The sequence below is a fragment of the Micromonospora humidisoli genome (assembly GCF_016900955.1).
Taxonomy (GTDB): domain Bacteria; phylum Actinomycetota; class Actinomycetes; order Mycobacteriales; family Micromonosporaceae; genus Micromonospora; species Micromonospora wenchangensis.
In genome coordinates this window covers 1-57,671 of record NZ_JAFEUO010000014.1, presented here as the reverse complement: position 1 = coordinate 57,671, position 57,671 = coordinate 1, and the positions used below count along the sequence as shown (strand labels likewise).

The 57,671-nt window shown below is 70.7% G+C and carries 53 protein-coding genes, 1 tRNA gene and 1 pseudogene; 30 read left to right on the top strand and 25 right to left on the bottom strand.

The window, feature by feature from the left end; all coding sequences use genetic code 11:
- Positions 1-28 precede the first annotated feature (28 nt).
- From JQN84_RS32470 to JQN84_RS30400, 21 genes are all read left to right on the top strand, one after another.
- Positions 29-220 carry a hypothetical protein gene (locus JQN84_RS32470; RefSeq protein ID WP_204962048.1) on the top strand — a complete coding sequence of 64 codons (192 nt, stop codon included), beginning with the start codon at positions 29-31 and terminating at the stop codon, positions 218-220.
- An 18-nt stretch (positions 221-238) separates the two neighbouring features.
- Entirely contained in the window at positions 239-1,084 is an 846-nt protein-coding gene (locus JQN84_RS30495) for a TlyA family RNA methyltransferase (protein ID WP_204962041.1), read from the top strand.
- Between the two features lie 109 nt (positions 1,085-1,193).
- Positions 1,194-2,078 carry an NAD kinase gene (locus JQN84_RS30490; protein ID WP_204962040.1) on the top strand — a complete coding sequence of 295 codons (885 nt, stop codon included), beginning with the start codon at positions 1,194-1,196 and terminating at the stop codon, positions 2,076-2,078.
- A gap of 137 nt (positions 2,079-2,215) precedes the next feature.
- Positions 2,216-3,973, top strand: a complete 1,758-nt coding sequence (gene recN, locus JQN84_RS30485; protein ID WP_204962039.1) for a DNA repair protein RecN — start codon at positions 2,216-2,218, stop codon at positions 3,971-3,973.
- Positions 3,974-4,092: 119 nt separating this feature from the next.
- A complete protein-coding gene (steA, locus tag JQN84_RS30480) occupies positions 4,093-5,271 on the top strand; it encodes a putative cytokinetic ring protein SteA (protein WP_204962038.1) in 1,179 nt (392 codons plus the stop codon).
- A 27-nt stretch (positions 5,272-5,298) separates the two neighbouring features.
- On the top strand, positions 5,299-6,234 hold the full coding sequence (locus tag JQN84_RS30475; RefSeq protein WP_204962037.1) for a copper transporter: 936 nt from the start codon (positions 5,299-5,301) through the stop codon (positions 6,232-6,234).
- Positions 6,235-6,292: 58 nt separating this feature from the next.
- The gene (locus tag JQN84_RS30470; protein WP_204962036.1) at positions 6,293-7,159 is read left to right on the top strand and encodes a hypothetical protein; all 867 of its coding nucleotides are present in this window, start codon (positions 6,293-6,295) and stop codon (positions 7,157-7,159) included.
- A gap of 1 nt (position 7,160) precedes the next feature.
- The gene (murJ, locus tag JQN84_RS30465; protein ID WP_204962035.1) at positions 7,161-8,831 is read left to right on the top strand and encodes a murein biosynthesis integral membrane protein MurJ; all 1,671 of its coding nucleotides are present in this window, start codon (positions 7,161-7,163) and stop codon (positions 8,829-8,831) included.
- Positions 8,828-10,003: a glycosyltransferase family 4 protein gene (locus JQN84_RS30460; RefSeq protein ID WP_204962034.1), complete on the top strand. Its 1,176-nt coding sequence runs from the start codon at positions 8,828-8,830 to the stop codon at positions 10,001-10,003. The genes murJ and JQN84_RS30460 overlap by 4 nt, the downstream gene beginning before the upstream one ends.
- A complete protein-coding gene (locus JQN84_RS30455; protein WP_204962033.1) occupies positions 10,003-12,402 on the top strand; it encodes a hypothetical protein in 2,400 nt (799 codons plus the stop codon). Before JQN84_RS30460 ends, JQN84_RS30455 begins: the two co-directional genes overlap by 1 nt.
- Positions 12,403-12,527: 125 nt before the next feature.
- Positions 12,528-14,309 (top strand): CTP synthase, encoded by a 1,782-nt coding sequence (pyrG, locus tag JQN84_RS30450; protein ID WP_204962032.1) that lies wholly within the window; start codon positions 12,528-12,530, stop codon positions 14,307-14,309.
- On the top strand, positions 14,306-14,911 hold the full coding sequence (locus JQN84_RS30445) for an NUDIX domain-containing protein (protein ID WP_204962031.1): 606 nt from the start codon (positions 14,306-14,308) through the stop codon (positions 14,909-14,911). Before pyrG ends, JQN84_RS30445 begins: the two co-directional genes overlap by 4 nt.
- Positions 14,912-15,253: 342 nt before the next feature.
- On the top strand, positions 15,254-16,369 hold the full coding sequence (gene ald, locus JQN84_RS30440) for an alanine dehydrogenase (RefSeq protein ID WP_204962030.1): 1,116 nt from the start codon (positions 15,254-15,256) through the stop codon (positions 16,367-16,369).
- Positions 16,370-16,455: 86 nt separating this feature from the next.
- Positions 16,456-17,442, top strand: a complete 987-nt coding sequence (locus JQN84_RS30435; protein ID WP_204962029.1) for a site-specific tyrosine recombinase XerD — start codon at positions 16,456-16,458, stop codon at positions 17,440-17,442.
- A 171-nt stretch (positions 17,443-17,613) separates the two neighbouring features.
- Positions 17,614-18,537 (top strand): ParA family protein, encoded by a 924-nt coding sequence (locus tag JQN84_RS30430; protein WP_088644512.1) that lies wholly within the window; start codon positions 17,614-17,616, stop codon positions 18,535-18,537.
- A gap of 140 nt (positions 18,538-18,677) precedes the next feature.
- Complete coding sequence (locus JQN84_RS30425; RefSeq protein WP_372446028.1) at positions 18,678-19,640, top strand: segregation and condensation protein A; 963 nt, start codon at positions 18,678-18,680, stop codon at positions 19,638-19,640.
- Between the two features lie 4 nt (positions 19,641-19,644).
- The gene (gene scpB, locus JQN84_RS30420) at positions 19,645-20,628 is read left to right on the top strand and encodes an SMC-Scp complex subunit ScpB (protein ID WP_204962027.1); all 984 of its coding nucleotides are present in this window, start codon (positions 19,645-19,647) and stop codon (positions 20,626-20,628) included.
- Complete coding sequence (locus JQN84_RS30415; RefSeq protein WP_204962026.1) at positions 20,615-21,385, top strand: pseudouridine synthase; 771 nt, start codon at positions 20,615-20,617, stop codon at positions 21,383-21,385. Before scpB ends, JQN84_RS30415 begins: the two co-directional genes overlap by 14 nt.
- 183 nt (positions 21,386-21,568) lie before the next feature.
- On the top strand, positions 21,569-22,249 hold the full coding sequence (cmk, locus tag JQN84_RS30410; RefSeq protein WP_204962025.1) for a (d)CMP kinase: 681 nt from the start codon (positions 21,569-21,571) through the stop codon (positions 22,247-22,249).
- Positions 22,246-23,643, top strand: a complete 1,398-nt coding sequence (gene der / locus JQN84_RS30405; protein WP_204962024.1) for a ribosome biogenesis GTPase Der — start codon at positions 22,246-22,248, stop codon at positions 23,641-23,643. Before cmk ends, der begins: the two co-directional genes overlap by 4 nt.
- Positions 23,644-23,816: 173 nt before the next feature.
- Positions 23,817-23,890, top strand: a tRNA-Pro gene (locus JQN84_RS30400).
- Between the two features lie 84 nt (positions 23,891-23,974).
- On the opposite strand, the gene JQN84_RS30395 is transcribed toward JQN84_RS30400, so the two are convergent.
- The 13 genes and pseudogenes from JQN84_RS30395 to JQN84_RS30335 form a co-directional block, all read right to left on the bottom strand.
- Positions 23,975-25,171, bottom strand: a complete 1,197-nt coding sequence (locus JQN84_RS30395; protein WP_204962023.1) for a tyrosine-type recombinase/integrase — start codon at positions 25,169-25,171, stop codon at positions 23,975-23,977.
- A complete protein-coding gene (locus tag JQN84_RS30390) occupies positions 25,171-25,443 on the bottom strand; it encodes a helix-turn-helix transcriptional regulator (protein ID WP_307821498.1) in 273 nt (90 codons plus the stop codon). The genes JQN84_RS30395 and JQN84_RS30390 overlap by 1 nt, the downstream gene beginning before the upstream one ends.
- Before the next feature lie 264 nt (positions 25,444-25,707).
- Positions 25,708-26,934, bottom strand: a complete 1,227-nt coding sequence (locus tag JQN84_RS30385; RefSeq protein ID WP_204962022.1) for a DUF3631 domain-containing protein — start codon at positions 26,932-26,934, stop codon at positions 25,708-25,710.
- A gap of 220 nt (positions 26,935-27,154) precedes the next feature.
- Positions 27,155-27,646: pseudogene (locus JQN84_RS30380) on the bottom strand (DNA cytosine methyltransferase); the annotation flags it as partial.
- Entirely contained in the window at positions 27,643-28,545 is a 903-nt protein-coding gene (locus JQN84_RS30375) for a bifunctional DNA primase/polymerase (RefSeq protein ID WP_204962020.1), read from the bottom strand. The pseudogene JQN84_RS30380 and the gene JQN84_RS30375, both read right to left, overlap by 4 nt.
- A 275-nt stretch (positions 28,546-28,820) precedes the next feature.
- Positions 28,821-29,060 (bottom strand): hypothetical protein, encoded by a 240-nt coding sequence (locus JQN84_RS30370; RefSeq protein WP_204962019.1) that lies wholly within the window; start codon positions 29,058-29,060, stop codon positions 28,821-28,823.
- Positions 29,061-29,194: 134 nt separating this feature from the next.
- A complete protein-coding gene (locus JQN84_RS30365) occupies positions 29,195-31,102 on the bottom strand; it encodes an FtsK/SpoIIIE domain-containing protein (protein WP_239486496.1) in 1,908 nt (635 codons plus the stop codon).
- 44 nt (positions 31,103-31,146) lie between these two features.
- Complete coding sequence (locus tag JQN84_RS30360; RefSeq protein ID WP_372446027.1) at positions 31,147-31,524, bottom strand: TraA-like protein; 378 nt, start codon at positions 31,522-31,524, stop codon at positions 31,147-31,149.
- Positions 31,525-31,679: 155 nt separating this feature from the next.
- Positions 31,680-32,150 (bottom strand): Pycsar system effector family protein, encoded by a 471-nt coding sequence (locus tag JQN84_RS30355; protein WP_204962016.1) that lies wholly within the window; start codon positions 32,148-32,150, stop codon positions 31,680-31,682.
- Between the two features lie 92 nt (positions 32,151-32,242).
- Entirely contained in the window at positions 32,243-33,076 is an 834-nt protein-coding gene (locus JQN84_RS30350) for a DUF2637 domain-containing protein (protein WP_204962015.1), read from the bottom strand.
- Entirely contained in the window at positions 33,076-33,387 is a 312-nt protein-coding gene (locus JQN84_RS30345) for a hypothetical protein (protein WP_204962046.1), read from the bottom strand. Before JQN84_RS30345 ends, JQN84_RS30350 begins: the two co-directional genes overlap by 1 nt.
- Before the next feature lie 136 nt (positions 33,388-33,523).
- Positions 33,524-33,892: an RRQRL motif-containing zinc-binding protein gene (locus JQN84_RS30340; protein ID WP_204962014.1), complete on the bottom strand. Its 369-nt coding sequence runs from the start codon at positions 33,890-33,892 to the stop codon at positions 33,524-33,526.
- Entirely contained in the window at positions 33,892-34,263 is a 372-nt protein-coding gene (locus JQN84_RS30335) for a DUF6284 family protein (protein ID WP_307821497.1), read from the bottom strand. The genes JQN84_RS30340 and JQN84_RS30335 overlap by 1 nt, the downstream gene beginning before the upstream one ends.
- Before the next feature lie 892 nt (positions 34,264-35,155).
- On the opposite strand from JQN84_RS30335, the gene JQN84_RS30330 reads away from it, so the two are divergent.
- Positions 35,156-36,322 (top strand): hypothetical protein, encoded by a 1,167-nt coding sequence (locus tag JQN84_RS30330; protein ID WP_204962013.1) that lies wholly within the window; start codon positions 35,156-35,158, stop codon positions 36,320-36,322.
- 4 nt (positions 36,323-36,326) lie between these two features.
- A complete protein-coding gene (locus JQN84_RS30325; RefSeq protein WP_204962012.1) occupies positions 36,327-36,896 on the top strand; it encodes a cysteine hydrolase family protein in 570 nt (189 codons plus the stop codon).
- A gap of 825 nt (positions 36,897-37,721) precedes the next feature.
- Here JQN84_RS30325 and JQN84_RS30320 read toward each other — a convergent pair.
- From JQN84_RS30320 to JQN84_RS30265, 12 genes are all read right to left on the bottom strand, one after another.
- A complete protein-coding gene (locus JQN84_RS30320) occupies positions 37,722-38,930 on the bottom strand; it encodes a DUF262 domain-containing protein (RefSeq protein WP_204962011.1) in 1,209 nt (402 codons plus the stop codon).
- A gap of 395 nt (positions 38,931-39,325) precedes the next feature.
- Positions 39,326-40,537: a tyrosine-type recombinase/integrase gene (locus tag JQN84_RS30315; RefSeq protein WP_204928587.1), complete on the bottom strand. Its 1,212-nt coding sequence runs from the start codon at positions 40,535-40,537 to the stop codon at positions 39,326-39,328.
- A gap of 3 nt (positions 40,538-40,540) precedes the next feature.
- A complete protein-coding gene (locus JQN84_RS30310; protein ID WP_067304616.1) occupies positions 40,541-40,750 on the bottom strand; it encodes a helix-turn-helix transcriptional regulator in 210 nt (69 codons plus the stop codon).
- Complete coding sequence (locus tag JQN84_RS30305; RefSeq protein WP_204962010.1) at positions 40,747-42,060, bottom strand: TRM11 family SAM-dependent methyltransferase; 1,314 nt, start codon at positions 42,058-42,060, stop codon at positions 40,747-40,749. Before JQN84_RS30305 ends, JQN84_RS30310 begins: the two co-directional genes overlap by 4 nt.
- Positions 42,053-42,460, bottom strand: coding sequence for a hypothetical protein (locus JQN84_RS32685; protein WP_443673895.1), 408 nt, complete (start codon positions 42,458-42,460; stop codon positions 42,053-42,055). Before JQN84_RS32685 ends, JQN84_RS30305 begins: the two co-directional genes overlap by 8 nt.
- 457 nt (positions 42,461-42,917) lie before the next feature.
- Complete coding sequence (locus JQN84_RS32630; RefSeq protein ID WP_204962044.1) at positions 42,918-43,124, bottom strand: integrase core domain-containing protein; 207 nt, start codon at positions 43,122-43,124, stop codon at positions 42,918-42,920.
- A 146-nt stretch (positions 43,125-43,270) separates the two neighbouring features.
- On the bottom strand, positions 43,271-43,600 hold the full coding sequence (locus JQN84_RS30290) for a hypothetical protein (RefSeq protein WP_204962008.1): 330 nt from the start codon (positions 43,598-43,600) through the stop codon (positions 43,271-43,273).
- Positions 43,601-43,896: 296 nt separating this feature from the next.
- Entirely contained in the window at positions 43,897-44,082 is a 186-nt protein-coding gene (locus JQN84_RS30285; protein WP_204962007.1) for a hypothetical protein, read from the bottom strand.
- 165 nt (positions 44,083-44,247) lie between these two features.
- A complete protein-coding gene (locus JQN84_RS30280) occupies positions 44,248-44,388 on the bottom strand; it encodes a hypothetical protein (protein WP_204962006.1) in 141 nt (46 codons plus the stop codon).
- A 72-nt stretch (positions 44,389-44,460) separates the two neighbouring features.
- Positions 44,461-44,598, bottom strand: a complete 138-nt coding sequence (locus JQN84_RS32625; protein WP_204962005.1) for a transposase — start codon at positions 44,596-44,598, stop codon at positions 44,461-44,463.
- 135 nt (positions 44,599-44,733) lie between these two features.
- Entirely contained in the window at positions 44,734-45,801 is a 1,068-nt protein-coding gene (locus JQN84_RS30270; protein ID WP_204962004.1) for a 5'-methylthioadenosine/S-adenosylhomocysteine nucleosidase family protein, read from the bottom strand.
- 11 nt (positions 45,802-45,812) lie between these two features.
- Positions 45,813-49,016, bottom strand: a complete 3,204-nt coding sequence (locus tag JQN84_RS30265) for an amino acid adenylation domain-containing protein (RefSeq protein ID WP_204962003.1) — start codon at positions 49,014-49,016, stop codon at positions 45,813-45,815.
- 402 nt (positions 49,017-49,418) lie between these two features.
- Here JQN84_RS30265 and JQN84_RS30260 point away from each other — a divergent pair, with 402 nt between their 5' ends.
- The 7 genes from JQN84_RS30260 (at position 49,419) to JQN84_RS30230 (ending at position 57,494) form a co-directional block, all read left to right on the top strand.
- On the top strand, positions 49,419-50,075 hold the full coding sequence (locus JQN84_RS30260; RefSeq protein ID WP_204962002.1) for a DUF6308 family protein: 657 nt from the start codon (positions 49,419-49,421) through the stop codon (positions 50,073-50,075).
- 158 nt (positions 50,076-50,233) lie between these two features.
- Positions 50,234-50,776 (top strand): hypothetical protein, encoded by a 543-nt coding sequence (locus JQN84_RS30255; protein ID WP_204962001.1) that lies wholly within the window; start codon positions 50,234-50,236, stop codon positions 50,774-50,776.
- A gap of 469 nt (positions 50,777-51,245) precedes the next feature.
- Entirely contained in the window at positions 51,246-52,067 is an 822-nt protein-coding gene (locus JQN84_RS30250) for a hypothetical protein (RefSeq protein WP_204962000.1), read from the top strand.
- 285 nt (positions 52,068-52,352) lie between these two features.
- Positions 52,353-52,787: a pilin gene (locus JQN84_RS30245; RefSeq protein WP_204961999.1), complete on the top strand. Its 435-nt coding sequence runs from the start codon at positions 52,353-52,355 to the stop codon at positions 52,785-52,787.
- A 29-nt stretch (positions 52,788-52,816) separates the two neighbouring features.
- Positions 52,817-54,712 (top strand): TrbL/VirB6 family protein, encoded by a 1,896-nt coding sequence (locus tag JQN84_RS30240; RefSeq protein ID WP_239486495.1) that lies wholly within the window; start codon positions 52,817-52,819, stop codon positions 54,710-54,712.
- A gap of 71 nt (positions 54,713-54,783) precedes the next feature.
- On the top strand, positions 54,784-55,710 hold the full coding sequence (locus JQN84_RS30235; protein ID WP_204927180.1) for a PrgI family protein: 927 nt from the start codon (positions 54,784-54,786) through the stop codon (positions 55,708-55,710).
- Positions 55,707-57,494 (top strand): VirB4 family type IV secretion system protein, encoded by a 1,788-nt coding sequence (locus JQN84_RS30230; protein ID WP_204927179.1) that lies wholly within the window; start codon positions 55,707-55,709, stop codon positions 57,492-57,494. The genes JQN84_RS30235 and JQN84_RS30230 overlap by 4 nt, the downstream gene beginning before the upstream one ends.
- The last annotated feature ends 177 nt before the right edge of the window (positions 57,495-57,671 follow it).

The window sequence follows — 57,671 nt, the reverse complement described above, 5'->3', positions numbered from 1 at the left end:
GGTCGGTCGGCCCGGTCCGCCGCCGCACCTGGGCCGGCCCGGTCCGCCGCCGGTCGGCGGGCGCGACGACGAGGTCGACGACGCCCGGCATCCTGCCGTCGACGCCGCCGTGCGGGCGATGGCCAACGCCGAGGGCCTGTCCCCGGCCGACCAGATCGCCCAGTACGAGGCGGCGTACCAGACGTTGCGGGAAACCCTCGCCACCATCGACCAGACCTGACCGGAGAGAACCACCCCCATGGCACGTCGTACCCGGCTCGACGCCGAACTCGTCCGTCGCGGCCTGGCCCGGTCCCGGGAGCAGGCCGGCGCGTTGATCGAGGCGGGTCGGGTCCAGTTGCGCGGGGTGCCCGCGCGTAAGGCCGCCGCGATGGTCGACCCGGCCGATCCGCTGCTGGTGACCGGGGCGGACCCGACCGACGAGTACGTCTCCCGGGGTGGGCACAAGCTGGCCGGCGCACTGGCCGCGTTCGGTCCCGGTGGGCTGCGGGTGGCGGGCCGGCGGTGCCTGGACGCCGGGGCGTCGACCGGGGGGTTCACCGACGTGCTGTTGCGCGCCGACGCGGCCGAGGTGGTCGCGGTGGACGTCGGCTACGGGCAGCTCGCCTGGTCGTTGCGGACCGACGGTCGGGTGCGGGCGATGGACCGCACGAACGTGCGGACGCTCACCCCGGAGGTGATCGGTGGGGAGGTCGACCTGACGGTGGCGGACCTGTCGTTCATCTCGCTGCGGTTGGTGCTGCCCGCCCTGGCGGGTTGCACCAGGGGCGACGGTGACCTGGCGCTGATGGTGAAGCCGCAGTTCGAGGTGGGCAGGGAGCGGGTCGGCGCGGGTGGGGTGGTGCGTGATCCGGCGCTGCGGGCCGAGGCGGTGCTGGCGGTGGCGGCGAGCGCGGCCGGGCTCGGGCTCGGGTTGGCGGACGTCGCGGCCAGTCCGCTGCCCGGTCCGAGTGGCAACGTGGAGTTCTTCGTATGGTTGCGCCGGGACGCGCCGCCGGCCGATCCCGGTCGGGTGCGTGCCGTGGTGGACGCCGGGCCGAACGGCCCCGGGCCGGACCCGGTGTCGGGGAAGGTGGCAGGGTGAGCGTGGTGGGTGGTGTCGGTACGACGCCCCGCGAGGGTGGACGGGAGGCGGGTCCGGTGGACCTCGACGAGGGTGGGGCTGGCCGGGTGCGGGGCGGACGGTGGCACCGGTGAGCCGCACGGCCCTGCTGGTGACGCACACCGGGCGGCGGCGGAGCACCGAGCACGCGCGGGCGGTCGCCGCCGACCTGATCGCGGCCGGTTTCGAGGTGCGGGTGGTGGCCGAGGAGGCCGATGATCTCGACCTGCCCGGGGTGGTGCCGGTGGACGGTCTCCAGGCGGCCGAGGGTGCCGAGATCGTCTTCGCGCTCGGCGGGGACGGCACGTTCCTGCGCGCGGCGGAGCTGGCCCGGCCGGCGAAGGTGCCGCTGCTCGGGATCAACCTGGGCAAGGTGGGTTTCCTGGCCGAGGCCGAGATCGACGATCTCGACACGGCGGTGCGGGACGTGGTGGGGCGCAACTACACGGTGGACGAACGGCTCACCCTCGACGTCACCGCCGAGTTCGACGGTGGCCCGACGATCGAGTCGTGGGCGCTCAACGAGATCAGCGTCGAGAAGGGCGAACGTGCCCAGATGCTGGAGTTGCTCGTCGACGTGGACGGTCGTCCGCTGTCCCGGTACGGCTGCGACGGTGTGGTGTGCGCCACGCCGACCGGTTCGACGGCGTACGCGTTCTCCGGTGGGGGGCCGGTGGTCTGGCCGGAGGTGGAGGCGTTGCTGCTGGTGCCGATCAGCGCGCACGCGCTGTTCAGCCGGCCGCTGGTGACCGCGCCGACGTCCACGTTCGTCATCACGGTCGATCCGTTCACCACGCTGGCGGTGCTGTGTTGTGACGGTCGTCGGGTCTACGACCTGCCGCCGGGGGCGACGGTGACGGTGCGTCGGGGTGCGTTGCCGGTCCGGGTGGTGCGGTTGCGGGACCGGCCGTTCACCGACCGGCTGGTGGCGAAGTTCGATCTGCCGGTGCAGGGTTGGCGCGGTAGCCGCCGCTGATCGGGGCCGGCGCGGGTGTCCGTGGTCACCTGCGGGGCCGTCGACCAGCGGCGCTGTGCCGGTGGAGGATTTCCTGCCGGTGCGGTGCCCCGTGCCGGCTGGTCAACTGTCGCAGCACGCGTCTACTGTCGGGTGCTGTGCTGGAAGAGCTGCGGATCACCGGACTGGGCGTCATCGAGGACACCACCCTGCCGCTGGCCGGCGGGATGAACGTCATCACCGGTGAGACCGGTGCCGGCAAGACGATGGTGGTGACCGGTCTCGGCCTGCTGTTCGGCGGGCGGGCCGACGCGGGTCGGGTGCGGGCCGCGCCGGGGCGGGCGACGGTCGAGGGGCGGTTGCGGCTCGACGGCCGGGTAGCCGACGTGGTGCACGCCCGGATCGTGGACGCCGGTGGCGGGCCCGACGACGACGGCTCGCTGCTGATGAGCCGGACGGTGACGGTGGAGGGCCGGTCCCGGGCGCACCTGGGTGGCCGCAGCATGCCGGTGTCGATGCTCGGCGAGGTCGGCGAGCAGGTGGTGGCGGTGCACGGCCAGTCCGACCAGCTGCGGCTGCTGCGGCCGGCCGAGCAGCGGGCCGCCCTGGACCGGTTCGCCGGGCCGGGGCACGAGAAGCTGGTCGACGCGTTGCGGGAGGCGTACGGGCGGTGGCGGCAGGTGGTCGACGATCTGGCCGACCGGCGCAGCAACGCCCGGGCCCGGCACCAGGAGGCCGATCTGCTGCGGCTGGGGCTGGACGAGATCACCCGGGTCGATCCGCAGCCGGGTGAGGACGACGAGTTGAAGGCCGAGGTGCAGCGGCTGGAGCATGCCGAGGGGTTGCGGACGGCGGCGCAGCTGGCGCACGTGTGTGTGGCCGGCGGGGTGGAGGCGGCCGACGACACGCCGGATGCGACGGCGTTGCTCGGTACGGCCCGGCGCACCCTGGAGGCGCAGGCCGGCACCGATCCGGCGCTGGGTGAGTTGGCCGGCCGGCTGGAGGAGGCGGCGACCCTGGTGGCGGACGTGTCGGCGGAGTTGTCGGCGTACCTGGCGGCGTTGGACGCCGACCCGGCCCGGTTGCAGACGATCTACGAGCGGCGGGCCGCGTTGCGGGCGTTGACCCGTAAGTACGCCGACGACGTCGACGGGGTGATCGCGTGGGCGCAGCGGGCCCGGACCCGGTTGTCCGACCTGGACACCTCCGACGAGCTGCTCGACGAGCTGGACCGGGAGGCGCAGCGCCTGGCCGGTGAGGTGGCCGAGCTGGCCGGGAGGTTGTCGGCGTCCCGGCAGGAGGCGGCGGTGCGGTTCGCCGAGCAGGTCACGGTGGAGCTGGCGGGGCTGGCCATGCCGCACGCCCGGATCGAGGTGGCGGTGCTGCCCCGGCCGGCCGGCCGGTCCGAGCCCACCCTCGCGGTCAACGGGGTGGAGTGCGGGGTCGGTCCGGACGGTGCCGACGAGGTGGAGTTGCGGTTGCTGGCGCATCCGGGTGCGCCGTCGTTGCCGTTGCAGCGGGGTGCCTCCGGGGGTGAGTTGTCCCGGGTGATGCTCGCCATCGAGGTGGTGTTCGCCGGTTCGGGGGGGCCGCCGACGCTGGTGTTCGACGAGGTCGATGCGGGTGTGGGTGGGCAGGCGGCGGTGGAGATCGGTAGGCGGTTGGCCCGGTTGGCGCGCAGTCACCAGGTGCTGGTGGTGACGCACCTGCCGCAGGTTGCGGCGTTCGCCGACCGGCACCTGGTGGTGGCGAAGGACACCGGGGGCGCGGTGACGACCAGTGGGGTGCGGGTGGTGGAGGACACCGAGCGGGCCCGGGAGCTGGCCCGGATGCTCGCGGGTTTGCCGGATTCGGATCTGGGTATCGCGCATGCCGAGGAGCTGCTGGCCGTTGCGGCGAAGGAAAGGCGGCCCTGAGGGCAACGATTGTGAGCGGAGGCACACCAGCCTGCGCTCTGGTGTGCTTCCCTGGGTAGGCGGCCCTGCTCAGGCATGTCGCGACGGAAATGCCTGCCTCCCATGCCAGGATGGTCACGATGCGTCTACCCACGTTGCGCCGGGCCCGGAACGCGGAACCGGACTCAGTTCTCGGCACCGCACGTCTGGATCGCCGTACCAAGCGGCTGGTCGGCCGGCTCCGCCCCGGCGACATCGCGGTGATCGACCATGTCGACCTGGACCGGGTGGCGGCCGATTCGCTGGTCGCGGTCGGTGTCGCGGCGGTGCTCAACGCCAAGCCGTCGGTGTCGGGAAGGTATCCCAACCTGGGGCCGGAGGTGTTGATCGGTGCCGGCATCCTGCTGCTGGACGACCTCGGTGAGGGGGTGTTCGAGCGGATCCGGGAGGGTGACACCGTCCGGATCGAGGGCAACACAGTCTTCCTGGGCGACGAGCCGGTCGCGCATGGTGACCTCCAGGATGCCGAGACGGTCGCCAAGGCGATGTCCGATGCCCGGGAGGGCCTGTCGGTGCAGTTGGAGGCGTTCGCCGCCAACACGATGGACTACCTGCGCCAGGAGCGGGACCTGCTGCTCGACGGGGTGGGTGTGCCGGACATCGAGACGCCGGTGCAGGGGCGGCACTGCCTGATCGTGGTCCGGGGTTACGACTACAAGGCCGACCTGGACGTGCTGCGCCCGTACATCAGGGAGTTCAAGCCGGTGCTGATCGGCGTGGACGGCGGGGCGGACGCCCTGGTCGAGGCGGGGTACACCCCCGACATGATCATCGGGGACATGGATTCGGTCACCGACGACGTGCTGCGCTGCGGCGCCGAGGTGATCGTGCACGCCTACCCGGACGGCCGGGCGCCGGGTCTGGCCCGGGTCAACGGCCTCGGCGTGCCGGCGATCACCTTCCCGGCCGCCGCCACCAGCGAGGACCTGGCGATGCTGCTGGCCGACGAGAAGGGCGCCTCGCTGCTGGTCGCGGTCGGCACCCACGCCACGCTCGTGGAGTTCCTGGACAAGGGGCGCGGGGGGATGGCCTCGACGTTCCTCACCCGGTTGAAGGTCGGCGGGAAGCTGGTCGACGCCAAGGGGGTGAGCCGGCTCTACCGGCAGAGCATCTCCGGGTCGTCGCTGCTGCTGCTGGTCCTGTCGGCGATCGCCGCGATGGCGTCGGCCGTGGCGGTCTCCACCGTCGGCAAGGCGTATTTGGGTGTGGTCTCCGAGTGGTGGGACAATTTCGTGTTCCAGCTCGGCCAGCTCTTCTAGCTCCCGACCGATCAAGAGGCTGCAAGCGTGATCAACTTCCGGTACCACGTGGTGTCCCTGACCGCGGTCTTCCTGGCGTTGGCGATCGGCCTGGTGGTCGGCACGGCCGCCCTCAACGGGCCGGTCGCCGACTCGCTCAAGGAGACCGTCAACTCGCTGCGCAAGGACAACCAGCAGATGCGGCAGTCGGTCAACAGCCTCCAGAAGGAACTGGACATGGAGGAGGATTTCGCCGCCGAGATGGCGCAGATCATCCTCCCGGGGAAGTTGACCGGCAAGCGGGTCATGGTGCTCAGCCTGCCCACCGGGCGGGAGCACACCGAGGGCGTGCTGAAGATGCTCCAGACCGCCGGGGCCACCGTGACCGGCCGGGTCGACATCCAGGACAAGTTCGTCAACCCGGACAACAACACCAGCCTGATGGAGTTGGCCGTCACCGCCGCCCGGCCCACCGCCCCCGCCTCGGCGCTGCCCGGCAACGGCAACGGCGTGGAGACCTCCAGCGCCCTGCTGGCCAGCGTCCTGCTCGACCGGCCGCAGGGCACCCCCGCGGTGACCGACGCCGACCGGCGGGCGGTGCTGGCCGCGTACGTCAACGCCGGCTACCTGACCAGCGAGGAGAAGGTCACCGGCCCGGCCGAGGCGGTGGTGGTGGTCAGCGGGCAGCCGTACGTCGACAAGGACTCGGCGAAGAAGGACGAGTCGGTGGTGAAGATCGCCGAGCAGTTCGACCGGACCGGCGCGATCGTCGTCGGCGGCAACGGGTCCGCCGGCGGCAACCTGGTGGCCGTGGTCCGGGGCGACCCGGTGCTCGCCCAGACCATCTCCACCGTCGACAACGCCAACACGGTGCAGGGGCAGCTGGTCACCAGCCTGGCCCTGGTGCAACAGCTCACCGAGAAGCGCACCGGTCAGTACGGCGTCGGCGACAACGCCACGCTGGTGCCTAGACTGCCCCAGTGAACGAACCACGTACCCCGGTGACCGGTTACCACCCGCCCGTACCGTCCGGCGGTGCCGTATGAGCGGGATCGGGCGGCTGCTCGCCGCCGCCGCCGGTGCCGCCGCCGCCCGGTACGCGCTGCGGGAGGCCCGTACCTCCCCGGCGGGGCCGGCGCTGGAGCGGACCAACTTCCGGGGCCGTACGGTCAGCCTCGCCGCCGGGCCGGCGCTGGCCGTCGGGGCGTCCGGGGCGGGGGCGCTCGGCGCGGCCAGCGTCCCGGCCGGCGCGGCGGTGCTCGTCGCCGGCCTCGGCGCGGGCGCCGTCGGCCTCTACGACGACGTGGTCGGCGCCCGCCCGGAGCAGAAGGCCGCCAAGGGCTTCGCCGGTCACCTCGCCGCCCTGCGGGCCGGTCGGGTCACCGCCGGCATGGTCAAGGTGGCCGGGGTGGGTGCGGCCGGGCTCGCCGCGGCCGTACTGCTCGCCGCCGACCCGAAGGTCGCCGCGCACCCCCGCCGGCAGCGCCACGGCGCACTCGGCCGTACCGCCGACGTGCTGCTCGGCGCGGGGGTGGTCGCCGGTACCGCCAACCTGCTCAACCTGCTCGACCTGCGCCCCGGCCGGGCGTTGAAGTCGGGGGTGCTGCTCGGTGTGCCGCTGGCCGGCGGCCCGCACGCCGGTATCGCCGCCGGTGCGGTCGGTGCCGCCGCCGGGCTGCTCGACGAGGACCTCGGTGAGCGGGTGATGATCGGCGACAGCGGGGCCAACGCACTCGGCGCGCTGCTCGGGGTGGCCCTGGCCGCCCGCACCGGCCCGCTCGGCCGGGCCGGTCTGCTCGCGGTCCTCGCGGGTCTCACCGCGGCCAGCGAGAAGGTCAGCTTCACGGCGGTCATCCAGCGCACCCCGGTGCTGCGGGAACTCGACGCGCTGGGCCGGCGATCCGACTGACGTGACCAGACCGGCCCCCCTCGCCGGCACCGGTCGGGTGGCCGGCGCCGCCGCCCTGATCGCCGTGCTCACCGTCCTGGCCCGGCTCGCCGGGTTCGGCCGGACCGCCGTGTTCACCTGGGTCGTCGAACGCAGCGACCTCGGCGGCATGTACGTCCTCGCGAACACCGTTCCGAACATCATCTTCGAGATCGTGGCCGGTGGGGCGTTGGCCAGTCTGGTCGTACCGCTGCTGGCCGGGTCGGTCGCGGCCGGTGACCGGCGGGCGGTGGCCGCGACCACCGGGGCGTTGCTGACCTGGACGGTGACCCTGCTGGTGCCGCTGGCGGCGCTGGTGGCGCTCTTCGCCGACCCGGTCATGGCGGCGATCTCCGACGGGCGGTCCCCGGCGGAGGTGGCCGCCGGGGCGCGGATGCTGCGGGTGTTCGCCCCGCAACTGCCGCTCTACGGCATCGGCGTCGTGCTCACCGGGGTGCTCCAGGCGCACCGCCGGTTCGCCTGGCCGGTCGTCGCGCCGCTGCTGTCCAGCCTCACCGTCGTGGTGGTCTACCTCGTCTTCGGCGTCACCCAGGGGCGGGACGCGAGCATCGCGCAGGTGAGCCGGGGTGGTGAGCTGATCCTCTCCGGCGGCACCACCCTCGGGGTGGTGGTGCTGTCGCTGTCGCTGCTGGTCCCGCTGCGCCGCCTCGGGCTGACCTGGCGGCCCGGCTACACGTTCCCCGCCGACGCGCGGGCCCGCGTCGGTGGGCTCGCCGTCGCCGGGGCGGTCACCGTCACCGCCCAGCAACTCGCCCTGGTGGTCATCCTCAACCGGGTCTCCGGCGGCCCGACCGGCTCCCCGCAGGTGTACAACCTCGCCCAGACCGTCTACCTGCTGCCCTGGGCGGTGCTCGCGGTGCCGCTGGCGGTCGCCGCGTACCCGGGTCTGTCGGCCGCCGCCGCGACCGGCGACGACGACGGCTACCGCGCCACCGTCGCCTCGACCACCCGGGGGGTGCTGCTGTTCGGCTTCCTCGGCGCGGCGGCGCTGATCGGCACCGCCGAACCGGTCGGCCGGTTCTTCCCGCTCGGCGCGGAGCCGACCGCCGCCGCGATCGCCGGGTTCGCCCCCGGCCTGGTCGGCTACGGGCTGTTCGCGGTGCTCTCGCGGGCCCTCTACGCCCGGGGTGCCACCCGGGCCGCCACCGCCGCCATCACCACCGGCTGGCTGGTGGTGCCGCTGGTCGCGCTGCCGCTCGCCGCGCTGCTGCCGCGCGCCGACCGGGTGCTCGCCGTCACCCTCGCCAACTCCGTCGGCATGCTGCTGCTCGGGGCGCTGCTGGTCGTCGCGGTACGCCGCAGCGCCGGGCCGGCGGCGCTGGCCGGGGCCGGCCGGGCCGCCACCGCCGGCCTGTTGGCGGCGCTGGTCGCCGCCCCGGCCGGAGGGATCACCGCCCGGCTAGCCGCTGGCGGCGGCACCCCGACGACAGCCGGGGCACTCGTGCAGGGCATGCTGTCCGGGGCCGTGGTCGGCGCGCTGTTCCTCGCCGTCGCCTGGCTGGTGGACCGGCGGGACGTCGGGCCGCTGCTCACCGGCGTACGGCGTCGGCTGGGCGGCCGGCGACCGGCGGGTGACCCGCAGGACGGCGTTGCGCGCGACGCCGGTGACGGGAAGGAGACCCTCTCCCCATGACCGACGCGACGTCCGCCCCTGACACCCGGGGCACGGTGGTGCTGCTGCTCGCCTCCAGCACCGGCGGGGTGGGCCAGCACGTCCGGTCGGTGGCGCGCGGGCTCGTCGAGGCCGGCCAGCCGGTGCTGGTCTGCGGTCCGGCCGCCACCGCCGAACAGTTCGACTTCACCGCCACCGGGGCCCGCTTCACCCCGGTGGAGATCTCGGCCAACCCGACACCCGCCGACGCGCGGGCGGTCACCGCGCTGCGCCGGGCGCTGGCCGGTGAGCCCGTGCGGGTGGTGCACGCCCACGGGCTGCGTGCCGGGCTGGTCGCCGCGCTCGCCCGGCCCGCAGCGCCGCTCGTGGTCACCTGGCACAACGCGGTGCTCGCCGGCGGGCTGCGCGGGCGGCTGTCCCGGCTCGCCGAACGGATCGTCGCCCGCTCCGCCCGGGTCGCCCTGGGTGCCTCCACCGACCTGGTGCAGCGGGCCGCCGCGCTGGGCGCCACCGACGCCCGGCTCGCCCCGGTCGCCGCCCCGGCCCTGCCCGCCCCGCGTCGGCGTCGCGCCGCCGTACGCGCCGAGTTCGGTGTCGCCGCCGGGCAGCCGCTGGTGCTCTCCGTCGGCCGGCTGCACCCGCAGAAACGCTACGACGTGCTCGTCGACGCCGCCGCCCGGTGGCGTACCCGCACCCCGCCGCCGGTGGTGGTGATCGCCGGCAGTGGCCCCGCCTACCTGCCGTTGGCCGCCCGGATCTCCGCCGAGCGTGCCCCGGTGACGCTGCTCGGGCACCGTACCGACGTGGCGGACCTGCTCGCCGGGGCCGACCTGGCGGTGGTGACCAGCGACTGGGAGGCCCGGCAACTGTTCGCCCAGGAGGCGCTGCGGGCCGGCGTACCGCTGGTGGCGACCGCCGTCGGTGGGCTGCCCGAACTGGTCGGCGACGGCGCGTCGCTGGTCCCGCCCGGCGACGTCGACGCGGTCGACGCGGCCGTCCGGTCGCTGCTGGACGACCCGAGCCTGCGCGCCGACCTGGCGAAGCGGGGTGCCACCCGGGCGGCCAGCTGGCCCACCGAGGCCGACACGGTCGCCGCGCTGCGGGCCCTCTACACGGAGCTGGACGCCGACCCGGCCGGCCGCGCCGGGGCGTCCGCCCCCGGCACCGACACCCCCTCGACGGGACGCGCCTGATGCTGCGCCGATTCACCCCGGTCCTGCTCACCCTGGTCGTGGTGGCGCTCGGGGTCACCGCCCTGGCCGCCCGCCCCGACAGCAGCCCACCCCGGCGCACCGCCGACTACGTGGTGCTGGCCGGGGTGGCGGGGCTGCGCTGGTCCGACGTCGACCCGCAGAGCACCCCGACGCTGTGGCGGATGGCGCAGCAGGGTTCCATCGGGTCGCTGTCGACCCGCTCCGCGCACCGCCCGACCTGCCCGGTGGACGGCTGGCTCACCCTCGGCGCGGGCAGCTACGCCGGCTGGAACGGCAGCCGTCAGCCGGGCGGGTGCCCACCGGCGGCGGTGACGGTGGAGCAACCCGACGGGATCGGCGCCAACCTGCCCGACCAGGAACGGGTGGTCGCCTACAACGCCGACCGGCAGCCCTGGGGCACGGTGCCCGGTTCGTTGTCGGAGTCGGTGCGCTGCTCGGTGGCGGTCGGCCCCGGTGCCGCCGTCGCCGCCGCCCGCCCCTTCGGCCGGGTCGACAGGTACGCCCCGGCGTTGCCGGCCGACCCGTCCGGGCTGCTCGGCTCGTGCGTGCTGAGCATCGTCGACCTGGGCACGGTCAGCGGCACCGACCCGGCCGACCGACGGGCCGACGCCCGACGGGCCGACGAGGCGTTGGCGAAGGTGCTGGCGGCCCGGCCGCCGCGGTCCCTGGTGCTGGTCGCCGGGGTGTCCGACACGGAGGCGCCGGCCCGGCTGCACGTGGTCGTCGCCGACGGCCCGGGGTGGGAGCACGGTTGGCTCACCTCCGCCAGCACCGGCCGGGAGGGTTACCTGCAACTGGTCGACCTCGCGCCCACGGCGTTGACGGCGCTGGGCCGGCCGATGCCCGAACGGCTCTTCCTGGGCCGGCCGGCGGTGAAGGTCGACGGTCGCCCGGACGACCTGGCCGGTGCCATCGCCGCGCCGGCCGACGCCGACCGGGAGGCCGCCGCCCAGCGGGCCGTGGCCGGCTGGTTCTTCGGGCTGCTCGCCGCCGCCCAGATCGTTCTCGCCGTCGCGGTGCTGCCGCTGCTGCGCCGGGCCCGGCGGCTGGCCGGCCCGCACAGTCCGCCGCCGGTGTCGCCGCGGATCGTGGCGACCGTGGAGCTGCTGCTGATCGCCGTCGCGCTGGCGGTGCCCGCGGCCCTGCTCGCCGATGCGGTGCCGTGGTGGCGGGGTGGGCATGCCGGCGTCTACTTCGCCGTGGTGACCGTCGCGTTGATCGTCGGTGCGACGGCCCTGGTCCGGTTCACCCCCGGCCACGACCGCACCCTCGGCCCGCTCGGCGCGGTCGCCGGCCTGGCCACCCTGGTGGTCGGCGCGGACGTGCTCAGCGGTGCCCGGTTGCAGCTCAACGGGGTGGTCGGTTACTCGGCTCTGGAGGGGGGCCGGTTCTCCGGCCTCGGCACGGTGGGCCTGGGGGTGTTCCTCGCCGGTTCGCTGCTCAGCGCCGGGTGGCTGGCGCAGCGGGTCCGCCGGCAGTGGCGGCCGATGGTGGTGGTGGCGGTGGGTGGGCTGGCCGTGGTGGTGGTCGGCAGCCCCTACCTGGGGGCCGACTCGATCGGTGCGATCGCGTTGACCGCCGGGGTGGCGGTGGCCGCCGCGATCAGCACCGGCGGCTGGTTGACGGTCAGCCGGCTGGTCTGGGCGACCATGGCCGGGTTGGCGTTGACCATCGGGTTCGCGGTGGTGGACCTGCGTCGGCCGGTGGAGGAGCGGGGGGCGCTGGGCCGGTTCCTGACCGCCCTGGGCGAGGGCACCGGCGGGTTGACCGTGCACCGGGCCAGCACGGCGAACTTCCAGACCCTGGTGAACAGCCCGTTGACGGTGCTGGCGGTCGTCGGGGTGCTGCTGGTGTGGTTCGCGCTGCTGCAACCCTGGGGTGGGCTGATGCGGCTGTTCGGCATCTACCCGGCGATCCGGGCGGCGTTGGCCGGCACGGCGCTGGCCTCGGTGATCGCCGGTCTGCTCGGCGGTTCCGCGCTGGACGTGGCCGGGGCGGCCGGGGCGCTGGTGGTGCCGATGGCGGCGTTGGCCTCGCTGCGGGTGCTGGACCACTCCACCGACCGGACCCAGCCGGGCACCGGCCAACCGCGTCCGGACGGCCCCGGTGGTGGCCCGTCCGGCGGTGCCCCGACCGGCGGCCGACCCGACGACGACGGTGGGGCGGCCCGCCCCGGCGACGGCACCGGCACCACGGCGGTGCCCGACGGCGGCGGGACGACCGGTTCGGGCGACGACGACGGCGACGGCGGCCCGGCCGCCGGGACCCGGCCGGCAGGCCGTAGCGCGACCCGGGTGCCGGTGGCGCGGACCGCCGCGCCGGAGGTGTCGACCGGGACCGGGGCGACGGCCGGCCGGCCCGGCGTCGGGACCGGATAGCCCGAGGTCGGGTGCGACGCCGGGTGGCCCCGGGGGAGGTGTTACCGTGGAATCCCGTGGATCGCGTGATCACTTGATCGGCACGGCGGTTCGCACGACCGCTACGGACGACACGGGAGCAGGCCTTGGCCCCTTCAGCACGCACGACCCGGCACATCTTCGTCACCGGGGGCGTCGCCTCCTCGCTCGGTAAGGGCCTCACCGCCTCCAGCCTCGGCAATCTGCTCACCGCACGCGGGCTGCGGGTGGTCATGCAGAAGCTCGACCCCTACCTCAACGTCGACCCCGGGACGATGAACCCGTTCCAGCACGGCGAGGTGTTCATCACCGAGGACGGCGCGGAGACCGACCTCGACGTCGGGCACTACGAGCGGTTCCTTGACCGGGACCTCTCCGGCAAGGCCAACGTCACCACCGGCCAGATCTACTCCGACGTGATCGCCAAGGAGCGGCGCGGTGAGTACCTGGGCGACACCGTCCAGGTCATCCCGCACATCACCAACGAGATCAAGGCGCGGATCGTCGGCATGGCCGACCCGGACGCCGACGGCCAGATCCCCGACGTGGTGATCACCGAGGTCGGCGGCACCGTCGGCGACATCGAGTCGCTGCCGTTCCTGGAGGCGATCCGGCAGGTACGGCACGACCTGGGCCGGGACAACTGCTTCTACCTGCACGTGTCGCTGGTGCCCTACCTCGCCCCGTCGGGGGAGTTGAAGACCAAGCCGACCCAGCACTCGGTGGCGCAGCTGCGCAACATCGGCATCCAGCCCGACGCGATCGTGCTGCGCTGCGACCGGGAGATCCCGGAGAAGCTGAAGCAGAAGCTGTCGCTCTACTGCGACGTGGACGCCGAGGCGGTCGTCGCCGCCCCGGACGCGCCGAGCATCTACGACATCCCCAAGGTGCTGCACCGCGAGGGGCTCGACGCGTACGTGGTGCGCCGGCTCGGCCTGTCCTTCCGGGACGTCGACTGGACCCGCTGGGACGACCTGCTGGAGCGGGTGCACCAGCCGCACCACACGGTCACCGTGGCGGTCGTCGGCAAGTACGTCGACCTGCCCGACGCCTACCTGTCGGTCAGCGAGGCGATCCGGGCCGCCGGGTTCGGTCACCGGGCCCGGGTGCAGCTGCGCTGGGTGCCCAGCGACGACTGTGTCACCCCGGCCGGCGCGGCGTCGGCCCTGGCCGGCGTGGACGGCATCGTCATCCCCGGCGGGTTCGGCGTCCGCGGCATCGAAGGCAAGATCGGCACCGCCCGGTACGCCCGGGAGAACGGGGTGCCGCTGCTCGGGCTCTGCCTCGGCCTGCAGTGCATGACCATCGAGGTGGCCCGCCACCTGGCCGGCCTCGACGCGGCGAACTCCCTCGAGTTCGACGAGGACGCCAAGCACCCGGTCATCGCCACCATGGCCGACCAGCAGGACATCGTCGCCGGCCGGGGTGACCTGGGCGGCACCATGCGGCTGGGGGCGTACCCGGCGACGCTGGCCGAGGGGTCGATCGTGGCCGAGGCGTACGGCGCCACCGAGATCAGCGAACGGCACCGGCACCGCTACGAGGTGAACAACGCCTACCGGGACCAGCTCACCAGGGCCGGCCTGCACATCTCCGGCACCTCCCCGGACGGCCGGCTGGTCGAGTTCGTCGAGCTGGACCGCAGCCTGCACCCGTTCTTCGTGGCCACCCAGGCGCATCCGGAGCTGAAGAGCCGCCCGACCCGCCCGCACCCGCTGTTCGCCGGGTTCGTCAAGGCGGCCGTGGCGTACTCGCAGGCCGACCAACTGCCGGTGGACCTCGACCCGGTGCCCGGGGCGGCGACGACCGAGACGGCGAAGAAGGCGGCCCCGACGGCGAAGAACGCGTCCCGCAACGGCGCGACGGCGACGGCGTCGTCCGCGTCGTGAGCGCCGTCGAGCACCGCTACGAGCTGCGTTCCCGGGTGCAGCGGTACGCCGGGCGGATCTTCACGGTGGTCACCGACGAGGTGACCATGCCCGGTGGGGGCACCGCCACCCGCGACTACGCCCGGCACGTCGGCGCGGTCGCCGTGGTCGCCCTCGACGACGCCGGTCAGGTGGTGCTGGTGCGCCAGTACCGGCAGCCGGTCGGACGGCACCTGTGGGAGCTGCCCGCCGGGCTGATGGACGTCGCCGGTGAGGACCTGCCGGTGGCCGCCGCCCGGGAGTTGGCCGAGGAGGCCGACCTGACCGCCGCCCGGTGGGACCTGCTGGTCGACGTGCACACCTCGCCGGGTTTCTCCGACGAGGTGGTCCGGGTGTTCCTCGCCCGGGAGTTGGCCGAGGTGCCCGTCGGGCAGCGCCACGAGCGGCACGACGAGGAGGCCGACCTCCAGGTCGTCCGGATCGACCTGGACGAGGCCGTCGGCATGGCGCTGGCCGGGGAGATCACCAACGGGCCGTGCGTGGCCGGGCTGCTGGCCGCCGCACGGGCCCGCGACGCCGGCTGGTCGGTGCTGCGCCGCGCCGACACCCCGCTGCACCGCTGAATCCGTCCGCCGACAGGGGCCGCCGCGGTTCGCCGCGCGGCCCCTGCGTCGTACGCCCACCCGGTCGGCGCGGTGCGTCACGACGTCGTTGCGGGAGTGTTTCCCGTGCGGCGGTCGGGGCCGCGCGGTGCGACGATGGGTGTGACGCCGAACGGCAGGCCCGCGCGGTATGCCTGACACACCGTCAGGCGGATCGGGCACCGGCTGTCACTGTGCCGCCCGTCGGGGGAGGGCGGCACGCCTAGACTGCCGCCGGCGGGACCGGTGGACCGCGTCGGCAACGGAGCCGACGGGGCACCGCGCAGTCCGGGGTGCGGCACCCCGGAGGAAGGTGTCTGCATCGTGAAGGTCGGAATCCCCCGCGAGGTCAAGAACCACGAGTACCGCGTGGCGATCACGCCCGCGGGCGTCAACGAGTTCGTCCGTCACGGTCACCAGGTCTTCGTCGAGGCCGGCGCGGGCGTCGGGTCCAGCCTCACCGACGACGAGTTCACCGCCGCCGGGGCCACCATCCTCGGCACCGCCGACGAGGTGTGGGACACCGCCGAGCTGGTGCTCAAGGTCAAGGAGCCGATCGCCGAGGAGTACCACCGGATGCGTGCCGGCCAGGTGCTCTTCACCTACCTGCACCTGGCCGCGTCCAAGGAGTGCACCGACGCGCTGGTCGACCGGCAGGTCACCGGCATCGCCTACGAGACCGTCGAGCTGCCCGACCGGTCGCTGCCGCTGCTCGCCCCGATGTCCGAGGTGGCCGGCCGGCTCGCCCCGCAGGTCGGCGCGTACCACCTGCAGCGGCAGGGCGGCGGACGGGGCATCCTGATGGGCGGCGTCTCCGGGGTGTACGCGGCGAAGACCGTGGTCATCGGCGCGGGCGTGTCCGGGATGAACGCCGCCGCGATCGCGCTGGGCCTGCAGGCCGAGGTGCTGCTGCTGGACAAGAACGTGGCCCGGCTGCGGCAGGCCGACGCCATCTACCGGGGCCACCTGCAGACGGTCGCCTCCAACGCGTACGAGATCGAACGGGCGGTGCTCGACGCGGACCTGGTCATCGGCGCGGTCCTCGTCCCCGGCGCGAAGGCCCCGACGCTGATCTCCAACGAGCTGGTGTCCCGGATGAAGCCGGGCAGCGTGCTGGTCGACATCTCCATCGACCAGGGTGGCTGCTTCGAGGACTCCCGCCCCACCACGCACGCCGAACCGACCTACCAGGTGCACGACTCGATCTTCTACTGCGTGGCGAACATGCCCGGCGCGGTGCCGCACACCAGCACCTACGCGCTGACCAACGTCACCCTGCCGTACGCGCTGGAACTGGCCAACCAGGGCTGGCGCGACGCGTTGCGCCATGACCCGGCCCTGGCGCTGGGCCTGAACACCCACGACGGTCGGGTCGTCTACGGCCCGGTCGCCGAGGCGCACGGCATGGCTGTCCTGCCGCTCGACGAGGTGCTGGCCTGACCGGGCAGACGACGCAGACCCCGGCACCCGAAGTGCCCCGCCCGGCCGGGGACGCGGTGCCGGGGGCGACAGGTGACGGGGCCGGGGTGGGCGGGGAACCCGCGCCGGCCCTGCGACGGGCGGTGCGCGGCTACCTCGACCACCTGACCGTCGAGCGGGGACTGTCGACGAACACCCTCACCTCGTACCGGCGGGACCTGGACCGTTACCTGGACACCCTGGCCGCCGCCGGGGTGTCCGACCTGGCCGCCGTCGACGCCCGGCAGGTCGAGGCGCACCTGGCCCGGCTGCGCGCCGGCGACGACGACCACCCGCCGCTCGCGGTGACCTCGGCCGCGCGGGCCGCCTCCGCCGTGCGTGGGCTGCACCGCTTCGCCGTCCGCGAGGGCCTGACCGGCGACGACCCCAGCCGCGACGTGCGCCCACCCACCCCGGCCCGGCGGCTGCCCCGGGCGCTGCCGGTCGACGACGTGGTCCGGCTGCTGGAGGCCGCCGGCCCGGTCACCGCCACCGGCGACGGGGCCGCCCTGGCCCTGCGCGACCGGGCGCTGCTGGAGTTCCTGTACGGCACCGGCGCGCGGATCTCCGAGGCGGTCGGCGTCGCCGTCGACGACCTGGACGTCGACGAGGGTGCCGTCCTGCTGCGTGGCAAGGGCGGCCGGACCCGGCTGGTGCCCATCGGCGGGTACGCCGTCGACGCGCTGCGCGCCTACCTGGTGCGGGCCCGGCCGGCGCTGCTGGCCGCCGGGCGGGGCACCCCGACGGTGTTCGTCAACGCCCGGGGCGGGCCGCTGACCCGGCAGGGGGCGTGGACCGTGCTGCGGCGGGCCGCCGGGCGGGCCGGACTGCCGGTGGACGGGCCGCACGCGGTCTCCCCGCACACCCTGCGCCACTGCTACGCCACCCACCTGCTCGACGGCGGCGCGGACGTGCGGGTGGTGCAGGAGTTGCTCGGCCACGCCTCGGTCACCACCACCCAGGTGTACACGTTGGTCACCGTGGACCGGCTCCGCGAGGTGTACGCCACCAGCCACCCCCGCGCCCGCGACGCGGACCCCCCGCCGGCCCGCTGACCGGCCGCTATGCCCGACACGCCGGACCGGTGCCGAACGCGCTGGTCGCCGGTGGCGTAGAGTCGGCATCGGCGCGGACCTCCTGGGCGACAACCGGGGTGCGCAGCGGCGCTGCGAAGGACGTCGGAGTGTTCCGACGCCGGGTGGTCGTCGGGAGGGGGCAACGAGGACATGGCTGGCAACGGTGACCGTGCCGACGCCTGGACGTCGGAGCTCCGTGAGCAGCAGGCGTCGCTCGGCGCCGACCTGGGCCCGGCCGATCCGGCCGCCTACACGATGCGCAAGCCGATCCCCGAGCCGATGCCCACCGACCGGCACGGCCCGGCGCGGATCATCGCGATGGCCAACCAGAAGGGTGGCGTGGGCAAGACCACCACCACCATCAACCTGGGCGCGGCCCTGGCCGAGTACGGCCGCAAGGTGCTGCTCGTCGACTTCGACCCGCAGGGCGCCCTGTCGGTGGGCCTGGGGGTCAACCCGCACAACCTCGACCTGTCCGTCTACAACCTGCTCATGCAGGACGACGTCATCGCCGAGGACGTCCTGATCAAGACGGACGTGGCCGGCCTGCACCTGCTGCCCGCCAACATCGACCTGTCGGCCGCCGAGATACAGCTGGTCAACGAGGTCGCCCGGGAGATGGCCCTGGCCCGGGTGCTGCGGACCATCCGCAAGGAGTACGACTACATCCTGATCGACTGCCAGCCCTCGCTGGGTCTGCTGGCGATCAACGCGTTGACCGTCGCGCACGGCGTCCTCATCCCGCTGGAGTGCGAGTTCTTCAGCCTGCGCGGGGTGGCGCTGCTGCTGGACACCATCGACAAGGTCCGCGAGCGGCTCAACTTCGACCTGGAACTCGAAGGCATCCTCGCCACCATGTACGACAGCCGCACCACCCACTGCCGGCAGGTGCTGCAACGGGTGGTCGAGGCGTTCGGCGACAAGGTCTACCAGACCGTGATCACCAAGACGGTGAAGTTCCCCGAGTCCACGGTGGCCGGTGCGCCGATCACGACGCTCGACCCGGCCTCCTCGGGGGCCCGCAACTACCGGCAGTTGGCCCGTGAGGTGATCGCGGCCCAGGCCGACCGGTAGGCCGGGGTGCACGCCGGGGCGTCCCGGACGGCGACGACGTCCGGGACGTGGACTACGGTCGTCCGGTGACCGCGCCACCGCTGGATCCGCCGACGACCCCGCAGCAGCCGCCCGTGCTGGCTGCCGAGGTCGCCGCCGACGTGGCGACCGACCCGGCGGGGGTGCCGCAGGCAGGGCAGAGCGGCGGCTTCACCGTCCGGCTGGCGAACTTCACCGGCCCGTTCGACCTGCTGCTGCAATTGATCAGCAAACACAAGCTGGACGTCACCGAGGTGGCGTTGCACACCGTCACCGACGAGTTCATCTCCTACATCCGCGCCATGGGCGACGAGTGGGACCTCGACGAGACCAGCGAGTTCCTGCTCATCGCCGCGACCCTGCTCGACCTGAAGGCGGCCCGGCTGCTGCCGTCGGCCGAGGTGGAGGACGAGGAGGACCTCGCCCTGCTGGAGGCGCGGGACCTCCTCTTCGCCAGGCTGTTGCAGTACAAGGCGTACAAGGAGGCGGCGGCGCACATCGCCGAACTGGAGGCGGTCGGCGGTCGGCGGTACCCGCGCGCGGTGACCCTGGAGGCCCGCTACGCCGAGGCCCTGCCCGACCTGGTGCTCGGCATCGGCCCGCATCGGCTGCTGAAGCTCGCCGTGCGGGCGATGACCCCGAAGCCGGTGCCCGAGGTGTCCATCGCGCACGTGCACCAGGTCCGGGTCAGCGTCCGGGAACACGCGGCGGTCCTCGCCGAGCGGCTACGCCGGGCCGGGGTGGCCACCTTCGCCCTGCTCTGCGCCGACTGCGCGATCACCCTGGAGGTGGTGGCCCGCTTCCTGGCCCTGCTGGAGCTGTACCGGGAGGGGCTGGTCGCGTTCGTCCAGGAGGAGGCCCTGGAGGAGTTGACGGTGCGCTGGACCGGCCCCGCCGACGGCGGTGCCGAGCTGCACGTCGACGAGTACGCCGGCAGCCCCGCCGACCCCGACCCGGCCGGTGCCGCGCCCGCCGTGGCGGACCCCGCTCCGGCCGCCCCCACCGCCCCGGTGCGTGCCGGCCCGGTGTCCGCTGACCCGGCGTCGGCCGGGACGGTGGACGAGCCCGCATCGATGCAGGAGTGACGTGATGAGCGACGAGGAGCGGCAGGACTCGCTTGCCGACCAGGCCGCCGCCTGGATCCCCCCGTGGGAGCGTCCCGCCCCGCAGCGCAGACCCGCACCCGGTGCGCCGGACTCCGGGGCCGAGGACGCTCCCGTTTCGTCGGCAACGGACACCGTCGACGAACTCCCCGCTGCGGCGGCACCACCCGCGGCCGACGCCGAAGCAGCCGACGGCGAGACCGCCGACGCCGGGACGGCCGGTCCCGAGCCTGCTACCGACGGGACACCCGAACCCGGACCTGACGAGGACGTGACCACAGCCGCCGTGACCGCAGCCGGTGGGGCGGCTGGCAGCGACGCCGGCCCGGAGACGGCGGGGGAGCGGGGTACTGCGGGAGTACCGAAGCGGCAGCCGGCCGGGCGACGGCGGGTGACGGTCGCCCCGCCGCCGGCACCCGAACTCGACGACGCGGAGCTGCGCGGCGCGTTGGAGGCCATCCTGCTGGTGGTCGACGAACCGGTCAGCGAACTGGTGCTGGCGCAGGTGCTGGAGCAGAAGCCGGAACGGATCGGGCCGGTGCTCGACGACATCGCCGCCGGCTACACCGCCGCCGGGTACGGGTTCGAGCTGCGCCGGGCGGCCGGAGGATGGCGGCTGTACACCAGGCCGGAATACGCGGCGTACGTGGAACGGTTCGTGCTGGACGGGCAGTCGGTCCGGTTGACCCAGGCCGCCCTGGAGACACTCGCGGTGGTCGCCTACAAGCAGCCGGTGACCCGGGGTCGGGTGTCAGCCATCCGGGGTGTCAACTGTGACGGGGTGCTCCGTACCCTGGTCTCCCGAGGGTTGGTCGAGGAGTGCGGCGCCGAACCGGACAGTGGGGCGTTCCTCTACCGGACCACCACGATGTTCCTGGAGAAGCTGGGCCTGGACTCGGTCGCCGACCTGCCCCCGCTCGCCCCGTTCCTCCCCGACGACGTAGAAGAGCTTGCCGATGCCACGCGATAACCGTTCCCCCAAGCCCGACGCCCCCGTGTACGAGGGTGCCGAGCGCCTGCAGAAGGTGCTCGCCGCCGCCGGCGTCGGTTCCCGACGTGCCTGCGAGGATCTGATCTTCCGGCGTCGGGTGACCGTGAACGGGCGGGTCGCCCAGCTCGGGGACAAGGTCGACCCCGCCACCGCCGTGATCCACGTCGACGGGGAACGCCTCCAGGCCGACAACCGCCTGGTGTACGTGGCGATGAACAAGCCACGCGGGGTGGTCACCACGATGGCCGACGAGAAGGGCCGCAACGAGCTGGCCGAGTTCATCGGCAACCGGGTCGAGCAGCGGGTCTACCACGTCGGGCGGCTCGATGCCGACAGCGAGGGCCTGCTGCTGCTCACCAACGACGGCACCCTGACCCACAAGCTGATGCACCCGTCGTACCAGGTGCTCAAGACGTACCTGGCCGAGGTTGCCGGGCCGATCCCGCGTAACCTCGGCAAGCGGCTGCTGGCCGGCGTCGAGCTGGAGGACGGGCCGGTCAAGGTGGACTCGTTCAAGGTGGTGGACACCCTGGGGCGAACCGCCCAGGTGGAGCTGAGCCTGCACGAGGGACGCAAGCACATCGTCCGGCGGTTGCTGGCCGAGGTCGGGCACCCGGTGTCCCGGCTGGTGCGTACCTCGATCGGGCCGATCAAGCTCGGTGACCTGCGCACCGGGCGGATCCGGCGGCTGACCAACGCGGAGGTCGCCGCCCTGTTCAAGGCCGTGGGTGACTGACCCCGTCTGAGCGGGTAGGTGTGCCGGTAGGCTTCCACGCGGCCCGCGGGCCGGTGGTGGCGTGCGCCGCACCGGCGGTGCGGAGACACCCGCGAGGCGCGGGATGATTGACGACGATGGACGACCGCTCAACGGCGTCGGGACGACCGACGACCCGCGAGATACGGGCTGAGGAGGACAACGGTGGAGGAAAACGTACGGGCCGGGCGCTGCGTGGTCGCTGTGGACGGGCCGTCCGGTTCGGGTAAGTCCACCGTCTCGCGGCGGCTCGCCGCCGGCCTCGGTGCCCGCTACCTGGACACCGGTGCGATGTACCGGGCGATCACCTGGGCGGTGCTGCGTTCCGGCGTCGACCTGGCCGACGCCGCCGCGGTGGGCAAGGTCGCCGAGGAGGTCGAGCTGCGCATCGGCACCGACCCCCAGGGGTACGGCGTGACCGTCGACGGGGTGACCGTCGACCGGGAGATCCGGGGTCCCGAGGTGACCGGTGCGGTCTCCGCGGTGGCCGCCGTCCCGGCGGTGCGGGCGCTGCTGGTGGCCCGGCAGCGGGAACTGATCACCCATGCCGGCCGGATCGTCGTCGAGGGGCGGGACATCGGTGCCGTGGTGGCCCCCGACGCCGACCTGAAGGTCTACCTGACCGCCTCCGAGGCGGCCCGGGCCCGGCGGCGCAGTGCCGAGGACGCCGTCGACGTCGCGGCGACCGCCGCCGACCTGGCCCGCCGGGACCGCCTCGACTCCACCCGCACGGTCGACCCGCTGCGGCAGTCCGCCGACGCCGTCGAACTGGACACCACCGAGCTGGGCATCGACGAGGTCGTCGACCTGCTGCGTGGGCTGCTCACCGAGCGGGGAGTGGCATGAGCGACGGCTGGGTGGAGCTGCGCGAACCGGACGTCGAAGCCGACGAGCCGACCGGTCCGCAGCCGGTGGTGGCCGTGGTGGGCCGCCCCAACGTGGGCAAGTCGACGCTGGTCAACCGGCTCATCGGTCGCCGGCAGGCGGTGGTGGAGGACACCCCCGGGGTGACCCGGGACCGGGTGCCGTACGACGCGCAGTGGAACGGCCGGACGTTCACGGTGGTGGACACCGGCGGATGGGAGCCGGACGCGAAGGACCGGGCGGCGGCGATCGCCGCGCAGGCCGAGACGGCGGTGCTCACCGCCGACGTGGTCATCTTCGTGGTCGACGCGATGGTCGGCGCGACCGACGTGGACGAGGCCGCGGTGAAGATGCTGCGGCGCAGCGCCAAGCCGGTGATCCTGGTGGCCAACAAGACCGACAACAGCGCGATCGAGCTGGAGGCCACCTCGCTGTGGTCGCTGGGGCTCGGCGAGCCGCACCCGATCTCCGCCCTGCACGGCCGGGGCGCCGGGGAACTGCTCGACGCGATCCTCGACGCCCTGCCCGAGGCCCCCAAGATCGTCGAGAACCGGCCGCGCGGCCCCCGCCGGGTGGCCCTGGTCGGTCGGCCCAACGTCGGCAAGTCCAGCCTGCTCAACCGGTTCTCCGGGGAGGAACGGGCGGTCGTCGACTCGGTCGCCGGCACCACCGTCGACCCGGTGGACAGCCTGGTCGAGATCGGCGGCGAGACCTGGCAACTGGTCGACACCGCCGGGCTACGCAAGCGGGTCGGCAAGGCCAGCGGCACCGAGTACTACGCCAGCCTGCGCACCGCCGGGGCGATCGAGGCGGCCGAGGTGGCGGTGGTGCTGCTCGACTCCAGCGAGCCGATCAGCGAGCAGGACCAGCGGATCCTGACCATGGTCGTCGAGGCCGGCCGGGCCCTGGTGATCGCCTTCAACAAGTGGGACCTGGTCGACGCCGACCGCCGGTACTACCTGGACAAGGAGATCGACCGGGAGCTGCGCCGCATCCCCTGGGCGATTCGGCTCAACCTGTCGGCGCAGACCGGCCGGGCCGTCGACAAGCTCGCCCCCGCGCTACGTAAGGCGCTGGCGAGCTGGGAGACCCGGGTGCCCACCGCACAGCTCAACCAGTGGCTCACCGCCCTGGTACAGGCCACCCCGCACCCGGTGCGCGGCGGCCGAGCCCCGAAGATCCTCTTCGCCACCCAGGCGGGTGTCTCCCCGCCGCGGTTCGTGCTGTTCACCACCGCCCCCCTGGACGCCGGCTACCAGCGTTTCGTCGAGCGCAAGCTCCGTGAGGAGTTCGGCTTCGAGGGCAGCCCGGTGGAAATCTCCGTACGCCCCCGCAAGAAGCTCGGCCCCGGCGGCCGGGGCAAGGCCCACGGCTGACCGCCACCGCACAAGGGCTGCCGCTCCTCCCTCTGGGGAACGGCAGCCCTCTTTCCTAGGACGCTTTAGGGGTGGTGGGGGTGCGCACCGACGCGGCGGGGGGCTGTGCGCGCGGTGCGAAGATCCTGCGCTAAGCTGTACCGGCTGCCGCGGGGAAACCACGCGGGGAGCATCGGGACGTGGCGCAGCTTGGTAGCGCACTTGACTGGGGGTCAAGGGGTCGTCGGTTCGAATCCGGCCGTCCCGACAGCACGAAAAGAGGCCGTCGACCGGAGCATTCGCCCTGGTCAACGGCCTCTAATTCGTTTCGGGGTAGTAGGGATTTCCTGATCTAGACGGCGCGGAGTTTGGGACCACTTTGGGACCAGCGAGCCTTCAAGTGCGCGCTGAGCGCTGTTCCGGCGTCGGTGATCGACTGCCGGTCGGGGTGTAGGTACCGCTGTGTCGTGGTCAGCGACCCGTGGCCGGCAATCTTGCGGAGGACGTGAACGGGCACCCCGGCGTCGGCCAACCAGGTCAGGCCGGTGTGCCGTAGGTCGTGTCGGCGTAGGTGCTCGAATCCCAGCTTCGTCACGACCTCGTCCCAATGCGTCGCGTCCCGCAGCACGGCGGTACTGATCCGACCGCCACGTGGCCCGACGAACAGGCGGGAAGTCGGATCGGCAGCGGCGTCCAGGCGGCGGGCCACGATCGGCCGGATCTCCTCGATCAGGGGGACGGTCCGCGCGCGTTTTCCCTTGGTTCCCTTGTCGATGAGGCCACCGGGGCCGGGTGTGGTCTGGCGACGGATAGTCCACATCCACGTTTCCCGGTCGATGTCCTCGACGCGCACGCCGGAAACCTCACCGATCCGGGCAGCGGTGCAGGCCGCGAAGATGACCACGTCGCCCCAACCGGCGAATTCGTCGGCCGACCGTGCGACCAAGGCGGCAGCAAGTCGGGTCAGCGACTCCCAGTCGGGTAGAGCCAGTGCGCGCGGGTCGTTCAATTCGTCCTCGGCGCGCTGGTACTCGCGCTGCCACCCGGTTACCTTGGCGGGGTTCCGCGAGATGATGCCGTCTCGTACCGCCTGCTCCATCACACGGGCCAACACCGCAAGGCTGTTCTTGACTGTCGATCGGCTGTACTCCTCGGCAATCCAACTGTGCACAGCTCGGTCGACCACGCCGTTGGTGATCATTCGTACCGGGATGTGCCCAAGGGCCGGCACCACCCGCTTGCGCCAGCCAGCCAGGTACGGGTCAAGGGTCTTACGCTCCAAGCCGCGCAAGGCGAGGGTCATCACGACCTCGCCGTAGTCAGCGAGGCGCATGGTCGCAGCGAGCGGGTCCACCCCACCTTGCGCCGCGCTGACCATCTCATCGATCCACGCTTGCGCCTCATCCGGCGTGGCTACCGCCATCGACTTGGAGCGGCGGCGTTTCGTGATGGGGTCGAACCAGCGGACGCGTGCCCGGTAACGGCCTTCCCGTACCTCTACGTCAGACGTGAGTGACACCCCAATGGGGAGCTGCTGCGGAGTCGCCATCAGGCCGCTTTCCTTGGGTCAACTCGATGCGCCAACAGCCACCGTTCCACGTCGGTGGTCGCGTACTTCACGACCCGGTCAGAGAGTTGGATGAACGGCGGTCCCTGCAAGGGCGGGACGGTGCGCCAGCGGCGGATGGTCGACGGGTCGACATCGAGCAGCACGGCAAGTTCCTCGGTGGACATGAACGGCTTGGACGAGAGTCGGATGGTGTCGTCTTCCTTCGGCGTAGCGGTCATCTCCGGTGAGGGATTCTGCGTCACGAGTCGCACGGTGAGCACCTTTCGGTCGACAGATGGCGGCAGCGATCGGAGGTGTCGATGCAGCGGGGGTGTAGAACGGCCCGTTGAGAGCGCCGTAGGGATACCGTCCTGGCCGTCCTAGCCGGTGTGGCTGGCGACCTCTCAGCGGGCCGTTCTGCTGGTCGGCTTCTTGGTGCGGCGGTGGGGTGCCGCCGGGGCCGGGGGTATCCGTCCCATCCGTACCAAGCTCGTTTTTCCTGGTCAGGGCTGGTACGGATTGGATTGCGGTACGGATTAATGCGTACCGGGGGCGGTGGCGGGGGTGCGTCGTGGTACGGATCGATCCGTACCAGTGGGGTAATCCGTACCGGGGATGACCTGCGGAAACGAGGTTGGTACGGATGGTACGGATACCCCCGTGGCAGGGGTTTCGGGTCCGGGGCAGTAGCGCTGCCATGCGTCGGTGAAGGCGTCGCGGGTGTAGCCCTTGGCTTGTCCGACGGTGAAGCGGATCGTCTCGGAGCGGATCTCGAAGTCGCGGAGCAGGTCGCCGAGTTTCTTGCCGGTGAGTCCGTTGGGTCCGCTGTCGGCCCAGGGTGCTTCGGGGTCGTTGTTGAGTGCGGTGAGCAGGTCGGCGGTGGGTGCGGCGGTGGGGTCGCCGAGGGTGGTGAAGGCGGTGCGGATGTCGGCGAGTAGCCGTACGCGGTGGGAGACGTTGCCGGCTTCGTCGGCTTCGGCGGTCAGGACGGTGACGGCCTGCCGGACGCGTGCCGGCCAGGTGCCCCCGGCCAGGTCGGCGACGGCGACGAGGGGTTCCCAGGTGTCGGCGGCCCGGTCCTCTACCGGCATCGGTGGTTCCGCGGCTTCGAGCGCGGTCAGGTTGGCGCGGAGCCATCCGGCCAACTGCTGGGCGACCTTGCGCAGGGCGGGGCCGTCGCGGCGGTGTCGGTAGGGGGCGACTTTCTCGCCGGGGGCGCGGCGGCGCATGCGGATGACGACGGCGCGGTCTTCGATGGTGTCGGGCATTGCGCCGATGCCGGCGAGTGCGGCCATGGCGAAGGTGGGGATCTTCTCCAGGCTCTGGGTGTTGTTGTCCCAGCGGATGGCGGGTCGGTTGCGTTGGTGTCCGGCGTTGAGGAGTCCGCGTAGGTCTTCGTTGGCGTCGGCGTTCTTTCCGCCGAACAGGGTGTCGGCTTCATCGACGAGCAGGGTGGGTGGTTGGCCGGTGCCGATGGCCCGGTAGACGGCGGCGGGGCTGGCGTTGACGGTGATGAGCGGGTCGTGGCAGCAGCCTTCGACGATGTCGAGCAGTCGGGATTTCCCGCATCGCTTCTCCGGGGCGCGGATGACCAGGCGGGGGGCGTGTGCCCATGCGGGTTGGGCGTGGGTGGCGGCGATCCACAGCGTCACCGCGTCGACCGCTTCGGGGCTGGGCAGGATCACGTACTTGGTGAGGCAGGCGTGCAACCGGTCGAGGATCGCTGCGCCGTCGACCTGGTCGGCATTGGTGGGTTGGGTCATGGGTTCACCTGCTCTGGTGGTGGTTGAGGATGAGGTGGCCGAGGTGTTCGGCGGCGTGGGGGACGACGGCGTTGCCGAGGGCGGTAACTCGGTCCACCCGGTCGGGAAGCCCATGAGCCACTCGACCCACTCGGGGTTCAGTGGGCCACCGACGCGTTCGGACAGGGGTCGGCCCGGTTGGTTCCAGCCGGCACCGCGCCGGCCGTCCCGGGCCGTTGGTGTGGGCCAGGACGAACACTCGGGGTCGTGGGTGTGGGGCGCCCATCTCGCAAGCTCGGAGAACGCCGGGGTGTGGGGTGTATCCGAGTCGGTGGAGGTCATCCAGGACGGTCGGCAGTCCGCGCGTGCGGTGGCCGAGGACGTTCTCGCCGATGACCCAGGCGGGTCGCAGGTCGGCGATGATGTCGGCCATCTGCGGCCAGAGCCATCGGGGATCGTCTCGGCCGAGTTTCGGGCCGGCGAGGGAGTCTGGTTGACAGGGGTAGCCACCGGCGACGACATCGACCCGGGGCCGGTCGGTGGAGCGCCACCAGGCGGCGGCAGTACGGACGTCGTCATGTGAGGGGACCTCCGGCCAGTGCTTGTGTAGGACGGCGCGGCAGAACGGGTTGATCTCGACGTGCCCGACGATGCGCATTCCGGCCCGCTGCAACCCGAGGGACAGGCCACCGATGCCGGCGAACAGTTCCAGCACGTTCAGGGGCTCGGTCATGCGGCGAGTCCTTCGGCGCGGAAGCCACCTCGGATGGCGGCGCGGATGTCCCGGTCGGTCTGTTCGGCCTGGTGGCCGGCGGTGGTGAGCGCGGCCACCGCGTCGTCGTGGCTGATCGCGTCGACCTTGACCATGCGGGCGATGCCTCGGGCTGCGCCGTAGAGGGTGGTGCGGCGGCTGCCCTGTGGGGCGGTGGCGACCGCGTGCAGGTGTGCGGCGAGGAGCCGATCGGGATGGGAGATGCCTTCCGCCCGGCGGGTGCTGGTCGGCGTGTGCGCCGGGACCGGGGCCGGGGTGGGTGCGGGCGGGGCGGGTCGGCAGGCGTCGACCAGCGCGGGGGGCATCTCCTGCATCTCCCGGTGCGGCGCCCACTGGTACGGGCGGCCCGTGCGCGGGTGCACGCTCGGGGGTAGGACCACGTATCCGCCGTCGGCTTTGACGTCGATGCCGGGGCCGAGTCCCTGTCCGGGCTTGCCCTGACTGCACTGCACCGGTTGTCCGGGGTGCCGGTAGTACAGATGCAGGCCGCCCGACCCGGTGACCACGTAGGCCGTAGGGGGCAACAGCCCAGCGGCGATGAGCGCGTTCATGGTGTCCCTACCGCCGTGGGCGGGGTCGACGTCGACCACGACGGTGCCGGACGCGGCACCGGTACGCAGGGCGAGCTGCCCGGTAGGGACGGCGGCCACGATCGCGGCGACCCGGTCCGGGTCGGTGCTCGCGGCGTAAAAGCCGTGACAGGTCAGGCACACGCAGCCTTCCCGGTCGTGATCGGAGCCAGCGTCGGCGCAGGGCTGGCAGTTGGCGACGGGTCGTTTCGACCGGGCGAGCATGAACACCGGCCACCCGCGTACGGCGTAGGTGAGGGCGGGGGCGACCAGGGCAGACGTGTCGGGCATGGCGCTCCTCTCGGGTTCGTTCAGGGACGTCGATGAGGGTTCGGGCCGTCCGGCCAGTGCGTTCGGGGTGTGGGCCGGGCAGCGTGGCCCTTGCAGGTAGGGGCGGACACCGTCGGGGTGGTGGCAGTAGCGCCGTTCCGGGCCGATCCAGTGCTCGCACCGGGTGCTGTTCGGGGGCATGAGCCGCTCCTTTGCGGGTGCGGCGTGACGATGGCCAGCGCCGGGCGGGCACTGGCCATTCGGGTGGTGAGGGCGCGAAGCGCGCCGTTGAGGTGTCAGCGGTGGGGTCGCAGCAGCGCCCAGACCACGAACACGACGACGGCCACGACCACCGCGACGGCCGCGAGCCAGCCACTGAGGTCGCGCAGGAGCCACCCGGTGACGCGGGCACGGGCGAGGGTGGCGTCGGCGTACCAGGCAACGCGTTCGACGCGACGGCCGAGGGGGACACCGAGGGTGATGCCGAGGATGGTGCCGAGGGCAAGCGCGGTAAGCGCGATCGTGGCCGGATTCATCGATCTGCTCCTGTGGGTGGGCAGGGCGGGGTGGTCGTGAATTGCACGTGTACTTCACGGCGGGTTTGCCTAGGTGGGGGGCCGTGTAATCGGCGTGAACTTCACACCGATTACACGGCCGACGCGACGGGTGGTCAGGCGCTGCGCAGGATGCGGTAGCGGCCGTTGCGGCTGACCGGCATCAGCAGAGGTTCGTGACCGACGGTGAGTTCCTTGAGGGCTTTGCTGAGCCAGGCTGCGCCGTAGCCGGTCGCGGCGAGCACGTCGCCGAAGTCCGCCGGCCGGACCTCGGTGTGCCCCTGCTCAGCGAGGGCGGTCAGATGTTGGCGGAGCAGGGTACGAGCCTGTTCGGGGCCGACCTGCTTCGGCAGGGCGAGGGCGAACCGGCGCGGGGTCGGGGTGGTGTCGATCTCCTGGGAGGGGTCGACGTCGTCGGGCGGGTCGTTCGGGTTGACGCCGGGGCGGGCAGCCATGGCCGGTACCTCTTGGCCGTCGTCGTCGGTGTCGGTCGGGCGGACCGTCGCGGCGACCGGCCCAGCGGTCGCGGTGGTGGGGGTGGTGGGCATGACGGGGGCGAGGGCTTTCGCGGTGACGGGGTCGAGGGGTCGGCGCACGGGTGCCCAGCCGGTGACGGCTTCGGCGAGGTCCGCGCGCTGCGCCAGTTCGGCGCGGCAGGGGATCGGCCACCGGCGGGTGGGGATGCCGGGGGATTCGATGTAGAGGTAGCCGGGTTTGCTGCTGCCCCACGCCTGCGGTGACGCTCCCGCGTCGACCGTCTCCCCGGTCAGGGCCAACGACGGGTCGTCGCGGCTGTCGATGCCGAAGCACACGTTCGTGGCGAACTGCGACCGTAGGGAGGTGGGGGCGCGGTCGTGGGTCCAGCGTTGCTGGGACAGTACGAGGCAGATGCCGGCCGACCGGGCGCGTTCGGCGACCTGGACGAGGGCCGGGTGACCGGACCACGCGGCTGATTCCTCCACCCACACCGTGAGGTGCGACAGCGAGCAACCGGGCATCCACTCGGTCAGGTCTTCCCGACCGAGGGCTTCGGTGCGGGCGGGGATGACCTGCTCGGCGAGGACGTCGAAGAACGCTTCCGCGTGGTCGTCTTCGGTGACCAGCAGCGTCAACCCGCCCTTGAGCGGCTTGACCGTCTGGTCCCGCTTCACGGTGTCGACCACGATCAACGCGCCGTCGGTGCGGGTCAGGTAGTCGGTCATGACCACCAAAGCCCACTCGGTCTTCCCCGAACCGGTCATGCCGGTCGCGCGCACGTGGGTGGCGGGACGGACCCCGGGCCGACCGGTGAGCGATAATCCGACCGGCTCCCCGTCCTCAGCCAGACCGAACCGCAACGGCGCATCCCCCACCGACCGGCCGGGGGCGGACGGGCCGGCCCACGCGATGGTGTCGCGGAGCTGGTCGACCGGCACGACTTCGATATGGCCGGTGCGGACGCTGTCGGGGTTGCGGTGCACCCGCACCGCCGTCGGCGCGACGTCGAGTGCCGACGCGATGGATTCGCGGGAGCCTTCGACGTCGGCGAGGGTGTCGCCGTGGGGCATGGCGACCGACGCGCGGACCTTCGCCCCGTCGACCTTCGGCCGTCCGATCCGCGCATCCCGCAGAGCGGCGACCGTCTCGGCGAGCCCACCGCCGGTGGTGGTGGATTGTTCGTCGGGGTTGGCCTTGGCCATCAGCCGCATGACCGCGACCGCGACGGAGGCGACGACGGTGCCGCCGGCCCACACGTCGAGCCAGGGGCGTTCCCAGGGTGCGCCGATGGTCGCGCCGAGCGCCCACGCCGACCCGGTCGCGGTGAGCAGGGTGGACACTCGCTGCCGGATGACACCCCGTGCGCGGCCGGTGGCCCAGGTGAGGGCGGTGAGTCCGCCACCGGCGGCGGTGATGCCGGCGGCGGCCCACGGGTTGGTGCCCCACCAGTGATGCGACGCGGCGGCGGCCGGCCACGCGAGGAGGCACCCGGCGGGGCAGACGAGGTAGGGAAGGGCCGCCGACCGAAGGTCGACGCTGTAGGACATCGGGGGAAGCCCACCGTGACGGGGCATCCTCGTGCGGCGGCCCATCAGCGGCCACCCCCGCTGCCGGTGGTGAACCGGAACCCGTCGCGGCGCGGCTTGTACCCGACGGCCTCCAGCTCGGGCAGGTACACGGCCTCGAAGCGGGTCGACGCGGTCACGATGTACTGCGACGCCGTGACGAGGGCTTCGGAGGCGTGGGTGATGGGGCGGGCGACCTGCCGGGCGCGAGCGCGTCCGGTGAGTCCGCCGACCATGATGCCGCCGCCGACGACACGCAGCCGGGCGTCGAGTTCGGAAGCGGTCACGCCGAGTTCTAGGGCAGCGGCGTGCAGGATACGGCGGGTGGAGTTGAACCACTCCACCAACGCCACGTTGTCGGTCAGAGCGTCGGCACCCGTGAAGATGCCACGTTCCTGAGGCATGCCTGACATGCTGTGGTTCTCCTTCAGTGGGAGGGCCGGGCGCGGGTTCGTTTCCAGGCGGTACCGCGTCCGGCGCAAAACTGGGGTGGTGCGGGCCGGTTGACCCCCGCACCCACCCGCCCCGGGGGAGCGGGTGGGCACGGCCGGGAAACCGGTCAGCCGAGCAACAGGGCCAGAGCAGCCGTGAACGCGGTGCCGACCATGCCGGCCAGCAGCAGATCCACGGCGGTGCGGACCCGCCGGTACTTGCGGACTGCTGTGCGGGACAGCCACACGAGGTGGTGCGCGCGTTCGGCGGCGGCGGTCAGCGGCGGGGCGGTGGCCTCGGTCATCAGGTCCCCCGGCGCGGTGGTGGCGTAGCGGACCAGGCCGTGACCACCGCCCAGGCACGGCCGCACCGCACCGGCGAGCAGTCCCACCGCCGTGCCGACCAGGGTGACCGTGACCACCCCGGCGGCCAGCGCGAGGCTGGGCAGGTCGGTGCGGGCCAGGATCGCCACGCCGACCGTCACCGCCGCACCCGCGACGGCCATCAACGTGGAGGCTTTGGTGTCGGCGCGGGCGAGTTCGGTGCGGACTTCGGTGATCCGGTCGGTGAACCAGGCCGGGTCGGGTACTGGCACCATCAGAGGTGCCCTCCTCTCGTGTGGGGGTTGGGTGACCGGACCGGCGGCACAGCACGGGTTTCCAGGCCATGGGGCTGTGCCGCCGGGCGGGGTCAGGTACGGCGGCGGCTGGTCACCAGCAGCGCGGCGGACGCCATCACCATGAGGCCGTCGACGGCGAGGGGGCCGATGGCGATGGTGAGGGGGTCTTCGCCGAAGTGGGCCAGGAGTCCGGACAGGTGCCGGTAGGACACGACGGCGGCGACCACCGCGACTGGCAGCACTCCGGCGACCCGGGCGAACACGGAACTTGCTCCGTTGCCCCAGGGGATGCGGGTCAGGATCTCCACCGTCACGAACAGGGCTACCGGCCAGAACACCGAGAACGCCACCGCCAGCGGCGACGGCGACCACCCCGGGCCGGGTGCCCACCCGGCCGGTGCGCCGTCGGGCGGGTTCGGCAGGTAGGTGTGGGCGATGTTCGCCGCGATCGACACCACCCCGCCCAGGATCACCCCGACGTATGCCCAGCCCCGGCCCGTCGGACGGGCGGTGGTCGGGGTGGTGGTGATGTTGGAACCCGGGTCTGCGACGGGTGCTGCCTGCCCCGACGCGACGTCGGGTGCCTCGGGCATGTCTGGGGTCGTGCCCGGTGCGGTCGGGGCGGGCGGGTCGACCGCGTCGGCGTCCGGGTGCGGGTCCGGGTCCACCGGCGGCAGGTCGGCGGCACCGGGGGTGGGGTCGGTGCCGGTCGGGGTGGGGTCCGGGTCGGCCGGGGGGCGGGTCAGTCGGTCGATGATGGCGTCGGCCTTCGGACCTCCCACCCGCAACTCGGTCTTGATCCGGTTCCGCGACGGGACCGTGCCGAGACGGGCGACCAGGGCGTGAGCCTCGGGCATCAACTCGTCCACGGTGCGGGGGTAGATGCTCAGCGTGGGTGCGGTCATCAGGCCACCGCCAGCGCGGCGAGCCGGTCAGCCGTCGACGAGTCGAGCGGTTCGACGGGGTCGGTGTACTCGGTGGCGATGGCGTAGAACTCCCAGCCGTGCCACCTCGGGTAGGCGTTCATCTGCCGGTACGGGCGGCCGTCGGTGGTAGTGCCGTCGTGCTCGCCGACCAGCATGTCCGGGTCGTTGAGTCCGGCCAGGTGCAGCCACGACTTCAGGGCGGCGATGCTGTCGAACGTGACCGACAGCGATACACCCGGGGTGTGGACGCGGATGTCGGTCGGGTCGGCGAGCAGGAGCAGTTCGGCCAGCACGGCGCGGCGGGTCTTGCGGGCGGTCATCGCAGCGTCTCCTTCACGGTCGGGGTGGCGTGGTTGAGGGCGTGGGCGAGGGCGAACGGGGCGAGCATCACCAGCGGTCCGCCCAGCAGGATCAGGAGCAGCCAGATCACGAGGGGACTCCTTCGAAGCAGTCAAGGCACTCGCCCAGCGAGCGCGGGATGTAGTAGGGGCGCACCCGCCCACAGATGCGGCAGGTACGCCGGGCCAGCAGGGCGGCGCGGACGGCGCGGAGCTGGGCGGGGGTGGCGGTGCGCTTCGGCCGGGCCAGGTCGACCCGGTAGAGGTACGCGGCGCGGGTGCCGCCGACGCCACGCCAGAGGACCTGAGCGGCGATCGGCTGCCCGGCGGGCCGCAGGCCGGCGGCGCGGAGTTGACGGCGGGTGGCGTAGCCGGGCGGGGCACCCTGCCACCAGTAGGTGGGGATGCCGTACCGGTTGCCGTCCGGGTCGTTGTAGGCGGCGCGGATGCGGGACATCAGACCGCGCGAGGCAGGCCGGCCCGGCACCCGCTGTCGGCGCGGTGGAGAACCTGCTCGCCACCGCAGCCGGGGCAGCGCACGATCTCGCAGTCGTGGCCGCAACCGGTCCGGCCAACCACCGCCAGGCGGTGAGGCACGCACCCATCGGCGTGCCAGGGCGGACGAACCACCATCGTGGCGGCGCGGGTGACGCGCGCTTCGGCCCGGCGCAACCTACGCCAGTCCAACGGCGACGGGCCGCCCCGGTCGTCGGCGTAGAACAGGCTGATCTCAGCGTCGAGCACGTCCAACTCAGCGGCGATCAACGGCCACTCGGCATCGATCGCAGCCAGGTCAACCGGGGTCGGGTCCATCTCGGCGGGGGTCACTTCGATCGGTTCCTTTCAGTACGGCGAGACGTCTGCGGGCAGGCCCGGCAGCGGCTCTCGTCAGGGGCCAGCGGAGCGAGCGCCCCGCACGCCGTGCAGGTGCGCCAGATGGCGCGGTTCTTGCTGGTGACACGTACACACGCGGCAATCACGGACATAGCGGGATCACCTCTCCCCACAGGGTCAGGTCAGATGGACAAATCCCCCGAGCCTTACCGGTCGGGGTGACACGTGATCCGGCACAACCGGATCGGTAGATGCAGCGCGCGCAACCCGCCTCACTCGCTTCGCTCGCCCGGGACATACCGGGGTCGACCGCCATGCGGATCAAGGCGAAGTTGCTGCTCAACGGGCTACGCGCGCTCATTCCTGTCGCTGTGGAGTTGTCAACTAACGACCTGATCCGGCGTCTCATGGGCGTGCGGCAACGGCGTGCCGTCGTTCCCCGAGCCGTCCGGCCGGTACAACGTGGCGTTGTATTCGAGACGCTACAGCGCCACGTTGTATTCGTGCAAGCACCTCTACCGCGTAGGCTTGTACTGATGACCGACGCTGACCTGCCCGCCGACTGGTGGACGACCGACCACGTACGCACCTACCTCGCTTCGGTAGGTGCCCCGATCAGTCGCGCAACCTGGGCTTCTTACGTCTCACGCGGCCAGGCTCCCGCGCCTGACCGGATGTTCGGCCGGTCCCCGGCGTGGCAGCCCGACACGATCCGGAAGTGGCAGGCGGACAGGCCGCGTAAAGGCACCACGGGCTAGATGGGTTCATCTGGTGCCTCCTGTCTTCGGCTCCCGTCTGCGGCGGCACGTTGCTCGCCTGCCAATGAGACTGCCTGGTGCGCGGCGATCCGGGCAGGTACTACGCACGGACACGAAGGACACGACCCATGTCCACTGAGGTCCCTCGGCAGTTCAAGCCGAATCTGGTGCTGGTCAACCGCCGGAAGGCGGCCGGCTGGGAGTCACGCAAGCGCGCTGCGCGCGAGCTGCACCGCGTCGGCCAGCAGCGCGGCATCCGGGAGACGCCCACCGTCGAGGCCATCGAGAAGGCGATGTACCGCCACGAGACGGGGCGCGTCGCGGTCACCGATCCGATCTACCGCCAGCTCTACTGCCTCGTGTACGACGCGAAGCCCCATGATCTGTTCGGTGAGCTAACCAGTGGCGCTGAGGACCGACCGCATTTCTCAGCGCGATCCCACAAGTTCGTGACAGCGTTCGTCGGTGCCGATGGCGCTGCCCGACTGCGGGAGGTCGCGGGCTGCACGCCAGCCGTGGGGGAGTGGCACACCTGCTACTCGACACCGGTCGAACACCCGGAAGGCGACTGCACGCTGTATGTGTGGCCGTGCGGGTCCGTGGTTTTCCACCTTGTCGAGCCAGTGCAGTTGTCCACAATCGCAGCACTGGCCGCGTGGCGGGTGGCGTCGTACGGTGACAACATTGCGTGGGCCATCGATTACCTAGCGCCCATCTCGCCGGTGGAGGACGAGTCTGCGGTATATGTGCTTGGTGCTCACTGGGTGGTCGAGCCAGCGTGGCCGGCGGAGTTGCTAGGAACTGCACTACGCATCATGTCGACTCCGAAGGTGTTGCTACACCGCGACCGCCCAATGGATGATGAACACTTGGCACACGCCGAACTGATCGAGCAGTCGTTGCTATCTGAGGCATACGATCACGTAGGCATCGAGTCGTTCGGCGTGCAGGGCATCTCGGTGGGTTACGCCTCATGGTCCGGAGTCGTCTACCACCCGATCTCAGCCGAGCGTTCCTTGACAGAAGCTGAGGTAATCTCCTGCGAGCTTGCAATTCAATCCATGTGGGCTTATTGCGACGCGATCGCCCGTCAGGTAGAGCAGAGGCGGGACCCACGGGTGCCGTCCGAATACGGGTGGCGCTATCTTCGGGGAGTGCGCTCCCGGCTTACTGTTTCCCGTCTTCGAGAACCCGGACAGCATCAGGCGATGCGTCGGGCGATTCTGCGAACGTGTGACCTAATGCCAGCCCTAGACCAAGCCATCGAAACCCTCCGCGAGACGGATCGAGGTTGAGCCAATGACATCGGGTCGCCCAGTGCTTGTCGTGACCGACATGCAAAATGGCTTCGTGCGCGAACAGTCGGCGCACATCGTTCCTATCGTTGTTGACTTGGTGCGCCGCTGGCAGGCGTGCGGCGGCGACACGCTTTTCACCCGATACCTGAACTACCCTGGCAGCCCGTTCGAGCGCTTCTTTGGCTGGCAACGGCTCCAGTCGTCACCCGATATTGAATTCGTGCCTGAGTTGCGCCCATATGTAGATCGAGGTGTAGTGCTTGATAAAAGAATTTATAGCCCCTTTACGTCGGAAGGTATGGCGCTATTCAAGCGGCACGGATGGGTGGAGTTCTACTTCTGCGGTATCGCTACCGAAAGCTGCGTCTTGAAGGGGGCCGTGGACGCATTCGAGAGCGGCTTCACGCCGTGGCTGATCGCGGATGCCTCGGCGAGCCATGCAGGAACTGAAGCACACGAGGCAGGACTACTGGTCGCTCGGCGGTTCATTGGTCCGGGTCAAGTCATTCGGCTGATCGATATCCCCGCCGCGCTCATCGAGCTTTCGCCACAGTCCTCGGAAGCTCCTTGATCTGCGGGAACTCATCGACCTTGCGAAACTGTCGGCTGGACCTAGGCCCGAGGCCAAGAATTGAGCGCGGCAATTTCGCAAAGTCCGAGGCAGTTCGCGAATGCGAGGGCTAATAATCTGCCGGGAAGGTGCCATTCGAGGTAACGCTTCGCCTTCCTCTAGCCCCCGACATTCTATGGTGACTCGGTTGTGCCTATAAGCTCCCGTCGCCTGATCCTTGATAGCAGAAGAGGGAGGAGTTGGCCTAAGGCCACCAGGGCGTCCTCAACCCAGGCGCGGGCTTGGTGGGCGTGAATCACCTCTTGTGTGGCACCACGAAGCGAATGGGCCGCTGCGCCTCTCTTTGCGCCGAGAGTGTCTAGTGCGGTTAGGGCAGGCTCTATGTCTGGGGCCAAAGTGTCCAATTCGAGGCCAAGGGGCTTGCAGATGGCCTCCACGGACTTACGCCGAATTCCGTTGTTGGGCTTAATTACTTTGGATTCGTATAGTCCAGCAAGTTTTCCCGCAATTTCATGTGCTGCGGGCACTCTCCCGCGATTCTGTCCCTTTAAGTCGTCTGCGTACTGCGCGACAAGAGATAAAGCGACGGCTGGCGGGGCGGTGTTGCGCTCGCCAACGGTATCCCGCACTGCTTGCAGGATTTGGTTCTCCATCATCTCCTCGATGCCGGAATGGGCTAGGATCAAGTAGGCGCGAATCCGCATGGCGTCTTCTTCGCTCGGCTCAAGTGCTAAGGGATTGTCGTCGAGTGAAGCGTTCGGGGTGGCTTGGGGGAGTAGGAGCGTGGCAAGCATTGTCAAATCCGCGCGTAGCGGTTCGAGGCCGTCACTCATCGGCATTGTTTTCGATGCTGATCGCGCTGGGCCACGGCGGGGTTACTCCCGTTTCATCAGCGAACATTCTTGACCAGGCATCGAATCTTGAAAAGAACGCCTCGGGAGTTTTCGTGGTCGAGGTTATAGATCGCACAAATCGTGAATCGTCATTGCATAGCCTTTTGTGGCCCTCTACCAGTCTTTCGGGAACTCTGAGCGCAGCCTCGCGGGCTTCGGCTGAGAGTAGCGAGCCGACTTGGACGTCAAATAGTGCCCTGTTAAAGGCCCGCTCGAACCTGTTTTTAGTCCATTTCCGGCAGGCGTGATTGTCTCCAAATATTGAGACGAGTGCCTCGATGGCCAGCTCCATCTCCGCAACGACTTCGATGGTTGGCAACTCGTAGCTATCCCACCCGGTATTCAACTGAGCGCAGGTCTTGTCGAGGAAGTCCTTGAGGTTTCCTCCGTAAGGGATTGGGCCAGCGAATAACCCAATAAGGCGGATGAGGAGCTCGGCGTCGATCATCCGCCTATCGGGACCGGAGTTTCCAAGCAGTGCTCGCAGACCACGGCTTTCGCCGGATGCTTCATCTGCGAAGCGCACAAAGGGTCCCGGCACGAGGGCTTGCCGCAGTTCTTGAGGGGAAAGCGGCACGCTTCCTGTGTTCAATCGGAGAAACAGTGCGTAGAGAAAGTCCTGGGATCCCCAGTTCCGAATGACTACCGTTCGAATTGTATGGGTTTCGAATGCATCGAACAGCTCTGGACGTTCGCGTTGCAAGCGTTCGATACCGAAATTTTTAATCGTCTGAATGGCTGTTACTGTAGAGAGTCTGTACGGCTTGAAGTCATCGCTGGAGTGAGATGGGAGCCCAGCATAGAACTGACGGAGAGCGAGTAGTCGTTGTTTTCCATCAATCACGAAAAAGTGACCTGGCCGGTCGAGTTTTTCGGCCAACACGATCTGGGGAATTGGGTATGCAAGGATGCAGGACTCGATGAACTTGCTCTTCAGTGCTGGCGTCCACGCGGCCCGTCGCTGGAAAGCGGGGTCGAGATCGATCCGCCCCTTGATTAATTGAGTGACGATCGTTTCGATAGTCCAGTCGGCTGCCGTGACATTCGCTCTTTGGGCACCCAGCCTATCGACTACGTCTTCCTCTCCCTCCCCTGATCGGTCGTCAACCGGCACTTGGGTTTCTACAGTGAACTCAGACATCCAAACCTCAATCACTTCTTCCAGAGTATTTCTTGAACCATCCCGAGCCGATCCTCGCAGGGTCTACCATAGTTGGCGTCGACCGAGCCGGATCGAGGGCTCAGGTGTCGACGCTCCTGTTGCTGGGGACCAGACCGGGACCACACGGCCTGCGCGAGGGTGCACGGCATGACGTCGACCGCACGGCCTGATCTTGGGGATAGCGTGTGTGACGTGCGGGAACGCTTACCAGGTCGTCCTGGGGGTCAAGGGGTCGTCGGTTCGAATCCGGCCGTCCCGACAGATAAAAAGCCCTGACCAGCGGGAACGCTGGTCAGGGCTTCGATTTTCTTCTATGAAGATTTGAACCTCCCCCCGAAAACCCCCCGTTTACCGGGGTCGGCGGTCAGGTTCTGTCATCCATGTGCATCGTTGGGATTTGGTGGTGCGGAACGGCGGTGGCGGTGGGTGCCCAGCCGTTCGAGGATGTCGGAGACGTCCGGGGCTTGGACGGCTTTGGCGATGTAGTAGGTGTCGGTGACCTCCTCGCTGGAGTGTCCGAGCTGCGCGGACGCGCTCTTGGTGTCCTTCTCTTCCTTGATGAGGGTGGCGACGGTCTTGCGGAAGGTGTGCGGGGTGACCCAGTCGAGGTCGGTGTCGGCGCGGGCCTGACGCCACTGGCGGCGGACATTGTTGGGGGAGAGCCAGGTGCCGCGCCGGGACGCGAAGATCGCATCGTGGGGGTTGTCGGGGGCGTCGACTTTGCGGTCCATGAGCATGCCGATGGCGAATCGGGGCAGGACGACCATCCGGTGGCCGGCGTCGCTCTTGGTCCAGGGTTGTCGGAAGATTCCCTGGCCTGTGACGAAGACCAGGGTGCCGCAGATCGTCAGGGTGGGGCGTTCGGTGGCGAGGTCGAGGTCTTCCCAGCGCAGGGCGAGGATCTCGCCGATGCGGGCGCCGGTGGCGAGCATGAGGTCGACGACGTCGGCCAGGTCGCCGGTGTGTCGGGGTCCGGGTTTGCCGGGGACCGGTCGCTGCCAGTCGCGGATGGCGGTTCTTACGGCGTGGAGGTGTTCGTCGGAGAGGGCGACGACGGTGCGGCGGGGTTTGCGGAGCCGCCCGGTGTCGCGTACGGGGTTGGTGGGGATCGCTCCGTGGCGGACGGCCAGCGCGAACATCTGGCTGAGGACCACCTTGACGCCTTTGGCCGCTGCGGGGCGGTCCTTGGCGATCTCGCGGAGGAACCGGTCCAGGCGCCCGACGCTGGCCTCTCGGATGCGGAGGTTGCCGAGGGCGGGCAGGACCGCGGTACGCACGCTGGTCTCATATCGGTGGATGGTCTGAGGTGCGATCCGTTCCTCGGCGGTGATCTCTTCGATCCACACTTCGGCCAGGCGGCTGACGCGGGTCTCCCGGGTGATCTCGTCGTCGTTGGGGGTGGTGCGGTCACGCAGCTTGACCTTCAGCGCCCGTTCGGCTGCGGCGCGGGTGGCGTCGGTGGCCTCGATGTCACGGGTCTTGCCGTCGTAGTCACGGAACCGGGCGCGTGCGCGGAACCGGTTGGCGGCGAGCTTCTCGGTACGGATGGTGCCCCAGGTGCCGATGGGAAGTTCGGGTCGGGCCATGACTCACCGCTCCGAGTCGGTGTGGTCGTCGAGCCAGCGTTCGACCTCGCTACGCCGGTAGCGCAGGGTGTTGCCGACGCGGATGGCGCGGGGGCCCTTGCCCCGGCTGTGCCAGGCGTAGAGGGTGTTCTTGGGCTTGCCCAGCCAGGCGGCGAGGTCGTCGATGGTCAGTAGCGGGTCGGGCCGCCATTCGGGGACGGCGGGAGCGCTCATTGGCGGCCCATCGTGTTGGCGGGATCGGGCTGCTGACCTGATGTGGCGCGGCTGGCCCGTCGCCGGTAGCCGGCGGCATCTGAGGGCACCGGTACGGGAGCGGGTTGGGGGATGGTCGTGCATGAGCCTGACTTCCATTCAGGATCCCAGCCTGGCTGGGAGCGGGGGTCGACGGCGCTGCCGTGGTGAGGCACGACCGCGGGGTGCGCCAGATGTGGACGTCGATCCATCCGTTCCTGCCCGAAGGTGTCAAGCCCGTCGATGCTCCCTGCGCTGGTGGGACGAAGTGGACTTGGCGACCGGTGCGGGTGGTCGTCGTCGCCCGGCCCCTTTAGCCCGACCACGGGCGAACCCGGCTGGACCCTGGAGCCTGCGTGAGGCAAAAGCGGGGCGCGGAGTACAACCACGTCTTCGTGTTGCAGGAGCCATTGCGGGTCGCCGGTGGCGATGGCGTCGCGGATGTTCTTCTGCTGGAAGAACGAGGCGCGGGGGATGATCCGGCCGTTGCGGACGCCGCAGATGAGGGCGATGCACTCCTCGACGAGTTCGAGGCCGGCGTTGATGCCGGCGGCGGCGACCATGCCGGGGATGTCGATGAGTTCGCCGTGGCGGCGGTAGGGCCGGGCGGTGACGATGACGTGTCCGCCGGGCCGCAGGAGTTGGCGGCAGCCGGTGAGGATCGCGGTGAACCCGTCGGCGAGTTGGCCGGGGGTGCGGTAGGCGAGGTTGTCGCTGCTGCCGTACCGGTGGTTGATCTTGCGGACTTGTCCGCGTCTCGGGCCTGGTGTGCGGACGTGGCCGTGGGTGGACGGCCCGTACGGTGGTGAGGTGATCACCAGGGACACCTGTCCGTGCAGGCTGGCCGGCAGCAGGGCCGGTAGGGCGGTGGAGTCTCCGTGGTAGATCTCGCCCCGACCTCGCGCACCAGCTTTGAGGGCGTGATGGATGTTGCCGGCCGCCTTGGTGACCCATTCGGCTTCGTACTCGATGCCGACGCCGTGGCGGCCGAGGTGCATGGCTTCGATGACGGTGGTGCCGATGCCGGCCATGGGGTCGAGGACCAGGTCGCCGGGGTTGGTGTAGGTGCGGATGGCGTACCGGGCGATGGTGGGCAGCATCTTGCCGGGGTGGGTCAGTGACTCGGGGGTGTATCGGCCGCGTCGTAGGTCGCGGGACGGATGCTGGCCGGTGAGCCAGACCGTGCCGAGGTAGCCCTCGGCGAGTAGGGCCGCCAGATCGGGCCCGTCAGGGTACGGCGGTGTGGAGCTGTGCAGGCCGGCGGCCCGTTGCGACGGGTAGGGCTCAGGCATGGGCGTTCTCCTCACCGGTGGCGGTGGTCCCGAACATGACCAGGTCCCGGAACGTTGGAAGGTGCCGACCGGCGAGCAGCCGCCGTCGGTCGTCGCCTTTGTCGGGGTGTTGCAGGGCGGTGCGCGGTTCGTGCTCGGGGAGCGGGACGAGGACGGCGGGGATGTGCTGGTGGTAGAAGAGGCCGGCGCCGCGGGCTGCGGCGATGACCGTCGCGCGGTAGCTGAACCCGCTGGGTGGGGGTGGCGCGGTGGTGAGTCCGGCGATCAGGAACCCGCCGGGGCGCAGCAGTGCCCGCCAGGTGCTCATCGCGGTGTTCACGTCGTCGTGGGGAAGCCGCTCGATCGCCTGTGGTAGCGCCGCCAGGATCAGGTCGACACCCTGATCGGGCTGGTCAGGCACACCGGAATTCGGGCATGCGGAAGGTGGGAGCCATAGGCGCAGACCGTGGGGGCCGGTATGCAACTGAGCTGGTAGCCGGTGCAGGTAGGTGGTCGCGGCGAGGGCGGCGGGGTGTGCGTCGAGGTCGAGAACCACATCCACGGCGTTGGTGTAGCGGCGGATGAGGTAGGCGAGGTGGTTCGGGGATAGTCCGTGCCAGTCCGGCACTTCCGGGCGGTGCGTGCGCGGTGTGCGGGTGTGGGGGAGGAGCAACCCGACCGGTACCGGCTGTTGCCGGTCGTCGGGAGCGGTGGAGCTGGGCTTCGGCATGGCGTATGGGCCACGTCCGCCGACGAGCGCTGACACCAAGGGATTACAAATCTGGACCTCGGATTGGAAACCAGACCCCCTGTCGGCATACCCGTCCAGATGCACAAGCAGGCACGGCTGAGCCTTCCCCGGGATGTGGACATCGGGTTCATGCCGCGATCTGGTGCAGCGTAGTCGGTGTAAGGGATTGTTCGTAGTTGGCGGGGCTGAGGTAGCCGAGCGCGGAGTGGCGGTGTCGGTGGTTGTAGAGGGCGATCCACCGAAAAGCGTCGCGGCGGGCGTCGGCTTCGGTTGCCCAGGTCCGGTGGTCGGCGTCGAGTTCGCGTTTGAGGGTGGCGAAGGACGCCTCGGCCAGGGCGCGTCATACGACGATCCGATGCGCCCCATCGAACGGCGGATGCGGTGGCGTCGGCAGGCGTCGGCGAAGTTTCTGCTGCTGTATAGGGACGCCCCTGTCGGAGTGGAAGATCACGCCGTTAGCCAGTCCGCCCCGGGCGGCGGCTATCGTACGGTGCTGTCGGCGGGAAGCCGCTTGAGCATCCCGGCGGTTGTGGCGATCAACATCTCGCCGTCTTCCCTCGTGAACGCGCAGTCCTTCGTCACCTCGCCGTTGTGGCCGGCGGCGTTCATGGTCGAGAACAGATCCTCAACCATGAACGCCCACCGTTCGTCGGGGGTCCGGTCTTTCGGGGATTTCGTCTTTCCCGCGTTGAAGAGCCTCAGCGTTCTGTACGCACTACGGATCTGCTCCAGAGCGTTGCGTGCCTCAACGATCGCCGGACCGATGCGTCCCTGCCGCAGCAACTCACGTGCCTCGCGCAGCGCCCTCACGGCGTCGGTTTAGTCGGCACCCTCGGCCAGCGGAACGAGCAGTTCGACAAACGCCCCTGACTGTACGTGCGCGAGCTGTGCCCCCGCTCCCCGGCGTTGATGTCGAACCTCAGGTTCCCGGTTCGCTGCATGTTTAGCGGTCGCTCGAACGTCACCGAGTCCGAAGGCGGCAACTGGGCGGACATGTTCTTAACCCGTGCCGCTGCCCCCTCCAGCGCGGCCACGGGCGCGTCCGAGATGAACGGCGGGGTGGCCACCGGGGATCGAATCGGCTGGCCACTCAACGGATGCAGTGGTCACCGCAGGTTCAGCCAGAGATCCTCGCCGCCCCGAAGCTGTTCGATCACGCGCATCTGCTCATCGGTGATGAAGCCGGAGAGCTGCACAGTGCCCGTCCGCACGATCGGCGTCACCAGGCTCGTGGCTCGCAGGTCGCAGAGCATCCGCTGCTGCTGGCGGTTGATGTTGTCCTCTACGAACACTCGGGCGTCCACCTGGTAGGCGATTCCGGGGGCAGAGTCGTGGAGCTTGCTACAGAGGTTGAAAGGTCAAGGTTCGGGCTGTCTCGCTGGTGCGGGTTTGAGGGTCATACCGGTGCTGGCGAAGAAGCCGGCGAGGAGATCGGTCTGTTGCTGACACGCGCGTAGTCAGCGTTTGACCCTCCGGCAAACCGGAACCTCACCCTTGAGCGCCCGGACGTGGGAGCCGTCGATCAACGCCCGGGACATGTCCAGTTGCCCGGTGGCCCGGAGCTTGCCGAGCAGGATCTCGTGCAGTTGCTGCCACACGCCGGCGTCGTTCCAGTCTCGTAACCTGCGCCAGCAGGTCATCCCTTAGTCGAAGTCGAGTTCCTGGGGCAGCTACTCCCACGGGATCGCGGTGTAGAGCAGGAACAGGATCCCGCAGAGCACCTTGCGATCGTCCAAGGGCTTCCGCCCGGGGTAGCGGTACCGGCGAGGCGGGCGGGGTGGCAGCAGCGGTTCGACCTCGGCCCACAACTCGTCCGAGACGATCCACGGCGGCTGCGCGCCCTCCTCACGTTCAGAACAGAAAGATCCTCACGTCCGCCCGGTTATGCCCAACCTTGTTGCGTTAGGAGTAGTTAGGGGTTCGGCTTTCTCCACCCGCACCGGTCAGCCGTTGTAGATGTTGTGCTGGACGTTGTGGTCGCCGATCTGCGCGCCGTAGATATTCTCCAGCCGGACGTTGTGCCTGGTAGCGGCCGGGTTCGGTAAGCGTCCGGCCAGCCGGTCAAGCAGGGCGTAGAGGACCTCGGCCGAGGCGCGGGCTGCGAACCGCTTGAAGCGATCGTCCTTGGCCGGGTCGGCGTGGTCCATGACGCCCTTGACCACCAGCCAGTGCGGCACACCCTGGGTCTCGGCCACGGTGGCAATGGTCGCCGCCTCCATGTCCAGGCCGGTGACGCTGCGGATGCCCATCGCCGCCAGCCTCGCCCAGGCCTCACCGTCCTTGGCTACATAACTCCCACTGGCCATGGGCGCCACCTTCACCGCGAACGGCAGCTTCGCCGGCCCGTACACATCGTCGTAGCGGACGCGCTCGATGAAGATGCGGCCCCCCTCGGTCAGCGTCCACTCCACCCCGGGCCGGATGATGTGCCCCCGAGCCTCGATCGCCGCCAGCCGCTGCGGCCATGTGCCCGGCGGGAAGTAGCGTTCGAACGCTGAGTGCTTCACCGGATCCTGGTCGAGCAGGAGCCGCTCCAGCAGCCAGAGGGCGGCCTCATCCTCGGTCGCCGGGCCGTAGCTGGGCAGTGTGCTCGGATCCAGTTCCTGCGCGGCGCGGATCCACTTCTGGTCAAGCTGGTACGGGCGATGGTCGCCGACGAAGCCTTCTCTTGTCTGCTTGCCCTCGTCGTACTCATAGGCCATCTCAGCGACCACCACATCGCCCAGCGCGACCTCACCCGGATTGCCCGCGCACACGCCCGGCATGGCCAGGCAGCCCGGACGCAACCGGTCGACCAGCGCGGTGGCCGCCACACTGGTCGGGCGGCCGCTCATCCGGACCGGGCGGGCCAGCGCGACCGACAACCGCCGGCCGTCGGCGCACCGGTATTCACCCCGAAGGTACGGATGCGGGTCGTCCTGGTCGCACGGTGTCCAGTCGTCGATGCCGGCACGGGCTGCCTCGTGCTCCAGTGGAATCGCCGCGACGATCAGCACGTCGATCGGGTCCATGTCAGTCATCGTCACCACTCGATTCCGCGTCGATGGACCTCGGCGTCGTTGTCCTGCTGCCGGCTCTCCCGCTCGTACGTGTCGGCCAACTGCCGGAGGATCCGCCGAGATCGAGGCCATTCCTCGGCCTGGCGTTCGCACTCCCGATAGCGCTCGACCAGCGTCCGTTCCTGATCGCCGCCGTCCCGGGCCCTGCGCATCGTCATCCCGCGCCTGTTGTAGAGACCGCGCCAGAGGCCATCCTCCATGGCGTCGCTGTCGCAGTCTTCCAGCACCTCGCGCACGGCCAGCGGCGGAACCGAGCCGTCCGGGCCGGGCTCGGCGAAGGCGAAGACGGTGCCGATCATCCCGTCGGCGAGGCGTAACCGACCGGAGGCGCACATCAGTCGCCTCGCCTCCTCGACCCAGGCCCCGAGGGCCATGGCGTCGATGCTCCCGTCCGGGCCGGTGCCCGGAGAGCGGCGCCACGAGCGCAGGACCCGCGTGATTGCGAGGATCCGGGCTACCTGGTCCGGGTCGTCGACGCGCTCGTCGGAGCCCTCGGCCCGGTAGGCGATCTCGACGAGCTCGGCGAAGAAGGCCGGGTCCTCGGCCAGGCGGGTGTGGATCGTCGGTGTGCGGGCGTCATAGCGCATGAGCGGGACCAGCTTCAATTCGATCTCGGTCACCCGCTGCGACTCGACCGCGTCCCGGTGCCGTTCGAGCAGGTCGACGATGACCTGGAACTCGTATCCGGAGAGCTGGCGGTGTTCCGGATCACCCGCGGCAGACGAGACGAGCCTCTCGCAGGCGGTGGCAGCTTGGGCGGCGACCTCCGGCGTGTCGATCTCTTTGGCGTACATCGCGATCAAATCTAGGGCCGCCGAGACTCGGCCCACGCTGATCAGGCCAGCCGCCACCTTCGCCAGACCGGTGAACTCTTTACCGAGGCCGTTGATCCCGAGCTCGCGCCAATAGACGCCAGCCACCTCGGGATCGGGATCGGTGTGCTCCGGATCGCGCCGCGCCAGCAGTAGCCTCGCCCGAGCGGTCGGATCCGCGGTGCGGTCGAGGTAGTCCGCGCCGCCCCGGATCCGCACCGCGAAGTACTCAAACGCGATGTCCGTCCGGCCCGCCGGCCGGTCGAGGGACAGCCAGGTCAGCAGCACGTCGTCGTGCTCGGTGGACGGCAACTGAGCGAGGGCCGACCCGATCAGGTCCCCGTTCCCGGTCCGGTCGGCCAGCGCCACCAGCGCGTCGAGACCACCGAAATCCAGGACCCGCGCCACGGCCTCGGCCCGTAAACGCCACACCTCCGTGAAGTAGTCCGGGCTGGACCGTCGGTGCCCGATGCCCGCGTACTGCGGCCACCGGTCGCTGAACAACCAGAGCGTCTGGTCGGCCGGTTGTGAGGGCGCGAGCGCCTCGGCGGCCTGCCGAAACGGCGTGAGATCGTCCGCGGACAGTGCCCACGACGCGTCGGGAACGTCGGTATGCAGGGCGACCAGTTCGCGGAGCGCGTCGAACAGGCGCCGCCGCATGTCCTCGTCGTCGATCGCACCGGCCAGGGAGATCAGCCGCTCCACAAACTCGGTGCGCTGCTCCTCGAGCAGGTTGTCGGACAGTGGGACGAGCGCCAGGAAACGCTCGGGATCGTCGCCGAGGTTGCTTAGGACCAGCTCGGTGATGTCCTGGAAGGCGGCATACGTCTCCGCCGGCGGCAACCTCCCGGGCACCGGCCAGTCCCGCAGCAGCGGCGTCAGGTGGAACGTGCCGACGCTGCCGTGCTTGGCCGAGCGAAGCACATCGAGCAGTAGCGCCCGGCCGACCTCGGAATGACCGCGGAGCATCCGGTGCAGGGCGCGCAGCCGGACCGGCCGGGGTGCGCCAGTCTGCGAGATGAGGACATCGAAGAGCTTGGCGAGCGAGACGGCGGGCCGGTCGTACTGATCAACGCCCAGATCCGCGGCGGCCATCCGGGCCAGGATCTCGACCGCGCCGTCGAAATGCTCGGCCGCCCGGGCGACGAGTTCCAAAGCACCCTGGAAGTAGGCACGGGTTCGGCGGGCCTCGAACACGCCCGCGAAGTCCGTGACTGCGCGTAGGGCGTCGAGGAAGGCGGCGGGATGGGCCTCGGCCAGGTACGTCAGCACGTCGGTGAGCGAGGACCACAGCGCGAAGGCCGGGTCGGCGCTTGCCTGAGCCAGAACCTCGCGCACCACCCGGCACGCTAGGTCGGCCGCAGTGTCCCCGGGAGCGCCGGCGCGGATGTCGCCGCCGCGCACCGCGAGGATGGTCAGCGACTCCGCGATGCCGCGCCGGATCGCCACCGAACCGGCGCCGGTGGTCAGGACCCGCACCGCCAGTTCGGCGAACGCCGTTAGGTCGTCGTTGGTCAGGCCGGGTCCCATCAGGACGACGGTGTCCTCGGGCGCCTGCACGTACCATCGCTGGCCCAGGTGCCCGAGCATTGCCGTGTCCGGGTCCGCGGCCGACCGAGCGGCGATCTCGGCATACCCGGCTCCGGCGAAATCGCTGACGATGGCCTGGTCGCCCGCGCGATCGCCGTGCCAACCTCCGAGCAGGGCCAGCCGCCGGAGCTGGACGTCTGGGGATTGGATCCAGGACGGGATGGCGAACGTGGCATGCCGGGCCAGGGCACGCCGGACCTGACTCAGGCCGCGTCGCGCCTGGACGCCGAGTGAGCGGGCCCGGTCCGGATCGATCGCGGCCGCGGACAGGAGCTGCTCGACCTCCGCCTCGTCGAGCGGAGGCACGATCACCGACGGACTCTGTGCCAGCCGCCCGTACACCAGGATCGTGTGCGGACCGTTGAGCGGAATCCCGTCTACCGGCAATCCGGTCGGCACGGCGATGATCCGGGGCTCCCTGTCCGCCAGATGCACACGGAGCACCGCCTCATTGTCGACCAGCAGCGTGCGATCGCCGAGCTCGGTCCCTATCAGGGCCGCCGCGGCGAACGCCTTCAATTCCAGCGCGCCCAGGTCGCCCTTGATCTCGACGACCGGCGGATCGGCATCGAAGGCGGCTCGCAGGGCGGCGGCCTGCGCCTGGCGCCCCGCCAACACGATCTCCGGGCCGAGGGGAGGCTCGGTGAACGGCAACCACGTGTCGTTCCACCACTCCGCCAGCGGCAGGCCGGGGGTGAGCCCGTAGAAGTGGTTGTACTGAGTGTTGCCGTCGCCGACCTGTATGCCGGAGCTATTACTGATCATCGGATCCGATTATCCCAAGGCGGTTGCGGCAACGGGAGTGGTACACGACTTGCCCGTGATGGGCGTGTTGGGTAGATGAGAGACGGCTATCGCGTCGATCATTCAAGACGCCACCGGTGCGTGGTCCCTCGCCGCGGGGCAGATGACGGCCATCCTCCATCGTGATACAAGAGTCGGTAGAACGTATGCTCATGCAGCAGGTGATACGGCGGTGGTGGAGCGGCGTTTTGGGGGCGTCTGAAACGGCGCGACGTGTGGCTGGTCCACGAGACACGCTACAGAGGTTGAATGGCTGACATTGATCCACCAGCGGGGTAGATCGGTCCGATTGGCGTGGGAGTGGTAGGCCTCCAACTGCTCCCACCGGTGTCTTGGCTTTAGCGGTCGTGACATGCTCTCGGGGTGCAGATTGAGGATCTGGTCCGAGCACGGATCCGTGGTGTGCTCGGTGTGCCCGGCATCGACGGGCTCGTTGCCGCCTACTTCAGTCCCGAGGGACCATTTGCCGGCACGTCGTTCGATCTGGTCGGCGAGAACCCACCTGACCTGCTGACCCTCGACGACCTTCTCGCCACCACATTGCTCGACATCTCCTGGCGCCCGCTCGCCATCCGGGCCCTCCTGGCTGGCGGCGACCACGTCAGCGCAGCGCTCACCGCGATCCCCGCCGACCTGGATCTGTGGAACGCTGACCCTGACACCCTTCAGGCAGCGACTGCGCTGCACCGATGGCTCGACGACCTGCCCGGAGTCGGTCCGGTGACCGCGAGCAAACTCCTTGCCCGCAAACGCCCCAGGCTTGTGCCCATCCATGACGAGATCGTGCTTCGCGTGCTCGCCCCGCCGAAGAAGCAACTCTGGGTGACCCTGGCAGCCGCGCTGAGCGAATCCGCCCTCCGCGATGAGATCGAAGGACTCCGTCCAGCCGGCATCGACTCACCCAGCCTGCTGCGCCTGCTCGACGTCGCCATCTGGACACGTCATAGCCGGTCGCGCAACGCACGCGATGCTCGAACGGCGGTCGGAATACCGGAACCTGTCATCACCTTCGCGGAGTAGCCCTTCGCGGGCGGCCTCTCGTTGAGATCGAGCGGCGCCCGTTCCTCGTAGCGCCGAGGCATATCGTGCTGGGGTGCGCATTCGCCGGAAGCCACACACGCCACGGATGGTCACGCGACCATCGTCGCGCGGCCATCGCAGTGTTGCTGTCGGCCGCGATGATCGAGATCCGGGCGCTGGCATCGAACCCGGACCGGTCGAGACACCCAGATGGGCACCTTGCCGAGATCAGGCTTATCGCCGACGTCTGCCACAACCTGCCCTGGGCCGACCAGCCCCAGCCAGTCGGCGAGTACGACGGGCTTGTCTACACCTGGCAGACCGCGAACGACTTCCAACGCTCCTGGCTCCGCAAGCACTTCGCCCGAGCCGAAATCGACACCACGTTCCTGGAGCAGGCACCACGCCTCCCACGGCCGGCCACCGCACCCGACACCCGGCCGACATGGAAGCAGTGGCAACTCCCCCGGGACCCCACGTTCTTCGCGGTCGACTCCAGCACCCTCGCCGACCTCGTGCGCCGGGCCCAGGCGATCGACTACTACGACCCCACACACGGGCCAGCACGCACCGACTTCATCGAATGGTTCCTCGCTCATCTCCACCCGATGGCCGGCACATCCTCCGCCCCAGCCGCCACGACGAAACCCTGTTCCAGCCGAATGGCCCGAACTACCTACGTCAGTACCGGGCCCTGGTGACCATGAGCGACGGGACGCTCATCGTCGACCACCCGCGTCTACGCGCCACTGACGTCGCAGCGCTGCCCACCAACCTTCACCTACTGCGTCGCCTACAGCTTGCAGCCGTTCCGCCCTTGAACAGAATCGTCATGGCGCGGTAGGAGGTCCTGGCCGCATTCCTCTGCGATGCCATGGTTGGGCCATGGTCGGCGCGTGTTCAAGGGGCGCAGCCTCTACGTAGGTGCGGCTGGCACTACGGCCCGTAAAGGCCTGGCCACGCGTTGGACAACGTGGAGCACGGCGCCCTCCGGTTCATGTCGCATTGCGTTGACGAGTGACGGCGAGGTTCGGGTTGAACACGCGTCGAGACGCCTAGAACAAGATCAGCAGTGTTCATGATCTGTGCAAAGGCCCTGGTGGCGTGGTGGCACAGCGCCGATCGGCACTCCCGCCGACCGGCACATGGTCACCACGAGGGAGCACCATCATGGACCGTCGTACACCCGCCACCGGCCCGGCTGCCGGGCGCCGTGGCGAGACGCTGCTCAACGACATCGAGTACCGGTTCCGGCTGATGGGGCAGGGACCGAGCCCGCTGGCGATCGATGGCCGCAGCCTCGGCCTGGGCCTGCCCCGCCGGACCATCGCCCTGCCGGAGCTGTCGGCGATCCTGATGCACCCGTCCTGCGGCTATGCCGCCCGCGACGCCGTGTGGCGGCTGCTGGTGCAGCATGCCCGTACCGGAGACCCGGCGTGGCGTGCCGGTGCGGTGGGCGTTGCGTTGCCGGGCCTGCGGTTCAAGGCGTACCTGCTGGCGAAGCTGTTCACCGGTGATGTTCAGGCGGCCATCGTCGAGCACTTCCTCCGCGCGCTCGGCACGGTCGACCTGGACAGGTCGGGCGTGGTCGGGAACCTGCTGTCTGCGGCGTTCTCCAAGGCCCGCACCGAGCTACGTGGTCTGGAGCCGGCCTCATCTGGGACGCCGAGCCATGCCCCGGTTGCGGTGTCGTCGCCGGCTGCGTACGGGCATCCGGATGTCGTTCTGGCTCGCGCGGTTGCCGCCGAGGTGATCAGCACCGAAGATGCCGAACTGATCGGTGCGACGTACCTGGAAGACGTCAGCCTCACCGCCTACGCCGAGCGCACCGGTGAGTCCCGCTGGAACCTTTACAAGCGGCGGTCTGCTGCCGTCGCCCGGCTCAGGGCCGCGATCGAATCCGGGGCGTTGTCTGACCCGTACGCCGAGGTGATCTCCGAGGCCACCTCGGCGGTGGCTCTCGACGCGCCGACGGCCCGTAAGCGCCCGTAAGTACCCGCCTTGAGCTGCGGGTTTCCAATCCGGGGCTCGGATGTGTAATCCCCTAGTGCGGGACTCTTCCGCGTAGGTGACCTTGTTTCCGACCGGACCGCTGACGGCGCTGACACCCGTACGGTCCCCGGCCCACCCGTCGCTTCTGGTGAGGAGGACGGCCGCGCCGGTCGGCACCACAGGTCACCGATGAGCGCACCGCCCGGTCCCGCGTCTTCGCCAAGCCCACTCGCGCCTACGCCCCGATGCGGGCTGCTCAGGCGTGCGCTCCGGAGGTGCCTAACCATGGAGAATGTCCGTTTCCCGTGCCCCGAGGCGGCGACCCGTCGCCTCGGGGCCGGCACACACGGCCGATCGATCGTCTGCCGCCTCCGTCCCCGTCCTCTGACGGTGGGTGCGCTGATGCTGTGCGTGGCCGCCGCGGTGACGGTGGCTCTGACCTTCACTCCTCACGCGGCGTACGCGGCGCAGCCCGGTCCGGTGCTGGCCGTCGAGTCGATTCAGCAGGTCGCCAACAACATCCGTGTCTGGCTCGTCGGGATCCTGGTCTCCGTCGCCACCCTGTTCCTCACCATCGGTGGCCTGCGGTACCTGGCCGCGAACGGTGATCCTGGCGAGATCGAGAAGGCGAAGCTGGCGATGCGGTCCGCCGCGATCGGTTACGGCCTCGCGCTGTTGGCACCTCTGTTCGTGACCATCGTCGGTAGGTGGGTGGCCTGATGGCTACCGTCACCGATCCCTTGCGCCGCATGAGGCATCCGGCGGTGGTGCTGCTGCTCGGTGTGGTGCTCCTCGCTGGCCTGGCCGTCGCCGGGGCCGGGCCGGCACACGCCGAGCCGATCCCACTTCCGGCCGTGCCTGCCGCACCACCGACGACAGAGGTGCCTGATTCCGGCGCCCGCCCGCCGGGAGCGGCAACCGTCCCGTCCGCGACGCCGGCACCCACGCCCGGCCCGGCTCTCGGGCGGCCGTCGTACGACGACGATCCGGCGTGGTACGACATCGGAGGCCAGGTCCGCACCGCTGTGGTGGACCTGGTGGTGTGGGCGGCGGAGCAGGCCCTCCAGCCGGTGCTGGAGGCGCTGGGCAACTCGTGGTTGTCCACCCCGGATCTCACCGGCAACGAGCACGTCAGGGCGTTCTGGACGACCAGCCTGATCGCCGCCAACGGTGTCTTCGTCCTGTTCATCGTGGCCAACGGGTTCCTGGTCACGACCCGGGAGACCCTGCAGACCCGGCATGGCCTCAAGCAGGTCCTACCCCGCATCGCCGTCGGCGCGGTGCTGGCCAACAGCAGCATGATCATCGGCCAGAAGGCCATCGAGGCGACCAACGCGCTGACCGTGGCCCTCGCGGGCAACAGCGTCGACGGCCCGGCTGCCGCGACCGCGATCCGGCAGATCACCGACGACGCTCTGCGGGGCCAGGGGTTCCTGATGGTGTTGCTGGTCATCGCGGTGGTCGTGATGTGCCTCCTGCTGGAGTTCACGTTCGTGCTCAGGCTGGCCGCGCTGGTCATCCTGCTCGGTATCGCCCCGGCCGCGCTGATCTGCCACGCCAGCCCGCTGACCGAGGGCCTGGCCCAGCTGTGGTGGCGCGCGTTCCTGGCCTGCCTGGGCCTGCAGCTCGCCCAGGCCGTCGTCGTGATGGCCACCGTCAAGGTGTTTCTCACCCCCGCCGGCCCGACCGTGCTGGGCGTCCCTTCCACCGGCAACGGGCTTCTCGGTGTCGTGGTCTGCCTGACCATGTTGTGGCTGCTGATCAAGCTGCCGGGCTGGATGCGGCAGTTCGTACTCGGTCCGCTCGGACAGAGCAACGGCCGAGGGCTGCTCCGACAACTCGTCCGCGCCTTCGTGATGACCAAGACGTTGGGTGCGGCGGCCGGCATCCTGGGACGGACGACACCATCGTCCCCGACCGCCGGACGGACGCTTCCCCGTCCGCCCGGGAGCCGTCCATCACCCGGTGGCTTTCGTCCATCCCGTCCGCCGCGCCCGCCCCGTCCGGGGTCGACGCCACGACCGCCGTCCCCGGCAGGGCCGGTCGCCTTCAGCCATGCCCCGGTCCCGCACACGCCGCTGCCCGCACCGGCCGGGACGAACGCCGCCCCCACCTTCAGCCACCCGCCGGACCCGACCACCCCAACAGCCGCACCGTCCGGCGTTGTCCCGCCGGTGCGGTTCTCCCACCCGGCATCGCCCCAGTCGAGTCCGCCGTCCCCGACCCTCCCACCGGCCCGAGTCGCGTTCAGCGACGCCACGACCACCACCGCGCGGACAGCAGCCAACAGCCCGGCACCGGTGGTGACGTTCTCGTCAGCACCCACGCCGCAGACCGCGCCGCGCCGGCCACCCGGCCCCGTCACACCGGTGTTCTCCGCCCCAGCGGCCGACGGCCCACGAGCCTCGACCCCTCGGACACGGCCCACGGCGGCACGGCGTGTCACCCCGAGCGGCTCGGCCGCCGCCAGTCCGGCCGCCCCGTCCACCGCCCGGCGAGCCTCGTCCGCCTCGCCGAACCGACCCCGGCGACCAGCCTCGTCCGCACCACCGTCCCCGGACGGGGGCGGCGCGGCGGTCCCTGCCCCGTCACGACCGTCCCCGGCGGGCGGTGCGACAGCGGCGGGTGCGGGTGCCCGTCCGTAGCGAGTCGTCCCCGCCGCCGGCCCGTCCGTCCCGGCGCGACGCCGGTCCTCTTCCCCGAGGAGTGATCAGTGATGAGTCGCCGCGACGACGAGGCGCCGTTGCGGGCTCGGGTGCCCGCAGACATCGACCGGCCGGACCGGATCGCGTTCGGCCTGTCCGGACGGCAGTTGGTGATCCTGGCGGTCACGGGCCTGCTGCTCTACGCGGTGTGGACGGCGGTGGCCACGGTGGTCCATCCGCTGGTGTTCCTCGTCGGGGCGGTGCCTGTCGCCGCTGCGGCGTTCCTCCTCGCGGTCGGCCGCCGGGACGGTGTCAGTCTCGACGCCTGGGTCCTCGCCGCGCTGCGGCACCGTCACGGCCCACGTCGCCTCGTGCCGGCCGACAGGCCGATCATTCCCGCCCCGGCGTGGGTGAGCACGACCGGTGGCCCGGGTGACCGGATTCCGCTGCCCGCGCCGCTGCGCCTGCCCGCGAGGGGCATCACCGGTGACGGGTTGATCGATCTCGGGGCGGACGGCACCACTGGCTTGGTGGCCGCGTCGACGGTGGCGTTCGGGCTGCGTACCCCCGCCGAGCAGAACGGCCTGGTGGCCGGGTTCGCCCGGTGGCTGCACAGCCTCGACAGCCCGGTGCAGATCGGTGTCCGGGCGCAGCGGGTCGACCTGACCTACCTCGCCGACCGGTTCCTCACCGCTGCCCCGGGGCTGCCGCATCCCGCGTTGGAGGAGGCCGCCCGCGCGCACGTGGCGTTCCTCGCCGACCTGGCCGGGCAGCGGGAGTTGCTGCACCGGCAGATCACCGTGGCGGTGCGCAGCCGGCGAGGCGCGCACTACGCCGCGCACAAGGCGGCCGAGACGGTCCGCGCGTTGGGCGGCTGTGAGGTTCCCGCCCTGGTGCTCGACGGGCGGGACGCCGTGGCGCGGCTCGCGACCAGCCTCGACCCCACCGCCCCGACCCGCATCCCCTACGCCCCATCTGACGGAGGTGACGACCGGTGAGCCTGTTCTCCGCGCTGCTGCCGGCGCGGCGGCGTGCCACGCCCGCGTCGGCTACGGTCCTGCCCGGCTCGCCGGACGCTGTCGATGTCGACGGACGCCACGTCCGGGTGGGGGACGGTTACCTGGCGACCCTCGCCGTGGTCGGCTACCCGGCCGAGGTCGGTCCCGGCTGGGCTGAACCGCTGCTGTCCTATCCGGGCCTGGTCGACGTCACCTTCCATATCGAGCCCGTCCCGCCGGTGGTGGCCTCCGAACGGCTGCGTAAGCAGCGGGGCCGGTTCGAGTCCTCCCGCCGCCAGGATGCCGCCAAGGGGCGACTCGACGATCCCGAACTCGATGCCGCCGCGGCTGACGCCGCCGAGTTGGCTACCCGGGTCGCCCGAGGGGAGGCCCGCCTGTTCCGTCTCGGCCTGTACCTGACCGTCCACGGCACCAGCCCGGACGATCTCGCCGACCGGGTGGCGGAGGTGCGGTCCCTGGCCTCATCGCTGCTGCTGCACACCGCGCCGGTCACGTGGCGTCAGTTGCAGGGCTGGATCAGCGGCCTACCCCTCGCCTACGACGCGCTCGGGTTGAAGCGGGTCTTCGACACCGATGCCCTCGCCGCCGCGTTTCCGTTCACCAGCCCCGACCTCCCCGACACCGCAGGGGACACCGGCATGGGGGTGCTGTTCGGGTTGAACCTGCACTCGGCCGGGGTGGTCGTGTGGGACCGGTGGGCGCAGTCCAACTACAACGCCGTCATCCTGGCCCGCTCCGGGGAAGGCAAGTCCTACCTGGCCAAGCTCGACCTGCTGCGCAATCTGTGCCTCGGGGTGGAGGCGTTCGTCATCGACCCCGAGGACGAGTACCTACGGCTGGCCGATGCGGTCGGCGGGACGGTCGTCCGCCTCGGCGCGGCCGGCATGAGGATCAACCCTCTGGACCTGCCGGCCGGTGACGACGACGCCCTGCACGATCGGGCACGGTTCCTGCAGACCCTTGTCGCGGTCATGGCCAGCGGCGACACCGCCGTTGACGCGCCGTTGCCCGGCGACGAGGCCCGTGCCCTCGACGTGGCGGTGCTGGCGGCCTATCGGGCCAAGGGCATCACCACCGATCCGCAGACCTGGAGACGTCCCGCACCGCTGCTGCGGGAGGTGATGGCAGCCCTCGACGACACCGATGAGGCGGGCCGGCGGGTCGCCGCCCGCCTGCACCCGTACGTGATGGGCAGCATGAAGGGACTGTTCGACGGACCGACCACCACCACCCCCGAGGGGCACCTGGTGGTGTTCGCCCTTAAGGACCTGCCCGAGCAGCTCCATCCGGTCGGCACGCTGCTGACCCTGGACACGATCTGGCGCACCGTACGGGGGGCCACCTCTCGTGGCGGTCGCCCGGACGTGCTGCGGATGGTGCTAGTCGACGAGGCGTGGAAGCTGTTGTCCGGCGGCCGTGGCGGCCGTTTCCTGCAGACCCTGGCCAAGTCCGCCCGTAAGTACGGCACCGGCTTGACCGTCGTCACCCAGGACGCCGCCGACGTGCTCGCCACCACCACCGGCCGGGCTGTCGTCTCCAACGCCGCCACGCAGATCCTGCTGCGGCAGGCGCCGCAGGCCATCGACGCGGTGACCGAGGCGTTCGGGCTTACCGACGGCGAGCGGGCGTTCCTGCTGTCCTGCCAGCGGGGGGATGCGCTCCTGTCGGCCGGGTCGGCGCGGGTGGCGTTCCACAGCCACGCCTCGGCCACCGAACACGAGCTGATCGTCACAGGCTTCGAGTTGAAGGAATCTGATCGGTGATCCTGACCGAGCTCTGGGGGCCTCTGCTGGGGTTCCGGAGGGGATTCGAGAGTTTAAAGGGTGTCTCGTAATTCGGTGATGGCGTTGCCGGCCAACGGTGTCGGTGTCATCCGAGCAGGATGATGTTGTGGAGGTGGGCGATGCCGGAAGCGGTGTCGGTCAATGTGCTGGCGGCGC

What these genes read in the sequence shown, in the direction of transcription:
- JQN84_RS30325 (WP_204962012.1), top strand. Translation starts at nt 36,327, where the DNA reads ATGACATCGGGTCGCCCAGTGCTTGTCGTGACCGACATGCAAAATGGC.
- JQN84_RS30320 (WP_204962011.1), bottom strand. Translation starts at nt 38,930, where the DNA reads ATGTCTGAGTTCACTGTAGAAACCCAAGTGCCGGTTGACGACCGATCA.
- JQN84_RS30330 (WP_204962013.1), top strand. Translation starts at nt 35,156, where the DNA reads ATGTCCACTGAGGTCCCTCGGCAGTTCAAGCCGAATCTGGTGCTGGTC.
- JQN84_RS30470 (WP_204962036.1), top strand. Translation starts at nt 6,293, where the DNA reads ATGAGCGGGATCGGGCGGCTGCTCGCCGCCGCCGCCGGTGCCGCCGCC.
- JQN84_RS30350 (WP_204962015.1), bottom strand. Translation starts at nt 33,076, where the DNA reads ATGACCGCACCCACGCTGAGCATCTACCCCCGCACCGTGGACGAGTTG.
- JQN84_RS30250 (WP_204962000.1), top strand. Translation starts at nt 51,246, where the DNA reads ATGGACCGTCGTACACCCGCCACCGGCCCGGCTGCCGGGCGCCGTGGC.
- scpB (WP_204962027.1), top strand. Translation starts at nt 19,645, where the DNA reads ATGAGCGACGAGGAGCGGCAGGACTCGCTTGCCGACCAGGCCGCCGCC.
- JQN84_RS30235 (WP_204927180.1), top strand. Translation starts at nt 54,784, where the DNA reads ATGAGTCGCCGCGACGACGAGGCGCCGTTGCGGGCTCGGGTGCCCGCA.
- JQN84_RS30240 (WP_239486495.1), top strand. Translation starts at nt 52,817, where the DNA reads ATGAGGCATCCGGCGGTGGTGCTGCTGCTCGGTGTGGTGCTCCTCGCT.
- JQN84_RS30360 (WP_372446027.1), bottom strand. Translation starts at nt 31,524, where the DNA reads ATGCCTCAGGAACGTGGCATCTTCACGGGTGCCGACGCTCTGACCGAC.
- JQN84_RS30255 (WP_204962001.1), top strand. Translation starts at nt 50,234, where the DNA reads ATGATCGAGATCCGGGCGCTGGCATCGAACCCGGACCGGTCGAGACAC.
- JQN84_RS30495 (WP_204962041.1), top strand. Translation starts at nt 239, where the DNA reads ATGGCACGTCGTACCCGGCTCGACGCCGAACTCGTCCGTCGCGGCCTG.
- der (WP_204962024.1), top strand. Translation starts at nt 22,246, where the DNA reads ATGAGCGACGGCTGGGTGGAGCTGCGCGAACCGGACGTCGAAGCCGAC.
- JQN84_RS30365 (WP_239486496.1), bottom strand. Translation starts at nt 31,102, where the DNA reads ATGTCCTACAGCGTCGACCTTCGGTCGGCGGCCCTTCCCTACCTCGTC.
- steA (WP_204962038.1), top strand. Translation starts at nt 4,093, where the DNA reads ATGCGTCTACCCACGTTGCGCCGGGCCCGGAACGCGGAACCGGACTCA.
- JQN84_RS30265 (WP_204962003.1), bottom strand. Translation starts at nt 49,016, where the DNA reads ATGATCAGTAATAGCTCCGGCATACAGGTCGGCGACGGCAACACTCAG.
- JQN84_RS30315 (WP_204928587.1), bottom strand. Translation starts at nt 40,537, where the DNA reads ATGGCCCGACCCGAACTTCCCATCGGCACCTGGGGCACCATCCGTACC.
- JQN84_RS30305 (WP_204962010.1), bottom strand. Translation starts at nt 42,060, where the DNA reads ATGCCTGAGCCCTACCCGTCGCAACGGGCCGCCGGCCTGCACAGCTCC.
- JQN84_RS30415 (WP_204962026.1), top strand. Translation starts at nt 20,615, where the DNA reads ATGCCACGCGATAACCGTTCCCCCAAGCCCGACGCCCCCGTGTACGAG.
- JQN84_RS30385 (WP_204962022.1), bottom strand. Translation starts at nt 26,934, where the DNA reads ATGACCCAACCCACCAATGCCGACCAGGTCGACGGCGCAGCGATCCTC.
- JQN84_RS30245 (WP_204961999.1), top strand. Translation starts at nt 52,353, where the DNA reads ATGGAGAATGTCCGTTTCCCGTGCCCCGAGGCGGCGACCCGTCGCCTC.
- JQN84_RS30370 (WP_204962019.1), bottom strand. Translation starts at nt 29,060, where the DNA reads ATGAATCCGGCCACGATCGCGCTTACCGCGCTTGCCCTCGGCACCATC.
- JQN84_RS30455 (WP_204962033.1), top strand. Translation starts at nt 10,003, where the DNA reads ATGCTGCGCCGATTCACCCCGGTCCTGCTCACCCTGGTCGTGGTGGCG.
- JQN84_RS30460 (WP_204962034.1), top strand. Translation starts at nt 8,828, where the DNA reads ATGACCGACGCGACGTCCGCCCCTGACACCCGGGGCACGGTGGTGCTG.
- JQN84_RS30355 (WP_204962016.1), bottom strand. Translation starts at nt 32,150, where the DNA reads ATGGTGCCAGTACCCGACCCGGCCTGGTTCACCGACCGGATCACCGAA.
- JQN84_RS30375 (WP_204962020.1), bottom strand. Translation starts at nt 28,545, where the DNA reads ATGCCCGACACGTCTGCCCTGGTCGCCCCCGCCCTCACCTACGCCGTA.
- JQN84_RS30395 (WP_204962023.1), bottom strand. Translation starts at nt 25,171, where the DNA reads ATGGCGACTCCGCAGCAGCTCCCCATTGGGGTGTCACTCACGTCTGAC.
- JQN84_RS30430 (WP_088644512.1), top strand. Translation starts at nt 17,614, where the DNA reads ATGGCTGGCAACGGTGACCGTGCCGACGCCTGGACGTCGGAGCTCCGT.
- JQN84_RS30340 (WP_204962014.1), bottom strand. Translation starts at nt 33,892, where the DNA reads ATGTCCCGCATCCGCGCCGCCTACAACGACCCGGACGGCAACCGGTAC.
- JQN84_RS30310 (WP_067304616.1), bottom strand. Translation starts at nt 40,750, where the DNA reads ATGAGCGCTCCCGCCGTCCCCGAATGGCGGCCCGACCCGCTACTGACC.
- JQN84_RS30270 (WP_204962004.1), bottom strand. Translation starts at nt 45,801, where the DNA reads ATGGACCCGATCGACGTGCTGATCGTCGCGGCGATTCCACTGGAGCAC.